This window comes from Stenotrophomonas sp. GD03958, from assembly GCF_029839005.1.
In the GTDB taxonomy this organism is placed as follows: Bacteria; Pseudomonadota; Gammaproteobacteria; order Xanthomonadales; family Xanthomonadaceae; genus Stenotrophomonas; species Stenotrophomonas hibiscicola.
Map to the genome: position 1 here is coordinate 1 of NZ_JAOBZT010000029.1, position 45371 is coordinate 45371.

Here is a 45371-nt window from a genome sequence, read left to right on the forward strand (position 1 = left end):
ACCGGCCCGCCCAACAAGCAGAAGGCCAGAGCCGCTCTGGCTCTGGCCTTTGGTGTTGCTCTGGCTTGAAGCCTCTGCGGGTGCAGGGCGCAGCCCTGCCGACCAACCCTCTAATGCAGCAGGGCCGCCACCGCCGCGCGGAACCCATCCTGGGCCTGCCCGGACTCCGGCGCATGATGCAGCTGGCGCACCGCCCGGGCCAAGCGTGCCGCGCCCACGAACCCACAGCTCGCCTGCAACCGGTGCAACTGGCTGCGCAGCTGACGCTCATCATGCTGGTCCACCGCCTGCTCGACCGCGTCACGCACCCCCGGCAGCTCGGCCAGGAACAGTTCGCGCAGGGCGATCAAGTGGTTGCGCTGGCCATTGAGCGCGGCCAGTGCCGCTGTCTCGTCCCAGTCCTGCACCTGCAGCTCGACCGCTGCCGGGGCCGGGGCAACGGAGATCCCCGCCGGGCTGTTCACCAGTGCGCGGCGCACCGCCTTCAGCAACTGGTCGCGGCCCAGCGGCTTGACCAGGGTGTCGCTGAAGCCAGCTTCGCGCAGGCGGGCATGGATGGACGTGTCACCGTCAGCGGTATGTGCCAACGCCGGGGTGTCGGGATGTGAACGGCGCAGTTCGCGCAGCAGCTGCGCGCCATTGCCGTCCGGCAGGTTGACGTCGATCAGCCACAGGTCGTGCGCGCCGGGTTCGGCGCTGGCCAAAGCGCTGGCCAGCGAATCTGCGGTGTCCACATCCGCCGGTAACGTTTCCAACGCCGCCTTGAAAAAACCGCGGCTGATGATGTCGTCCTCGACAAGCAGGAAGCGGGGCCGGCTGGCCCGCGGGGTCATCTGCATCAGGGCTGCCTCCATGTCAGCTGCTGCAATCATCAAGCACGGCGGCGGCGGGCGCAAGCGGGTCCGGACCCTGCCGGTCAGGATCTGCGACAATACGCCCCCATTTTTGCCCGCAGCCTGTTGCCACGTGGCCCGATCCCGCTCCCGCATCGACCGTACCCCGTTCCAGACCGAAATCCTCGACCTCAGCCATGATGGTCGTGGCGTCGCCCGCCGTGAAGGCGAGGGCGGCAAGGTCACCTTCGTCGGCGGCGCCCTGCCGGGTGAGGTGGTGATGGCCGAACAGACGGCCCGCAGCCGCCATTTCGACGAAGCGCGCACTCTGGAAGTTCTGCAGGCCTCGCCGCAGCGCGTGACCCCGAAGTGCCCGCATTTCGGCACCTGCGCCGGCTGCGTGCTGCAGCACCTGGACGAAGACCAGCAGATCGTCGCCAAGCAGCGCGTGCTGATGGACAACCTGGAGCGGATCGGCCATGTGAAGCCGGGCACCGTGCTTGCGCCGCTGGTCGGCGACAGCTGGGGTTACCGTCGCAAGGGCCGCTTCTCCGTGCGCCGGGTCGAGAAGAAGGACAAGACCCTGGTCGGCTTCCGTGAACAGGATCCGCGTTTCGTCGCCGACCTCAGCCAGTGCCTGACCGTGATCCCGGAGATCGGCACCAAGGTCGAGGCGCTGTCCACCTTCATCGAATCGCTCGATGGCAAGCGCGATATTCCGCAGATTGAGTTCATCGCCGGCGACCAGGCCGTGGTCCTGACCGTGCGCCACCTGCAGCCACTCAGCGATGCGGACCGTGCGGCCTGGGCCGCCTTCGGCCAGCAGCATGGCTTCGTGATCTACCTGCAGTCCGGTGGCGTGGACACCGTGCAGCCGCTGGACGGGCAGGGTGTGCCCCTGTCGTTCCGGCTGGCGCCCTGGGATGTGGAACTGGCATTCCGCCCGCTGGACTTCATCCAGGTCAACGCCAAGCTCAACGAAAAGATGATCGCCCATGCCCTGGATCTGCTGGAGCCGGGTGAGGACGAGCGCGTGCTGGACCTGTTCTGCGGCCTGGGCAATTTCACCCTGCCGCTGGCCCGCCGCGTGCGCGAGGTCGTTGGCGTGGAAGGCGATGCCGGCCTCGTCGCGCGCGCCCGTGAGAATGCTGAGCGCAATGGCCTGGCCAACGCCCAGTTCTTCAGCGCCGACCTGACCCAGGACCAGCGCAGCACGGCGTGGATGCGCCAGGGTTTCGACAAGCTGCTGCTGGATCCGCCGCGCTCGGGCGCGATCGAAGTGCTGCAGCAGCTGCCGCTGAAGCAGTTCAAGCGCATTGTCTACGTGAGCTGCCACCCGGGCTCGCTGGCACGCGATGCCGGCTATCTGGTCAACGAACAGGGCTTCACCCTGGTCAGCGCCGGTGCCATGGACATGTTCCCGCACACCGCGCACGTGGAAAGCATCGCGGTATTCGAGAAGCGCTGAGCAGGTGTCATCACCCGTGGCGCATAATTGCGCCATGGGCATCGAAATCGAACGCAAATTCCTGGTCAGCAGCGATGGCTGGCGCACCGCCGCGCATCGGGTGATCCCGATGGCGCAGGGCTACATCAACGACATGGGCGCGCTCGACCGCAGCACCCAGAACGCCTCGGTGCGCGTGCGCATCGAAGGCGACCACGCCGCGCTGAACCTGAAGTCGCGCACCCTCGGCCATACCCGCCAGGAGTTCGACTACCCGATCCCGGTGGAGGACGCGCGCGCACTGCTGGCGCTGTGCGTCGGCGGCCTGATCGACAAGCGCCGCCATCTGGTCGAACACGCCGGCCTGACCTGGGAAGTGGATGAGTTCCTCGGTGACAACGCCGGCCTGGTGGTGGCTGAAGTCGAGCTGGAAAGCGCCGACCAAGCCATCGACCTGCCGGACTGGGTCGGTGCCGAAGTGACCGATGACGCCCGTTACTACAACGTTGCCTTGGCCAGCCGGCCGTATTCAGAGTGGTGAACCCCAAAAAGGGGGACGGAGGGGATTAAGTCGTCTTTACCCCGCCTGTGCAGAAAGCGACTTGATCCCCTCCGTCCCCTTTTATCGAGGAAGGGGGGCCCCATGTGGTGGGGATGAGAATCGACATCTATTCCGACGTGGTCTGCCCCTGGTGCTGGATCGGCAAGCATCGTTTCCAGCAGGGCGTGCAGTTGCTGGGCGAGCACGTGCCTGACCTCGATATCCACTGGCAGCCGTTCCAGCTGGACCCGGATGCGGACGACACCCCGGTGCCGCTGCGCGAGGCCTATTCGCGGAAGTTTGGGGGCGTCGAGCGCACCGAGCAGATCCTCGGCCAGACCCAGACCACCGCGCGCGCGGAGGGGCTTCCGATGGATTTCAACCAGGGCCAGGTGCGGGTGACCACGCTGCCGGCGCACCGAGTGCTGTGGCTGGCCGGCGAGCACGGCGTGCAGGATGCGGTCAGCGAGGCGCTGTTCCGCGCCCACTTCGAACATGGCCAGAACCTGGCCGACAACGCTGTACTGGTGAAGGCCGGCGTGGCTGGCGGCCTGGACGGTGGCGAAATCGCGCAGATGCTGGCCTCGGACCGTGGCTTGGCCGAGGTCGAGGCCAAGCTCGGCCAGGCCCATGCGCTGGGCATTTCCTCCGTGCCGACCTTTGTCATCGACGGGAAGTGGGCGATCTCCGGGGCGCAGCCGCCAGAAGGCTTTGCCAACGCGCTGCGCCAGATCGCGGCCGAACAGGGGCCCCCGGCCGCCCCGGCTGGCGACGACGAGGCCTGCGGCCCGGACGGCTGCAGGGTCTGAGCAGACCGGGGCAGAGCCCCCGCATTTCCCTTTTCCCCTTGACCACTGCGCCTGTCGGCCGGTTCTGCGACAATGCGGCACTGCGCCATGCGGGCGCGCGTTGTGGAGATCAACCATGCTGCTGATCGGCGTTGCCGGCACCGAACTGACCACCCAGGAACGTGACTGGCTGCAGCACGATGCCGTGGCCGGGGTAGTGCTGTTCAAGCGCAACTTCGCCTCGCGCCAGCAGGTAACCGATCTGAGCGCGGCGATCCGCGCCGCTGCGCCGCGCCCGCAGCTGATCTGCGTGGACCAGGAAGGCGGCCGCGTACAGCGCTTCCGCGAAGGTTACAGTGATCTGCCGCCACTGCAGGACATCGGTGCCCTGTACGCCACCGACCCGCAGCAGGCCCTGTCGCTGGCCGAGCAGCACGCCTGGCTGATGGCCAGTGAAGTCCGCGCCAGCGGGCTGGACCTCAGCTTCGCGCCGGTGGTCGATCTTGGCCGCGGCAACCGCGCCATCGGCAACCGCGCCTTCAGTGAAGACCCGCAGGTGGTTGCGGCGTTCACCGCAGCCTATGTGCGCGGCATGCATGCGGTCGGCATGGCCGCCACGCTCAAGCATTTCCCCGGCCACGGCACCGTGCTGGAAGACACCCACGTGGATACCGCGATCGACCCGCGCGCGCTGGACGAGCTGCGCGCGCAGGACCTGGTGCCATTCCAGGCCGGCATCGCCGCCGGTGCCGACGCGGTGATGATGGCGCACGTGATCTACCCGCAGATTGCGCCTGAACCGGCTGGCTATTCGCTGCGCTGGATCCAGGACATCCTGCGTGGCGAGCTCGGCTTCCGCGGCGTGGTGTTCTCCGATGACATCGGCATGGCCGCCTCGCACAGTGCCGGTGGCGTGCCCGCGCGCGTGCACGCACACCTGGACGCCGGCTGCGACGTGGTGCTGGTCTGCCACCCGGAGCTGGTTGATGAAGCCCTGCACGCGGTGCAGGGGCGCTCCCTCAATACTGCTGCGCTGCTGGGCCTGCTCGGCCGCGGCGCGCTTGGCTGGGATGGCCTGCTGGCCGATGCCCGCCATGGCCACACCCAATCCCGTCTGATTGAAACCCTTGGAAGAACCGTCTGATGCCCAACCTCACCATTTCCCAGGCCCTGGCCCAGGCTGACCTGCTGGTCGACCGCCCCACCATCGACAAGGCCATCGCTGGTATCGCCGACGCCATCGCGCGCGATTACAAGGGCGAGGTGCCGCTGTTCCTGTCAATCATGCACGGCGCGCTGCCGTTCGCCGGCCAGCTGGCGCTGGAGCTGGGCGCGCGCGGCCAGGACGTGCAGTTCGATTACCTGCACGCCACCCGTTACCGCGGCGAAACCACCGGCGGCGACCTGGTCTGGAAGCACAAGCCGGCGACCTCGCTGTTCGGCCGCCGCGTGTTGCTGGTCGACGATATCCTGGACGAGGGCTACACCCTGCAGGGCGTGCGCACCTGGTGCCTGGAACAGGGCGCGACCGACGTGCGCATCGCCGCGATGACGGTGAAGAAGCACGACCGCGCGCTGCCGGACGTGACCGCCGACTACGCCGGCATCGAACTGCCGGACCGCTACGTGTTCGGCTTCGGCATGGACGTCAATGAAACCCTGCGCTGCGTGCCGGCCATCTACGCGATGAAGGAATAACGGCGCAGCCGCCCGCGGCGCGTCTTCTTCTGCCGCCGGCATCCTCGGGTGCCGGCGTTGGTCTTTTCATGGAGTGCTTTGAATGCAACAGATCGCCCTGGCCGTGATCGGCGGTACCGGTGTCTACAACCTGGCCAAGCTTGACGACGTGCAGACCCACGAGGTCGACACCCGCTTCGGCCGCCCGTCCGGCCCGGTACGCGTCGGTACGCTGCTTGGACACCGCGTGGCGTTCCTGGCGCGGCATGGCGAGGGCCATTCGCTGCCGCCGCACAAGATCAACTACCGCGCCAACCTGGCCGCACTGCAGCAACTGGGCGCGCAGCGCGTGCTGGCGTTGAACACGGTGGGAGGCATCACCGAACACTTTGGTCCGCGCGTGCTGGCCTGCCCGGATCAGATCATCGACTACACCTGGGGCCGCATCAGCACGATCTGTGAAGAAGAAGGCACCGACGTGGTCCACGTCGATTTCGGCCACCCCTATACGCCGATGCTGCGCAGCAAGATCCTGGCCGCTGCGAAAGTGACCGGTGTCACGGTCCATGACGGCGGCTGCTACGGCGCAACGCAGGGCCCGCGCCTGGAAACCATCGCCGAGATCGCCCGCATGCGCCGCGACGGCTGCGATCTGGTGGGCATGACCGGGATGCCGGAAGCCGCACTGGCACGGGAGCTGGGGCTGGATTACGCCTGCCTGGCGATCATCGCCAACTGGGCTGCCGGCTGTGGCGATGGTGAAGAGATCACGATGGCTGAAGTACTTGCCAACGTGCAGGCCGCCAGCAACGGACTTCCGGAACTGGTAGGTGAATTGGCACGGGGGTGATTGTCTTCGCCGAGCAAGCTTTGCATACTCAGCTTGTGCGCGGGTTCAGCGTACACCACCCATTCATTGCATAAGGTCTCGCATCACCATGCCGAACGGTACCGTCAAGTGGTTCAACGACGCCAAGGGATTTGGCTTCATCTCGCCGGAGGATGGCAGCGCCGACGTGTTCGCGCACTTCTCCGCCATCAACTCCAAGGGCTTCCGCAGCCTGCAGGAAGGCCAGCGTGTCACCTATGACGTGACCCAGGGCCCGAAGGGTGCCCAGGCTTCGAACATCACGCCGGCCGAGTGATCCACTCGACAGTGCGTTGAAAACCCCGCTCCGGCGGGGTTTTTTTTGCGCGGCATGCTCGCGGCCCGTTCGCGATCCACCCACCTCGGGCACAATGCGCCCATGAAGGAACGACTGCGCATCGCCGTGATCGGCTACGGCACCGCTGGACAGGCAGTGTCCATCCTGCTCACCCGTGACGGCCACGAGGTGGAGATCTTCGAACGCGTGCCCACGCCGGGACCGGTTGGCGCCGGCTTCCTGCTGCAGCCCAGCGGCCTGCAGGTACTGTGGCAGATGGGCCTGCTTGATTCCGTGCGTGCACATGCCGCGCCGGTGCACCGCCTGTATGGCGACACGCCGTGCGAGCGCGCGGTGATGGACATGGCCTATGCCGGGCTGGATGCACGCTTGCATGGGCTGGGCATGCAGCGCGGGGCGCTGTTTTCGCTGCTGGACCAGGCCCGCGATGGCGCCGGCCAGCTGCATGTCGGCACCACCATCGTTTCCGTCGACGCCGCACAGGGGCGTTTGCGCGACAGCGAGGGGCGCCAGCACGGACCGTTCGACCTTGTGGTGGCTGCCGATGGTGCAGCTTCAACGCTGCGCGGCGGCGTCGAGCGGGGCATCGCGCTGGACAGGGTTTACCCGTGGGGCGCGCTGTGGTGCCTGCTGCCGGCCGAGGACTGGCCGCACATGAGCGAGCTGCGCCAGCGCTACGTGGCCGCGCGCAAGATGATCGGGCTGCTGCCGGTCGGTACCCGCCCCGGTGATGACACGCCGCGCCTGAGCTTCTTCTGGAGCCTGCCACGCGCCGATTTCGATCGGTGGCAGGCCGAAGGTATGGCGCCCTGGCTGGATGAACTGCATGCGCTGTGGCCGCAGGCCAGTGCGCGCTTCGCCCATCTGCGCGATGCCGGCCAGATGGCGCGCGCCGTTTACCGTGATGCGGTGATGACACGTTGGCACCAAGGCCGCATGGTGCTGGCCGGTGATGCGGCGCATGCGATGAGCCCCCAGCTGGGGCAGGGTGTGAACATGGCGTTGCTCGATGCGCTGGCACTGCGCGATGCCGTGCGCAGCCATGGCGGCAGTGCGGCCGCATTGCAGGCCTACCAAGCGCAGCGGCGCGCGCATGTGGCCGTGTACCAGCGCTGGAGCCGCTGGCTGACGCCACTGTTCCAGTCCGACCGCGACGCTTGGGCGAAAGCGCGTGATGTGCTGCTTGGCCCGATGGGGCGCCTGCCCGGTGGCCGTGGGCATATGCTGCGCATACTCAGTGGCACGCAGCATGGCTGGCTTGGCTCGCTCCAACTGGACCCGGCATTCGTCAACGAACTGGGCACGTCGATGGCAATGCCTCCCAGCAACGCGATCACGGCCAGTGCGTGAGGCGCGTCGTCACGTGAATTAACGGCTGCGTCACTACAGATATGCGAGAAGTGGGTTGCACGCGATTGCGCGTCGCCCGTTTTCCTTTCCGTGATCGACATCGCGCGTGGCCCGGGCGGCGCTGCCGTTGCGGCCTGTTGCGGCCCGGACGCGCCGCCTGTTGTTGAAGAGGAGGACGCCATGTTGTTCGCGGTCGAGGAGCTGGAATCGGAAATCTGCAAGCTGCGTGGTCTGCTGCAGATGCTGCACGAGGACCAGCCCGACGTACTGGAGGACGTGTTCGAGTTCCATGTCGGCAGCCTGATCAGTCATGCGTCGCCGGAGCACCACACGCGCATCCGCACCTGCGCGCAGGAGATGCTGGCGGCGGTCCAGGCCTTGCCGCGGCGGCGTGAAGGGGATACGCCCGAGTTCCAGTTGATGCCGCAGCTGGAGATCCGCCCCGCCTGATTCACGTCACGGGCAGTTCGACCAGGCTGCCCTCGACGCAGGCGACCCTCTGCTCGCCGGGAGCGGGAACAGGCACGATTCCCGCAGTGAACGCAGAGAAGGCCGGCAGGACCGTCATCCCGTCACGCAGCCAGAATACGGGGAAGCGCCGACGCAACGGCGACAGGGCGACCTGCGGATGCAGATGCCCAGCGATCACATGCCGTCCTGCATCGGCCACTGGCTCATGGCGAAGCATGAACGGATGCAGGTGTGCTTCATCGTGGATCTGTACCAGCAGCTGGGCGTGCGGCAGGTGGCGGTCGTGATTTCCGCGCAGGACATGCACGTCCAGCGCCGCGTTGCGTTCGCGCCATGCCAACCATTGCTGGTACCACGCGGCGCGATGCGCCGGTCCATGCAGGATGTCGCCCAGGATCCACAGCTCGCGGCATGCATACCTGTCCAGCAGCGCCTGCAGGCGATTGAGGTCTTCCCCGGTGCCACCACTGGGGAGCGCGATGCCGGCACGGCGGAATACGTCGGCCTTGCCCAAGTGCAGGTCGGCGATCAACAGCGCCTGCCGTGTGGGCCAGTACAGCGCGCGCTCGCCAAGCAGCACAAGCGATTCGCCCGCGCGCAGCAGCAGCAGTTCATCGGCCATGGTGGCGCTCCAGCTGCTTGGCCGCGCGTTGCACGCGGGTACGCCAGTCCTCGTTGCTGAACTGCCCACGCAGGCGTTCGGCCCATAACGGGAAGCCCAGGGGCGTCAGCGACGCCGGGCATTGCACCGACAGCGCCTGCGTGCCGATCCTTGCCAGTACCTGCCGCAAGCCCGGCAGGTCAAGGCTGTCGTGCAGCACTTCGCGTTCGGCCAACGCCAGCAGCAGATGGCCCGAATCGTGCTCGCGCAGTACATCGAAGAGCAGGCCCGCCGACGCCTGCAACTGCCGCAGCGATCGCGGCATGCCACCGGGCAGGCTGGGCACCAGCAGGCCGGCCACACGTGCGATGCCGCGGAACTGGCGCCGCGCCAGCTCGCCCAGGTTCACTGCGGCACGCAGATCATCCAGCAGCTGATCGGGGGTGAACAATGCTCGCCATTGCGCTGCGTCCAGATCGATCGCCTGGGCCGGTGCCAGCACCAGGCCATGGTCGTTCACCGCGTAGCCGATGCTGTTGCGCTGCAGGCGGGTACAGCGCAAGGCCAGCAGGGCGGCCAGCGCCTCATGCACGTGGCGGCCGGCAAAGGGATAGACGAACAGGAACTGGCCTTCGCGACGCCGCACCTGTTCCACCAGCAGGTGGTCCGCGCCGGGAAGCGCCGACAACTGTTGCTGCAGTGCCAGCAAGGGCGACAGCCAGCGGGATTCGGCACTGTTGTCGGCGCCGGACAGTACCCACTCCAGCTCGCGACCGAGTGGCATCGACAGCGGCAACTGGCCTCCCTGCCAGCGTGGCACGACGCCGTCTCCGCGCCCTCGTGCCAACCGCACGAAGGCGGTCATGTCGCGCAGCTGCACCAGCTCCAGCAGGCGCCCGGCGAACTGGAAACGATCGCCACGTCGCAGCCGGCTGGCGAACTGCTCCTCCACGGCGCCCAGGCTGCCGCCGCGCAGGAACTGCACGCGCACGCTGCCATCGCTGCTGATGGTGCCGATCGAAAGCCGATGACGCAGCGCTTGGCGGCGGTCGTGCATGCGGTACCACCCATCGGCATCACGCACGACCTTGTGGAAATCGGGGTACTGGGCCAAGGCCTGCCCGCCCTGCACGATGAACGTGAGCACGGCCTGCCATTGGTCGTTGCCGAGCGACGCGAAGGCATGGGTACGCCGGACCTGTTCCAGCAGCGCAGTGCTGTCGAAGCCGCCCGCCAGCGCACGGCTGACCGCGTGCTGGGCCAGCACATCCAGCGACAGCGTCGGCGGCCTGCGCGCTTCGACCACGCCTTCAGCCAATGCACGGCGCACCGCAGCGTACTCGGCCAGTTCCAGCGCATGGCTGGGCACGCACAGGATGGCGCCGCTGGCACCCGGGCGGTGGCGTGCGCGTCCGGCGCGCTGGCGCAGGCGCGCCACGCCCTTCGGGCTGCCCAGCTGCAGGACCTGTTCTACTTCGGGGAAGTCCACGCCGAGGTCAAGGCTGGAAGTGGCAACCACGCAGCGCAGCGCGCCCGCACGCAGTCCGTCTTCCACCTGCTGGCGCAGGGCCGGATCCAGCGAGCCGTGGTGCAGCGCAAGCGTGTCCAGTTCCTCCGGCCACACCGCGGCCAGCGCCTGATGCCACAGTTCTGCCTGTGCACGGGTGTTGGTGAACAGCAGGCTGCTGCGTGCCTGCATCAGCGCCTCCAGCACGCGTGGCAGCTGTGCCAGGCCCAGATGCCCCGCCCATGGGAAGCGTTCGCCGGGGTCTGGCAGCAGGCTGCGCACGCTGAGTGTGCGCGGCCGTACGCCCTGCACGATCGGTGCTTCCGGTTGACCGGGCAGCAGCACGTCGCGCGCCTCCTGCAGATTGCCCAGCGTGGCCGACAGACCCCACAGCTGCAATGCCGGCCTGGCATCGCGCAACACCGCCAGGTTCAACTGCAGCAGGACGCCGCGCTTGTTGCCCAGCAGTTCGTGCCATTCATCCACCACCACGCAGCGCAGCTGGCGCATGCGCGGCAGCGTGTCGGGATAGCTCAACAACAGCGCCAGCGATTCGGGCGTGGTCACCAGTACGTCGATGCGGCCCTCGCGCGCCTGTCGTCGTTCGCGGTTGCTGGCGTCGCCACTACGCAGGCCGACACGCCATCCCAGCCCCAGCCCATCGACCACGTCCTGCAGTGCGCGTGCGGTATCACTGGCCAACGCGCGCAAGGGCGTCACCCACAGCACCTGCAGTGGGCGCACCGCGCTGGCCCGACGGGGCAAGGGCGGCGGATCGATCATGGCCTGCAGCAGGGGCCCGCCGAACATCGCCAGTGTCTTGCCGCTGCCCGTGGGCGTATGCAGCAACCCGGATTCGCCCGCCAGGTAGTGGCGCCACATTGCGCGCTGGAACGGCAGTGAGCGCCAGCCTCTGGACGCAAACCAGTCTTCCAGCCGGCGCAGCGCCTGGCTGCGGGTCATCGCGCCAGCGCCTTCAGGCTGGCCAGCTGATCGGCCTCGCTGGCGGGCTTGTCGTGGCGCCAGCGCAGGATGCGCGGGAAGCGCACGGCGATGCCGGACTTGTGCCGGCTGCTGCGGTTGACTGCTTCAAAGCCCAGCTCGAACACCTGTTCGGCGCGTACGCTGCGCACCGGCCCGAAGCGCTCGCGGGTGTTGGCGCGGATCCAGCGGTCGAGCGCGAGGATCTCCTTGTCGTCCAGGCCGGAATACGCCTTGGCCACCGGCACCAGCGTGTCGCCGTCCCACACGCCAAAGGTGTAGTCGGTGTACAGCGTGCTGCGTCGGCCGTGCCCGGCCTGTGCGTACAGCAGCACCGCGTCTATCGTGAGTGGATCGACCTTCCATTTCCACCAGTCGCCGCGTCGTCGCCCCGCCTGGTAGGAGGACGTGCGCCGCTTCAGCATCAACCCCTCCACACCGCGTTCGCGCGCCACATCGCGCATCGCCGCGGCCTGCGGCCAGTCGCCGGCGGCAACGTCGGGCGACAGCTGGATGCGCGCATCGCCCAGTGCACCGACGACCTCGGTGAGCCGCGCGCGCCGTTGCTGCAATGGAAGTTCGCGCAGGTCCGCGCCATCGAGTTCCAGCAGGTCGTAGGCGAGCACGCGCACCGGCGTGTTGCGCAGGGTGGCCGCGCCGGGTTTGCGGCGCTGGATGCGGGTCTGCAGCGCGGTGAAGGCACGTGGCAGGTCTGCGGCTTCGTCCCAGGCCAGCAGCTCGCCATCCAGCACGCAGCCATCGGGAAGCGCCATCCCCGCCTGTTCGATTTCGGGGAAGCGACCATCCAGCCGCTCTTCGCCACGTGACCACAAGGCGACCTCGCCGCGCCGGCGCAGCAGCTGCACGCGGATGCCATCCCACTTCCATTCCAGCAGCCAGTCGTCGATCGCACCGAGTCGTTCGGCAGGGCTGCCCTCCAGTGGCGAGGCGAGGAAAAAGGGGTAGGGCTGCTGCCGGTCCAGCGGCAGCTCATCCGGCGACAGCAGCTGGGCCAGCAGCCCGGGCGAGGGCACCCACTCGCCCAGCATGCGCTGGGCGATGCGGGCAATATCCAGGCCGGACCACTCGGCCAGCGCCTGCTGCACCAGCCGCTGCGAGACGCCAACGCGCAGGGCTCCGGTCAGCAGCTTGTTGAACACCAGGCGTTCGCTGCTGCACAGCTGCCGCCAGCCGGCGACGACCGCCGCACGGCGCACCGCCTCGGGTTGGTTGGCCACCGCCAGCAGGTGCTGTTCGATCCATTCGGCCAGGGGGCGGTCAGGCGAGGGGTTTGGTGGGTCGTCCAGCAGCAGGGTCAGCGTTTCGGCCAGGTCACCGACCTGCGCATAGCTGTCGTCCACCAGCCACGGTGGCAACCCTGATTCCTCGGCGATCCAGGCGCGCAGTTCGCCACTGGCGGCGATTTTCCGGCGTGCGCCGCCCACCTTGCCACCACTGAGGAGGTACAGCGCCCACGCCGCATCGTGCGCGCCTGCCTGGCCGAAGTAATCGACCAGCGCCGCTCGCTTGTCCAGCGTGGCAGTGCTGCGGTCCAGGCGTTGGTAGAGCGCTGCGAAGGCTTTCATTCCTCGCTCCCGAAATCGGTACGGAAGGCTTCGGCAGCCACGCCGCGCTCACGCAGGTAGGGAATCAGCGCGTCGGTATTGCCATGGGTGGCGATCACCCGCTGCGCGCCGGTCTGTTCGATCGTCGTCAGCAGTGCTGGCCAATCGGCGTGATCGGAAATGACGAAGCCACGATCGACGTTGCGTCGGCGCCGGTTGCCGCGCAATTGCATCCAGCCCGAGGCGAAGCCCAGCTGGTGGCGCCCGAAGCGGCGCATCCAGGGCGTGCCCGCAGCCGAGGGCGGGGCGAGGATCAACTGGCCGGCGGCATCGGGTTGACGGCCCTGTTCGGCCACGGTGAGCGTCTCCAGCATCGGTACGCCGGCCTGCCGGTACACCGCTACGCCATTGGCGATGGCGCCATGCAGCCAGGCCGGGCGATCATCCAGCGGCCGCAGCTCGGCCAGCACCCGTTGTGCCTTGCCCAGTGCATAGCACAGCAGGATCGCCGCCTCGCCGCGCTGTTCGCATTCGCGGCGCCACGCCACGATCTCCGCAGCGACTGCCGGCGTGTCCGGCCAGCGGTAGATCGGCAGGGCGAAGGTTGCCTCGGTGATGAACGTATCGCAGGGCACCACCTCGAACGGCGCGCAGGTCGGGTCTGGCTGGCGCTTGTAGTCGCCGGAGGCCACCCAGACCTGCCGCCCGTCGTCGATGCGCACCTGCGAGGACCCCAGCACGTGGCCGGCTGGATGCAGTGATACCTGCACCCGGCCCAGGCGGAACGGGGTGCCCTCGGCATGCGCCTGCACCGGCACGTCGCCCAGGCGCCAACGCAGGATCGGCAGGCTGCCGTCGCTGCAGTGGTATTCGCCCATGCCCGGGCGAGCATGGTCACCGTGGCCATGGGTGATGACCGCGCGCGGCACCGGCCGCCAGGGATCGATGTGGAAGTCGCCCGCAGCGCAGTACAGCCCCTCCGGGCGCAACACCACCAGATCGTCATTGCCTGCCATGCCATCACTGTGGCCTGCGGCTCGTGCACGGGGTGAGAACCGGCCTGAACACGGGCTTGGCAGGTCATGCGGCACAATCGGGCCGCACACTTCTTGCCGCCAGGATGGACCGGATGAGTGGACCGAGCTTCAGCAGCAACGCGCCCTACGAAACCCATGTGGTACTGAACCAGCCGCCGCCGTTCGCGGGGCGGCAGTTGTGGACCGACGACGCGGCGCTGATGGAAGCCGTTCAGCGCGAAGGCGCTGGCAGCTTCGCGCCACGATTGGCGGTGTATGGCGCGCTGGCGGGTGATGAGCTGTACCGGGTCGGCTTCGATGCCAACCGCGATCGGCCACGCCTGCGCACGCATGATGCGCAGGGCCATCGCATCGACACGGTGGAGTTCCATCCGGCCTATCACCAGTTGATGGACACGGCCAAATCGCACGGGGTCGCAGGCTTGTCCTGGCATGAGCCGCAGCCCGGCGCGCACGTGGCACGTGCGGTGTTGAGCTACCTGCATCACCAGGCCGAGGCGGGCACCAGTTGCCCATTGACGATGACCCATGCAGCAGTAGCGGTGCTGCGCACGCAGCCGCACCTGGCCGAGTGGGCACGCAAGGCCGCAGCGCCGGTCTATGACCCGCGCGACGTGCCGGTGGCGGACAAGGCCGGCATCACCCTGGGCATGGGCATGACCGAGAAGCAGGGCGGCTCGGATGTACGTGCCAACAGTACCCGCGCCGAACCGATCGATGGCGAGCGCTATCGCCTGGTCGGCCACAAGTGGTTCTTTTCCGCGCCGATGTGCGACGGCTTCCTGGTGCTGGCGCAGGCGCCGGGAGGACTGACCTGCCTGCTGTTGCCGCGCCGCCTGGCCGACGGTGACCGCAATGCGTTCCGCCTGATGCGGTTGAAGGACAAGCTTGGGGATTGGGCCAATGCCTCCAGCGAGGTCGAGTTCTGCGGCGCGCAGGCGTGGCGGGTGGGTGAAGAGGGCCGCGGCGTGGCCACCATCATCGGCATGGTGATGATGACCCGCCTGGACTGCATGCTGGGCGCCGCAGCGGAGATGCGCATGGCGCTGGCGCAGGCGCTGCATCACGCACGGCATCGCCGCACCTTTGGCAAGCTGCTGGTCGAGCACCCGTTGATGACCAACGTGCTGGCTGATCTGGCGATGGAGTCGGAAGCGGCCACGGTGTTGGCGATCCGCATCGCACGCGCGGTGGATCGTGCCGGTGTGGATGCCAATGAAGCCGCGATGGCACGGTTGGGGACGGCACTGGGCAAGTACTGGCTGTGCAAGCGTGCGCCGGCCTTCGTCAATGAAGCGCAGGAATGCCTGGGCGGCGCGGGCTATGTGGAGGAGTCGATGCTGCCGCGCCTGTACCGGCAGGCACCGTTGAATTCGATCTGGGAAGGCAGCGGCAACATCCAGTGTCTGGATGTGCTGCGTGCATTGGCCCGTGAACCGGATGCGATGGCGGCATTGCGCGGCGAGCTGGCGGCGGTGGCCGACCGTGATGCGCGCTACGCAGCGGAATTGCAGCGCTGGGCAGCGGCACCGGCACCGGAGGAATCACAGGCGCGACTGTTCTGCGAGCGCACTGCGCTGTTGTTGCAGGCAGCGCTGCTGCTGCGTGCGCGCAGCCCGATCGCCGAGGCGTTCGTGCGCAGCCGGCTGGAAGGAGAGCACGGGCTGGCATTCGGGACGCTGCCGGCGGGCCTGGAGCTGACCGCGATGCTGGCGCGCGCGCTGCCGTAGGCAATGGCCAACGGCGGTGCCCCTCGTGGCGGGCGGCGCGGAGCCTGCATCGTGAGCGGGCTGCGCGGGTGGGTTGCGCAGGGGGCGCTGCAAGTCCTCCTCCGGGGCCTGGCCCAGCCGCAGGCGGCTGGGCGTTCGGTCGCTTGCGAAGCAGTGCTTCGCAAGCAAGGCGCCCTTACCCATGTAAGCTTGGTCGCCGCTTTCTCGTGTGCGCAGTCCTGCGCACACGGCAAGACCGGGGTTGGCGTCCTGCCCAACCCGCCCGAGGCAAGCCTCGGGCCCATGCGGCTCACGCCCCTGCGCAACCCACCCGCGCGGCCGCGGACAATTTCCGTGGGCGCACACCACGGAATCAACAGCAAAGGCAGGGAGCGAAAAACAGAAAAGCCGCGGCCATGCCGCGGCTTTTCCTGTAGCGCCGAGCCGGTGCTCGGCTGCCGGCAAGGCTCAGTGCTTGGCTTCTTCCTTGGCGGCGTTGGCCTTGGCGTCATTGGCGACATCGCGCGCCTTGTCGGCGACCTTCTGCGCGGCGTCGGCAGTGGCGTCGCTGGCGTGCGCGGCCGCGTCGGTGGCGGCGACCTTGGCCTGGTCAGCGGCATTGGCGGTGGCGTCGGCGGCCTTGTCCAGCGCCTGCTGGGTATCGGCGGCGGCCTGCTCGGAAGCAGCAGCGGTCTTGTCGGCGGCGTCGCGGGTTGCGGCAGCGGCCCGGTCGACGGCATCGCGGGCAGCGACGCCAGCGCTGTCGGCGGCCTGCTGCGCGTCCTGCTTGGCCTGTTCGGCCTCCGGGCCCTTGCAGGCGGCCAGGGCCAGCAGCAGGGAGCCGGCCAGCAGGGTGGTGGTGATCGGACGAATCTTCATGGCGGTCTCCGGTACTGCAATGGATGGGGACGCCAGCCTATTCATGCCGTTGTGAAGACGGGGTCGCGGAGCGCGCTCAGTCGCGATCCACGGGCGCAAAGAAAAAGCCGCTGGCGAACCAGCGGCTTTTCCGGAACAGCGTGAAGAAAGAAGTGATTACTTCTTGGCTTCTTCAGCAGCGTCCTTGGCCTGCTCAGCGGTAGCTTCGGCAGCCTTGGCGGCGTCCTTGGCTTCGCCAGCAGCGGCGTCGGTGGCAGCAGCGGCGGTGTTGGCAGCAGCGTCGGTCGCAGCGTCGGCAGCGGTGGCGGCGGTGTCAGCGGCCTGCTGGGCAGCGTCGGCGGTCTGGGCGCCAGCAGCGGCGGCCTGGTCGGCAGCAGCCTGGGCTTCGGTGGCGGCTTCGTTGGCCGAAGCAGCGGCGTCCTGGGCAGCTTCCTGCTTCGAGCAGGCGGCCAGGGCCAGAGCCAGGGACATCGCGACCAGCAGCTTGTTGATGCTCATTGTGTAAATCCTCGTCGTTAGAATTAGGCAACGCGCATGCTGCGCGCCGACAACATGATGACAAGCCAAGATTGGGTGTCAAGCGATCCCGCATTCATTTTTGCGAAATCATCGTTAAATCCATTTAAATCAATTCGATGGCGATCGCGGTCGCTTCGCCACCGCCGATGCACAGGGTGGCAATGCCGCGCTTGCCACCGCGCGTGCGCAGGGCATTGACCAGAGTCACCACCAGGCGTGCGCCGGAGGCACCGATCGGATGGCCCAGTGCACAGGCGCCGCCATTCACGTTGAGCTTGTCGTGCGGAATGCCCAGTTCGCGCATCGGCGCCATCGCCACCACAGCGAAGGCTTCATTGATTTCGAACAGATCGACCTGATCCAGCGACCAGCCGGTCTTGTCCAGCAGCTTGCGCAGCGCGCCGATCGGGGCAGTGGTGAACCACTCCGGTTCCTGCGAATGGGTGGCGTGGCCGACGATTCGGGCCAACGGCTTGATGCCGCGCGCAGCCGCATCTTCCTCGGTCAGCAGGACCACTGCGGCAGCGCCGTCGGAAATGCTGGAAGAGCTGGCGGCGGTCACACTGCCGTCCTTCTTGAAGGCCGGGCGCAGGGTCGGGATCTTGGCGATGTCCGAACGGCCGGGCTGCTCGTCGGTGGTGATCTCGACCTCGCCCTTGCGGGTGGCGACCTTCACCGCGACGATTTCATCGGCGAACGCGCCGTTGGCCTGGGCTGCCTGCGCGCGCTTGACCGATTCGATGGCGTAGGCGTCCTGCTCTTCGCGGCTGAACTGGTACTTGTCCACGGCGCATTCGGCGAATTCACCCATCGCCTTGCCGTCATAAGCGTTGACCAGGCCGTCGTGGGCCATGTGATCGACCGCCTGGAAGTTGCCGAAGCGGTTGCCGGTGCGCGAGTTGGGCAGCATGTGCGGTGCGTTGGACATCGATTCCATGCCGCCGGCGACAACGATGCTGGCCGAACCGGCCTTGATCAGGTCATGACCGAGCATGATGGTCTTCATGCCGGAGCCGCAGACCTTGTTCAGCGTGGTGGCACCGGTCGACAGCGGAATGCCGGCAGCGATCGCCGCCTGGCGGGCGGGCGCCTGGCCGAGGTTGGCCGGCAGCACGCAGCCCATGAGGACTTCGGAAACGTCGCTGGCCGGGATGCCCGACTGCTCCAGTGCGGCGGCGATGGCGGCCGCGCCCAGGGTCGGGGTCGGCACGCCGTTGAACTGGCCGAGGAAGGAGCCGATGGCGGTGCGCTTGGCGGCGGCGATGACGATGTTGGACATGGCAATCTCGTTGATGCGTAAGCAATGTTCGGAAAGGAGACCGTGGGCCGTTGGAAGCGCCCCGGTTTCCCGGCAGACTGCGTGGGGGTCGGCCCAAGTATAGAGGGTCGGGGAGGGCCGCCGCTGGACGGCGCCGCATGCCTGCCGGGACAACGGCGGGCCAATGTTCATGGGAAGGAATCGATGGAACGCACGACGACAGTGAAATCTGCCCTGGCAACCGCGCTGGCACTGGCGCTGGCAGCCTGTGGCGGAGGTGGCGGGGGCGGCAACGTGCGCATTGACACACCGCCACCACCGCCGCCACCCACGACCCCGCCACCGCCGCCGCCGCCGCCGGCAAAACCGCAGGAGCCGGCCTTCGACGCGCATCTGTCGGTCACCAATGCGCGTGCCGCACAAGCCGCCGGCCTGAGCGGCCAGAACGTGCGCATCGGTATCGTCGATTCGGGCGTGCAGCGCGACGCGGTGGCACTGAACGGGCGGGTGGTGGCCAACCTCAACTACATCGATCCGTCGCGCAACAACCTGCAGGTGGACGACGTAGTGGGCCACGGCACGGCGGTAGCCAGCCTGGCTGCCGGCGCGCCGGTTGGGTCCTGGCCAGGCGGCATCGCCCCTGGTGCGCAGATCGTTTCGGCGCGGATCATCGCCGACAAGCCGCCCGCCGACGATGGCAGCGGCAAGGGCAATTCCTTCAGCGGACCGCTGGGCGTGGCCCAGGTGCACCAGGACCTGATCAGCTACAACGTAAAGGTGATGAACAACTCGTGGGGCGGCCTGTACTGGACCGACCTGCCGACCACCGCGCAGGTGGCCGCCGAGTATCGCCCCTTCGTGGTCAACCACGGCGGGCTGGTGGTGTTCGCAGCGGGCAATGACGGCCGCAATGAACCGAGCAGCCTGGCCGCGCTGCCCAGCCAGCTGGGCGTTGCCGGCTCGCTGCCGGCGGCAGATCTGGAGCGCGGCTGGCTGGTGGCGACCGCGGTGGATCCCTATGCACCGGGCACGTTGGCCAGCTACGCCAATGGCTGCGGCCAGGCCGCGCGCTACTGCCTGGCAGCGCCGGGCAGCGCGGTCTATCCCGATGCAAACGGGGGGAGCTACTACTGGAACTACGGCACGTCATTCGCGGCGCCGCTGGTGTCCGGCGCCGCTGCGCTGGTCTGGCAGCGCTATCCGTATTTCAGCAACGACCTGGTGCGGCAGACCCTGCTGGGCACTGCCAAGGACATCGGCGCCCCGGGCGTGGATCCGGTGTTCGGCTACGGCCTGCTCGACATCGGTCGTGCGATCAACGGTCCGGGTCGCTTCGACTGGGGGGATGTGGTTGCCAACGTGGATGTGGCCTCCAGCGGTTCGGCGTGGCGCAACAACATCGTCGGCAGCGGCGGCCTGGTCAAGCAGGGCGGGGGCACTCTGGTGCTGGCCGGCAACAACAGCTATACCGGTTCCACCCGCATCGAACGCGGCATCCTGGCACTGCAGGACGGTGGCGTGATCCGTTCCAACGTGACCATCCTCGGCCAGTCCGATCCGGATTCGACCGGCCTGCAGTTCAATGGCGGCGCGCCGCGCGTGATCGGCAACGTGGTCAACGGCAGCAGCGTGTTCCTCACCACCGGCAACACCACCGGCACCATCGAGGGCGACTACGCCCAGCAGGCGGGCGCACAGTTGATGATCGCACTCGGCGCCAATGCGCTGCAGGTCACCGGCAAGGCCACCCTCGACGGTGGCGTGCGCGTGCATGGCTTCGTCTCCGGCTACGTGCCACAGAGCGGCACCCGGCAGGACCTGATCCATGCGGACGGCGGACTCAGTGGTGCCTTCAGTACGCCGGCCACCTCCAGCGGCCTGCAGGGACTGTCGCTGTTGCAGAGCAGCTATGGCTACGACAGCAACAACGCCTGGTTGAACCTGACCCAGGTCAGTGTCACCGGGGCAGCCAGCGGCCTGGGGGCTTCCGCCCAGGCGGCAGCACAGCGGCTGGAGGGTGCATTTGCCGCGCTCGACAAGAATGCAGGACTGCAGGGATCGGCCTTCGGTACGGCCGCCGGGGCGCTGCAGTGGACCGGCGGTGGCAGCAACGGCCTCGAGGCTAGTCTGCAGAGCCTGTCCGGGCAGGCGCACGCGCGGGCCGAAGCGGTCACCTTCGACAGCATCGACATGTCACGCCGTGCCATCGCAGAGCGCTTTGATCGCGTGCAGGCGGCGCCGCGCCTGCGCGGGGCCTGGCAGAGTGCGCTCGGCCAGGCCGGGCAGGGCAGCTTTGCCGGCAACGCCGCCGACAGCCGCGGTTGGATGGCCGGCCAGGACCTGCCGCTGGGCAGCACCGGGCTGATGGGTGTGGCCTTCGGCGAGACCCGCAGCAACGGTGGCAGCAGCTTCGGCGGCGATCGCGGGCGTGATCGCCAGGCGCAGGCACAGCTTTACGCGGGCTGGAATCTGGGCCGGGGCTATGCGCTGGCCCAGATCGGCAGCGGGCAGTTCACCCGGGCGCTGGATCGCCAACTGCTGCTGGGCGCGGGTAGTTACGGTGTTTCGGCCCGCTATGGCGGGCGCTTCAGCAGTGCCAGTGTCGAAGGCGGCTATCGCTTCGGCCGCGCGGGTGCCTCGTTGACACCGTATCTGGGCGCCAGCACCACGCGCGTGGATACCGATGCGTTCAACGAACTGGGCGGGTTCGGCTTCGGCCTGCGTGGCGATGCCAACCGCGTGCAGCGCAGCCAGATGCTGGCCGGCATCCGCGGCGAGCGTGGCTGGGGGCGCTGGACCCTGCGCGGGCATGCCGAGTGGCAGCAGCGGCTCGAGGGTGCCGATGCGGCGTGGCAGGCCAGTTTCGTCGGCATCGATGCTTGGGCACCACTGGCGGGCTGGAATGCGCCGCGCGGCAGTGCGCTGATCGGCATGGCGCTGGAATCATGGTGGGGTCGCAGTGGCCGCCTGAGCCTGGGCTTCGACCAGCGCGTCGGGGGCGAGGGCGCGCGCCAGGCGGCGTTGCGCTACAGCACCGGGTTCTGAGTGACAGTCGCGCCGGGACGCCAGCCCCGGCGCGACATCGACGCGCTCAGCCGCCGCGCAGGTTGCCCAGGCGCGGGGTGCTGCGGCCCAGCGGCATCTTCAATTTGCCGATCGACAGGATGCGGCTTTCGGCGATGCGGTCGGCCGCTCGCTGCGGCGCGATGTTCTCGCGCTGCGACAGTTCGAAGATGCGGGTGAGGTTGTGATAGATGCTGCGGATCAGACGCATCGCGCGTTCGCGGTTGTAGCCGTCGATCTCCAGCGACACGTTCATCACGCCACCAGCATTGACCGCATAGTCCGGCGCATACAGGATGCCGCGCGCATGCAGTTCGTCGCCGATTTCCAGGCTCGACAACTGGTTATTGGCGGTGCCGCAGACGATCTTTGCCTTGATCCGCGGCAGGGTGTCGGCGTTGATCGCGCCTTCCAGCGCGCACGGTGCGAACACATCGGCATTCACTTCATGGATCTCGTCCGGCTTGACCGCTTCAGCGCCGAAGTCGCTGACCGCGCGGTCAACCAGCGCGCTGTCCAGGTCGGTGACATACAGCTTGGCACCGCGGTCACGCAGCAGCTTCACCAGTTCCATGCCGATGTGGCCCAGGCCCTGCACCGCGATGCTGGTCTTGCCCACTTCCTCATGGCCGAACTTGAAGCGCATCGACGCCATCAACGCCTGAAGCGCGCCGTAGGCGGTGAACGGGGCCGGATCGCCGGAGCCGCCATGGACCTGGTGCACGCCGGTCACGAACTGGCTCTCCAGGTAGATGTTCTCCATGTCGTTGACATCGGTGCCGACGTCCTCGGCGGTGATGTAGCGTCCGCCCAGCGAATCGACATAGCGGCCGAAGGCACGGAACAGCACTTCGGTCTTGTCCGCTTTGGGGTCGCCGATGATCACCGCCTTGCCGCCACCGACGTTGAGGCCGGCCAGTGCATTCTTGTAGGTCATCGTCCGGCTCAGGCGCAGCGCATCGGCCAGCGCCTCGTCGGTGCTGGCGTAAGGACGCATGCGCACGCCGCCCAGGGCCGGGCCAAGGGTGGTGTTGTGGATGGCGATGATCGCCTTCAGGCCGGCGTCGTGGTTGTGGCAGAACACCACCTGTTCGTGGCCGGTGGTGGCGAGGGTTTCGAATAGCATGGCGTCTCCGATGGCGCGATCAGCGGCGAACTGCAGCGAACGGCCAGTGAACGGTAGGGTCCCAAAACAAAAAAAGCGACGTCGTCGGTGCAGGGGGACGGGTCGCGCGGCGCCATTCTAGTCCATTCCCCCGGCCGGTGCCGTCGACATCGCATGCCTTCCGGTTAAAGAAGATGAAAGTGCGGCCGATGCTGCGACGACGGCGGGTGGCCGGATTCGCGTGAAGAGGCAGGCGGTCAGTGACGGCAAGGGCACCACAACGACAGGGCAGGCGGCGATGACAGCGGCCTGGTGGCGATCACTGCGCGGCTGGCTGGCGCGCTCGACCGGGGCTGCGCCGTCCCGCTTGGCGGCGGTATCGCGACAGGCAGTGGCGGCAGCGGCTGCGAGCCTGCAGGGTGAGGCCCTGCCGTCTGCGGAGATCGCCGCACATCTGCAGCGCGGCCTGCACGCGTTGGCGTTGTACCCACGACTGGCCGGTGAGCCGGCGCCTGTCCAGGATCCGGCGTTGGGGGAAGCGGTGGCACGCGCGCTGCAGGACCGCGACTGGGCTACCCGTCAGTTGCCGCGCCGTCCGCAGCTGCTGCCGCAGCTGATCCAGACCGTCAACGACGATGCCGCCTCCGCGCGGGTGATGGCCGCGATCATCGGCCAGGACCCGGTGCTGACCGGCAACCTGCTGCGCATCGCCAACAGCCCCGCCTACAAGGTGCACGAGCGGCCCGTGGAAAGCCTGCAGCGGGCGGTGACCCTGGTCGGTACCGAAGGCGTTCGGCAGATCATCAGCGCGGTACTGGTACAGCCGGTGATGCAGATGCAGTGCGATGCGTTCCCGCAGTTCAGCACGATCATCTGGGAGCACGCACTGCTGGCCTCGCGCGCGGCTGCAGACCACGCACGCACGGTTACCTTCGGTGATGCTTTCGCCGCGCAGTGGCTGGGCCTGGTGCAGGGCCTGGGCGCGGCGCTGGTGATGCGCCAGCTGCTGCAGGAAGCCCAGGCACGTGGTGAAACCGTGGAGCCGGCGCTGGCACTGCAGCTGCTTCAGCAGTGGTCGTTACCGCTGGCACAACGGGTGGCGGCTGCCTGGGAGCTGCCCGAGCCGGTGCATCAGGCGCTGTTGCCGGAGGCCGAGGGCCCGCTGGCCGACAGCCTGCGCCTGGCCAGCGCCGCTGCGGCGGCCAGCCTGCTGTGCCGCCATGGGCATGCCAGCCAGAGCCGCATGCTGGCCCTGCTGGAACAGCTGCCTTCGGCACCGCCGCATGCATTGCGCTGGATCTGGCGGCGACTGCATGGGCGCAGCGTGGAAACGCTGGATGATGCCGGGCAGGAAGCCACCGATCCGGGGCGCTGAGCGTTACAGCTGCGATTCCAGCGGTAGCCAGCTGATCACCCGCGACAACCAGCGTTTGCGCGCCGTTGCCCCTGGCTCTTCCTCCGCCCAGTGCGGTGGTGGTTCGCGCTCCAGCCAGCGCAACCGGCGACGGTCGTCCAACGCCAGCCACCAGCTGTGCCTGGGATCCGCCAGGCGCAGGTACTCGCCGCGCAGCTGTGCACCCAGCAATGGATCGTCGAACAGCACACCCATTTCAGTGTTCAGGTAGGCCGAGCGCGGATCGAGGTTGAATGAGCCGACGAAGCCGCGGCGGTCATCGACCAGGAATGCCTTGGTGTGCAGGCTGGCGCCGCTGCTGCCGAACACGCCCGCATCGCCGGACTGCCCTTGTGCCTTCAGCTCATACAGGTGGACGCCGGCTTCGAGCAACGGCACGCGGTAGCCCATGTAGCCGCCGTGCACCGCGGCGACGTCATTGGCAGCCAGTGAGTTGGTGACCACGCCGACCTGCACGCCCCGCCGGGCCATGGCCGAAAAGCCATCCAGGCCCTCGTTGCCGGGCACGAAGTAGGGCGAGATCAACAGGGCCTTGTGCCGGGCGGCCTGCAGCTCGCTGGTCAGCGTCGAAACCAGCCACGCGCCGCGATCATCGTCGCGGTGCTTCATCGGCGGGTCCGAGACGATGCGCACTGCACGGCTCCAGCGCAATGGCTCGGGACTCGGGCGCTGCCGCCTGCGCGATTCGGCCACGCGCGCAAGGTAGGGCTGGGCCACGTCACGCTGGGCCTCATGGTCCGATTCGCGTACCAGCAGGCGCAGCTGGGCATCGGTATGGAAGGCAAGCGCCGATACCGGAATGGCGGCCTCGCTGTTCCAGTAGTCGTCGAAGATCCGGCTGGCCTGCTCCACGGCAGGGCCGGCGACCAGCAGGTCCAGGTCCTGGAAGTTCACATCGGTGCGCGCGCTGAAGTATTCCTCGCCGATGTTGCGGCCGCCGACGATCGCGACGCGGCCGTCGGCAATCCAGCTCTTGTTGTGCATGCGGTGGTTCACGCTGAAGAACCGTTGCACCATCTCCACCATGCGCAGCAGGCCGGTCCGGTTGCGGAACGGGTTGTAGAGGCGGATTTCAATGTTGGGGTGCCGGTCCAGCGCCATCATCAGGGCGTCCTTGTCCTTGGCGTTCATGTCGTCGAGCAGGATGCGCACGCGCACGCCGCGTTCGGCGGCGTCGTACAACGCCTTGGCCATCAGGTGGCCGATCAGGTCGTCGTGCCAGATGTAGTACTGCAGGTCCAGGCTGCGCCCGGCGTGGGTGGTGATCATCGCGCGCGCGGCGAAGGCATCCATGCCATCGCTGAGGAAGGCCACGCCGGACTGGCCGGGATGGGCCTCCTGCAACGGAACGATCTGCCGGTCGATCCGCGTCTGTGCCGGCTGCAGCGGCAGCACGTGCGAGGGCGTGCCCCGTGCCTGCGGGGTGAGATGGTCGGCCAGCAGCAGCCCGGACAGGACCAGCAGCACCAGTGTGGCGAGGATGATTGCAGCAACGCGAAGCAGGCGTCGCCACAGGGGCTTGGGCAGGCTCATGCGCCGATGGTAGATCCACGCCACGCGTGGATCAAAGGCAGACGGTGCATCGCAGAAGATCCACGCCATGCGTGGATGACAGGGACTTCCCTGTCAGAACCGCTCGTCGCTGCCCAGGTAACGCCACTGCCCCGCAGGCAGCGGTCCCAGTGCCACGCGGCCAATACGCAGCCGACGCACGGCCGTCACCTGCAGGCCGGCCGCGGTGACCGCCACGCGCAGGCCCTTGGCGGTCAGGCCCTTGCCCGCGAAGCGCAGGCGCTGCTCGCTCTGCCAGCTGACCTTGGCACCGCCGGATTCCTGCTGCAGGCGTGCCAGCAGCCATGGGCCACGCTCGGGGCCGCCTTCGGCGACCTCGATCAGGTATTCCTGCTCGGTGCGTCCCAGGTTGCGCTGAAGATGGGCCAGCGTGGCCGGGTCCTGGCTGACCACCACCAGGCCGCTGTCGCTGGCCGGAAGGGCGGCCGCCAGCTGCAGTCCGTGGAAGTGGCGCTGCAGCGGGCGGATGTCGCTGGCGTCCAGCTCGCTGCGGCTGTCACTGCTGACCAGCGCGCACAGGGTTTCGGCGGCAACGCCAGCCGGTTTGTGCAGCAGCATGCTGACCCGCTCGGCCTTTTCATCGCTGGCCTGCTCGGCCACCACGATCACCGCGCTGTCATCGACCGGACGCTGCGGCTGTTCCACCACCTCGCCATTGACCGTGACCCAGCCGCCTTCGATGTAGCGCCGCGCTTCGCCGCGCGGAATGCCGAGCAGGGCGGACAGGCGTTTGTCGAGACGGATCGGTTCCATGGCAGGCAGGTCGGGCAGTGGGCGCGCAGTGTAGCTGCTGCGGCCGGTCAGCGCTGGCCGCGGTTGGCCAGCTCGGTCAGGTACAGGCGGGTATCGAATTCCAGCTGCAGGTAATCCGGCTCCATGTGCTGGCACAGCTGATAGAAGGCCTTGTTGTGGTCGGCTTCCTTCAGGTGGGCCAGCTCATGCACCACGATCATGCGCAGGAACGCTGCCGGTGCCTGGCGGAACACGGTGGCGATGCGGATCTCGCGGCTGGCCTTGAGGCGGCCGCCGTGAACGCGCGAGATGGCGGTATGGGTACCCAGCGCGTGCTTGATCACTTCCAGCGTGTTGTCGTAGCAGACCTTGTTGAGCGGCACCGACTTGCGCAGGTAGCGGTCCTTCAGCTCCTGCGTGTAGTCGTACAGCTGGCGGTCGCTGCGCACTTCGTGCGGGTCGGGGTAGCGCTGCTGCAGCCATGGGCCGAGCTTGCCCTGTGCCAGCAGGTCGCTGACCTGGGCGACCAGGGGTTCGGGATAGCCGGTGAGGTACTTCAGGACTGCCATGCAGGGGTGGCGGGGCGTCGGTAGAATGGGGACATCCAAGATTACACGCGGTACGCACCGACCATGGCAAAGCCCAACGCGCTGCAGGAACAATTGCTCAAGGCCGGCCTGGCCAAGAAGTCGCAGGCCAGCGCCGCCGCGCGCGAGCAGGCCAAGGCGCGGCAAGGCAAGGCCGAATCGACGTCGGCCGAGGTCCAGCGCGAGGCTGAGCGTGCCCGCGCCGAGAAGGTCGAGCGCGACCGCGCGCTGGCCGCCGAGCGCAATGCCCAGGCCAGGCAAGCTGAACAGAAGGCGCAGGCGAAGCAGATCATCGCGGCCCATGCCGTGCCCCACAAGGGCGATGACGAGTACCGCTTCAGCGATGGCACGGCGATCCGCACTCTGCTGATCGACCCCAAGCTGCGCAAGGCGCTGTCGGTCGGCGTGCTGGTCATTGTCGCCAATGGCGAGGGCTACGCCCTGCTGCCACGTGCTGCTGCCGAGAAGGTGCGTGAGCGCGCCCCGGAGGCGATCATTGTCGACCATGGCCAGCCGGGCTCGACCGCCGAGATCTCCACCGGCAACGCCGAGGACGACGCCTACTATGCGCAGTTCCAGGTACCGGACGACCTGATCTGGTAATCAAAAAGGGGACGGAGGGGATTAAGTCGCAATCGGATTGATCGAACCCGTGCGCGTTCCACTCAGCTTGCTGAAGCCCCGCCGAGCATGGCTCGGCGCTACAGGAAGGCATTCCTTTTACCGGGGTGTATCGTCCCTATATCAGGCGACACACCTGCGGAGGACGGCCATGGCTACCGGTTGGGCGGGAGACGGCGCGGTCCAGGACCAGATCGACGCCACCGTTGATGATGCGATCGCCCGCGCGCGGCGCCAGCTGCGCGAGGGACCCGGTCTGGAACACTGTGAGGAATGCGACGCGCCGATTCCGTTGGCGCGGCGCCAGGCCGTGCCTGGTGTGCGGCTGTGCGTTGCGTGCCAGCAGGCGCGGGATGACGAAGAGCAGGCGCATGCCGGGTACAACCGGCGTGGCAGCAAGGACAGCCAGTTGAGGTAAAGGTTGTTGGGCAGGGCTGCCCCCTGCACCCGCCGAAGCCTTCAAGCCAAGGCAGCAGCAACAGCAAAAGCTGGCATTCCGTGGGGTGGCGGGGCGGTGTCGGAGTGCGGGGACGCCGCAAGTACGTCCTTGTAGGCTTGGCAGCCGCATCCATGCGGCTGACACCCCGCACTCCGACACCGCCCCACCTCCGACAGATTTCCGCGATCGGGTACATCCCGCCGTGCGTGGATAAATTTCCATCGAAATCGAAAATCTCGATATCGGAATGATTTGAGCCGAGCATGGCTCGGCTCTACAGAAGAACGGACAGCTCGCGGAAATCTGTCGAAGGCGGGGTGGGTCCGGTTGAGGGGGCGTGAGCCGCATGGATGCGGCGACCGAGCTTACATGGACGTACTTGCAGCGTCCCCCTCAACCGGACCCGCCCCGCCTACCCACGGATAGCCAGCTTCTGCCGTTGACGTTGACGTTGATTCGGCAGGTGCAGGGCTGCAAGCCCTGCCGAACACCGCGCCTCAGCCGTCGCCCTGGATGCCGCCAGGCGCCTGTGCCGGGTCGCGCCAGCGGCGCACGGTGCGCTGGAAGAACAGGTTGTTCGGCAACTGCAGCACCGTGCCCTCGTGGCCGTCGCCGGTTTCCTGCAGTGTGGTGTAGATCAGGTTCACATCGATCACCCGGCCCTTCAGACCCGGCTTCTCGCCGTTCTCCAGCACCTCGATGTAGTCATGCAGGCGGAACGGGCGCGTGGTGAAGATCAGCAGCGTGCAGAAGATGTTGGAGAGCACGCTCCACGCCGCGAAAAAGGCCACCGCACCCACGGCGGCAAAGCCGGTGAACGCCGTCCACAGTACCGAAGGCGACGCGCCCAGCAGGCTGAGGATGTACAGCAGGGCGCTGAAATAGACCACGAAACTGGTGATACGCCGGGCGCCCATCGCCATCTCCGGTGGCAGTGTGTAGTGCTCGGCGAAACGCCGGATGAGGCGCCGTGCCAGCACCCGCAGCAGCCACGCGGCCAGCAGGGTCAGCAGGATCTTCACGGCGATACCCACGTCATGCAGCCAGGGGCGGGTCCAGGCGGGGAGATGATCCTTCAGCGACAACATCATGGCGCGACAACAGGTGGCAATAACGGCCCTTGATGTTACCCGGCGCCTGCCGTGGATTCGACTGCCGGGGTCCAGGCCAGGCACACCAGTTCCTGGCGATGCTGCTGCAGGCAGGCGCTGCCACTGTCCGTGCGCAGCTGCAGGGACAGGCCCAATGCCTGCAGCACGACGCAGGCGGCGATCACCAGCACGGCGGCGCAGGCGGGGCTGGACATGACTGGACTCCCGGAGGTGTTTTCTCGAAGACCTTTCATGGATGCAGCCATCGTCGAAAAGGTTGCATGTCCCTGATCGCCGATCACCTCTAAACCTTTTTCCGGGCCGCCGCATCCAAGCGATATGCTCGACACCACCATGCCAGCGCTGCCTGCCGCCAACGACCCCGTCGACGAACCCGCCCTGGTGCGGGCGGCCGCTGCGGGAGACACTGCTGCCTACGAACTGCTGTACCGGCGTCACGCGCCGCGTGTATTCGCTGTGCTGTGGCGGTTGTGTGGCGGCCAGCAGGCACGTGCCGAGGATGCGCTGCAGGAGGCCTTCCTGCAGGCCTGGAAAGCGCTGCCGGGGTTCCGCTTCGAGAGCAGCCTGTCGACCTGGCTGCATCGGCTGGGCGTCAACGCCGCGCTCATGGAGCTGCGTGGCCGGGCGGGCGGGCAGGATCACGACAGTCTGGACGACGTCGACGGGGGCCTGCAGGAACTGGCGGTGCGTGACCGCTGCGCCGGCACCGAGCGCGACCTGGAGCGCGCGTTGTCGACACTGCCACCACGGGCGCGTGCGGTACTGGTGCTGCACGACATCGAAGGCTGGAAACACCAGGAAATCGCCGAGCAGCTGCAGATGGCCGTCGGCAGTTCCAAGGCACAGCTGCATCGTGCGCGCGGCCTGTTGCGCGCACGGCTGGGAGACATGACATGAGTACGCACGAACACGATTCCGATCACGACCTGCTGGCCCTGCTGCGTGCGCTGCCGAATGAGCGCGAAGTGCCCACTGATGGTTGGGCACGCCTGTCTGCCCGGCTGCCGCCGCGTGAACCGCAGGCAGCACCTGCGCCAACGGACAACGTGGTGGCCCTGCCAACGCGCTCGCGGCGCCGCTGGTGGCTGCCGGTCGGCGCTGCCCTGGCGGCCAGCCTGGCGGTCTACGCCGTGGCGCCGTGGCGTCATGCGCAGCCAGAGGTACCGGTACCTTCAGCGCTGCAGCTGCAGGCGGCGGCGATGACCGAGCAGTACCAGCAGGCCGTGGCCTCGCTGCCCGATGGGCGCGCGCCGGAATGGCAGCCGGCCCTGCACGAACTGGATGATAGCGCGGCGCAGATCCGTGCCGCACTGGCGCAGGACCCGCGCGCGCCGCACCTGCTTGGCCAGCTCAAGCGCACCTATGCACTGCGGCTGGAACTGACCCGGCAGGCGGCCTATGCCGCCGAGTCCGGCCTGACGACCTGAGGAGACCCCCATGACCCGAACCCTGATTTCCTGCTGTGTTGCACTGCTGCTGGCCCCTGCCGTGGCGCTGGCCGACACCCGCATCGACGAGCGCCACACCTTGGCTGCGGGCGGTCGCATCGAACTGAGCAACGTGGCCGGCAAGGTGACCGTGCGTGGCTGGGACCGCAATGATGTGCAACTCACCGGCACGCTCAGCGATGGCCTGCAGCTGCGCCAGGAAAAGAGCGCCAACCGGGTGCGCTGGGAGATTGAATACCCGCGCCGCAGCAACAATGGTGGCGCGACGCTGGTGCTGAACGTGCCGCGCTCGGTGGAACTGCTGTTGAGCACGGTCAGCGCCAGCCAGGACATCAGTGGCATCGATGTGCGACGGCTGCAGGCCGACACGGTCAGCGGCAGCCTGAGCGCGGCTGGCCGCAGTGGCGACAGCAAGCTCAACACGGTCAGTGGCAGCGTCAGCGCACGCCTGCAGACGCCGAAGCTGGATGTGAACACGGTCAGTGGCCGGATCCAGGCCGGCGGCGGCGTGTCCGGTGATATCGGTGCGCAGACGGTGTCCGGCCGGGTCGAGGTCGACGCCGGGCGCGTGCAGCGGCTGGCGGTGGAGACCGTCTCAGGCAGCATCGACCTGGCAGCAGCCGGGTTGGCGCCCGGTGGCCGCATCAATGTTGAATCGGTCAGTGCCCCGGTCACGCTGAGCCTGCCGCGCGCAGTGTCGGCACAGCTGTCGGTGAACAGCTTCAGCGGCTCGATCAACAGCGATGCCGGCCAGGTGGAGCGGCCACGCTACGGGCCGGGCAGCCACCTCGACACGCGGCTGGGCGGCGGCGACGGTGACATCCGCATCCAGTCGCATTCGGGCAGTGTGCGGGTACGCCTGGACCGCTGAGCACGGTCCGGCAGGCCGCGGCGGCAGCGCCGCCGCGGTCGGTGCTGGGTCAGCTGGCTTTCTTCAGCGCCCAGGTGGTGCCGAGGACTTCGATCTTGCCACCGGCCTTGCGGAACGCTGCCAGGTCCGAAGCGATCGAATCGCTGCTGACCACGGTGCTGGCGGCCGCGCCCTTGCGTTCGCTGCGGATGCTGTTGCTGGCCTTCGCGGGGGTCTTTGCCTTGCGGGGCATGGTTGCTCCTGTCAGGTGGAAGGGGAGGAAAGCGACCAGGCATCAGCCTGGCGCAGGTAGTCCTGCCGCTCGCGGCGGCAGTCATCGCCGCCCATCGAAAACTGGCGGCAGATCGCCGGGCGCTGCGAATAGATCGTGCAGCGCAGGTGATAGGGATCGATCGCCGCGCACCAGCCTTCCTCGTTGCGCGCCATCACGGCACGGCCGTGGGAGTCGCGTGACAGGAACTGGCCAGGCACGTGGTCGCCGGGCTGCAGCAGCACGGGCAGCCGACAACAGACCGCGTCACAACGGCGGCAGTCGATGGGTGCAGGTGCTGCGTCAGGTTGTAAGGCCACAGGGGCCTGGCGGGTGCCCAAAGCGGGTCTCGATGGCGGCTCAGGTGCTGCGCGGACCATGAACGAGCCAGGAAGGCATGGCCGCTAGGCCCGCAGGCGGGCCAGGCTGCACCGTGGACACACACCGGCGTGGCCAGTGGAAGGTGCAGCGGGGTTCTAGCCGACCAAGAGTAACTTAGACCGCGTAACGTTTTGTTAATCCGGGCTGGCTGCCGCCAGTGCCAGGCCCTGGACCACGCCCAGCGAGGGCTCGCCGTGGACCATGCGGGCGCCCGGGAAGGCCTCGGCCACGGCCTGGCGCAGGTAGCCGGCGCGGGACATGCCGCCGGTCAGGAACACCGCATCCGGGTCGCCGCCAATGTCGCTGCGGACCTGGGCCAGCAGTTCCCGGATCTGTTCCAGGTAGCCGTGAGCGGCAGCGGCCAGGCCGGCGGCGCTGCTGTCGGCATGCAGGTCGCGGGCAATGTAGTCCAGCGTGCTGCGGTGCTCGCTGGCGGCACTGAGGGCGATCTTCGCGCGTTCCACATCGCGGTACAGGCGGGCGGTATTGCCGGTGTCCTGCAGGGCCTGCAGGCGCGCGCGCCACGGATCTTCGACGTGATCGTATTTGTGCTGGCGGAAGTCACGCTGGCGGGTCATGTCCTGCACCGTGGCCGCTTCCACGTAGTGGTGGGCGGGCACGCGGGTGATGCCGCGGCCGAACAGCGGCATGTAGCTGGACAGGCTCAGCGCCAGGTCGATGTCGGTACCGCCGCGGGCAATACCCCACGCGCGGTGGATGCGTGGCGCAGCATCGCCGCCGACTTCGGCATGCGCGATGTCAGTGGTACCGCCACCGATGTCGACGATCACCGCCTGGTGCCGCTCGCGGCTTTCGGCGTGGTAATGCATGGCCGCCGCGGCCGGTTCCTCGAGGAAATCGATCTGGTCGAAGCCGGCCTGGGTGGCGGCCTCGCGCAGGATGTCCAGCGCCTGGTCGTTGCCGGCCGCGCCGATCGAGCTGCGGAACTGCACCGGGCGGCCGAGCAGGGCGGCACGCAGCGGCTGGCCGAGCTGGGCGCTGGCAGTCAGGCGGATGTGCTCGAGGATGTGCGCGGCGATGCCGGTGATGGTCTGCTTGGCGCGCGGGTGCAGGTTGTAGCCGAGCATCGACTTCGGGCTCTGCACCAGGTTGCCTTCGTGTTCCTCGAAATAGGCTTCCAGCGCGTCATCGCCATAGACCGCGTTCTGCAGCAGGTCGCTGGCGCTGCGTTCCTTGCCGGCGCGCGCTTCCATCCACTCCCGTCGCAGTGCGCGCAGGGCTTCGCGGCGCAGTGCCTGTGGCGTGCGTTCCTGGCCGGCGGCGCGGGCCGCGCGCGCAGCGCTGTCGATCATCTGCTGCAGCTGGTGTTCCTGCCCATCATCGAGCTGGAAGTCATCCGGGTCGGGCACCACGCCGGGGAAGTACACGCTGGTGCGGAACTGTTCGGCGTCGCCGAAGCGGATCGGCAGCAGCTTTCCCTCATGCACGATGGCGGCGGCGGAGTTGCTGGTACCGAAGTCGATGCCGAGGCGCATGGGAAGTTCCGGGGTCGATCAGGGGCCGCGCACTCTGCTGCAGTTCGCCGCCGACTGCAAGTTCCGGGGGCGTGCCGTTGTGTGTCGGGCCAGGTGCGCAGCCCGGGGCCTGCCTGGAAAAGGGGCAGGGAAGCCAGGCGGTTACAATGGCGGCTGTTGATTCACTTTGAGGTACTTGCTGATGTCTTCTGCCCCCGCCTGCCCGCAGTGCACCCTGGAAAACACCTACGCCGATGGTGCGCTCTGGATCTGCGCCGACTGCGGCTTCGAATGGACCCCCGAAGAAAGCGCGGGCTCCACCCTGGTCGTTCGTGACAGCAACGGCAATACCCTGCAGGCCGGCGACACGGTCACCGTAATCAAGGACCTGAAAGTGAAAGGCTCCTCGATCCCGCTCAAGCAGGGCACCGTGATCCGCAACATCCGCCTGGTCGAAGATGATGCCGAGCACATCGAAGGCAACTCGGACAAGATCAAGGGCCTGGTCCTGAAGACCTGCTTCCTCAAGAAGGCCTGATCGCCTTCAGCGCCTGGCCTGCTGCTGCGCGCGCCAGCGGGCCAGGCTGTCCAGCTTGGCCTGGTAGCGCGCCTGCTCCGGCGCGCCCCCCAGTTCCCGTGCACGCAGCAGTTCACGATCGGCGCGCTTGAGCTGGCCAGCCAGGAAATAGGCGCGTGCCAGCCCGAAGTGGAACTGATGCGCGGTGTCGTACAGGCGCACGGCCTGCCGGTAATGGCGGATCGCCTCGTCCAGTTGGCCAGCGCGTTCGGCCTTGGCGCCGAACATGTACTGCGCGAACGGGTCTTCGCGCTGCACCGACTTCAGCCGGCGCTCAAGTGACTGCGCCTGTGCGGTCAAGCTCAGGCTGCGGAACAGCGCGGAGGCATTGGTTAGTGCGGCATCCTGGCGGCCGTCCAGCTGCAGCGATCGGTCCAGCGCCTGCCGCGCCGCCTCGGTGTTGCCTTCGCGGTGGGCGAGTACGCCGAGGTTGTTCCACACCGGAGCGAACCCGCTGTCCTGGGCCAGGGACGCGTCGAAGAACGCACGCGCGCCGCCGAAGTCACCGTCGGCGAGGCGCTCCGCACCCCGGTTGTTGTAGAAATGCGCCAATGCCCGCGCACGGCTGACCGGAACCGGCCCACGGCGGTCATAGAGCACGTTGCGATCCAGATCGACGGTACCGAAACGCCCGCCGACGTCGACACCGGCGTTGACGTGGCCGACGCTGTAGACCACGCCCGCGTCCTGGTCCTGGTACCAGGACACTACCTGCCCCACTTCCTGCACGCGCGCCTGGATGCCCGCCTCCCGCGCAAGCGTCACGAACAGCAGGGTGAAGGCCAGGCAGTTGGCGCGGCGGTGCTGCCAGATATCGCTGACGGTGTAGGTCGCATTGGCGTCGTACTGCAGGTCCAGCCCGTGCTGGCCGAAGATCATCTCCACGAGCGCCTGCAACCGCTGGTCGCGGGAGTAGCTGCGCTGGATCACCTGCTTCTGGAGCATCGCACGCAGGTCTGCGGGAATGGCGAACACTTCTTCCGGGGTCGGCACGCGTACGGCTGACACGGTGATGGTCGGGGTCGTCACCACATCGGCGGGCGGTGCCTGGCCTGCGCCGAAGGCAGGAGCACAGAAGGCCAGCAGCGAAAGGGTGAGGCAATGGGCGGCAGAACGGTACATGACGGTTCCCGGCAGCGGCGGGCGCTCCCGCCTGTGGCGAGTGTATTCCCATGGATGTCAGGCTGCAGCGACCGTTGGTCGGCGCCGCGGTCATCCACAACCGATGTGGACCAGCGCTCGACAAAGCTGTGGACAACTGGCTCCGGGCCCCGCCCGGCAAGCGTTGTGAGTGCGTGGTGAAAAAACCGCCAGCTTGCCCGGCGCCGGCACAGGCGGGATGATCCGGGCATGGACTTCTCACCGCTGACGCTTGCCCCGGCGCAGTGGCAGGCGCTGCAGGACAGCTATGCAACGCCGCCACGGGCCTACCACCACTTCGGCCATGTACGCGCCGTGCTGCAGCACTGCCAGGAGGTGGCCGACGGCCCTGGCTGGACGCAGCCGGCCGAGATCTATCTGGCCGTGCTCTACCACGATGCGATCTACCACGCGGGGCGCAAGGACAACGAGGCCCGTTCGGCGCAGCTGGCCCTGCAGGCGATCGCACAGGCACCGGAGCTGGCCGCAGTGGATGCCGCACGCGTCGAGCAGTTGATCCTGCTGACCGCCCGCCATGGTGAGCTGGGTCCGCAGGATGTGGATGCCGAGGCGGCGCTGTTCCTGGACTGCGACATGGCGATCCTGGCCGCGCCGGAGCCGGTGTTTGCCGCCTATGACCGTGGCGTGGCCGACGAATACAAGGGCGTGGTGCCGGGCTTCCTGTACCGCGCCGGCCGCCGTCGGTTCCTGCAGGGCCTGCTGCGGGCGCCGCGGATTTTCCTCAGTGACTTCTTCCACCAACGGCTGGATGCGGCCGCTCGGGAGAACCTGCGCCGACAGCTGGCCCGCTGAGCCAGCCCGGTACACTGGGGCCTGCTTCCACTGATCGTCGCTTCCGACCGTGTCCGTCCCTGATCCCGATCCACGCCCGCTACCACCGGAAGAACCCGGTCCCAACGAATGCTGCGGCAGCGGCTGCCCGCTGTGCGTGCTGGACCTGTACTCCGAGGAGCTGCAGCGTTACCGCAAGGCGTTGGCCGAATGGAAGATGCGGCATCCTGAGGACGCAGCATGAGCCGTGCGCGTCCGGTGGCGGTGCTGGCACTGGTGGCGCTGCTGCTGTTCGTGGCAACCGCGCTGTGGACCCAGGTTGCGCGCAGTGATCTGGACTGGGTGCGGGCGACGTTGAGCCTGTATCTGCACGGGCCGTGGGGGCTGGCGTTGCGCGCTGCCTACTGCGTGCTGGCGCTGGCCATTGCGGCGCTCGGCGTTGCGCTGTATCGCGGCAGCATCGGCCCACGGCGCAGTGCGGCCGCACCGCTGTTGTTCACGGTTTCCGCCCTGGGCCTGGCGACGGTGGCGATCGGCGACAGTTGGCTGCCTGAAGCGACCCCGTTGCTGGCGCCGTTCATCCACGGGCTTGCAGCCAACACGGCGTTCCTGTGTGCCTGCGTCGGCATGCTGCTGCAGGCGTGGTACCTGCGCCGGGAACCGGGTTGGCAGCCCGCCGCTGAACTGCTCTGGGGCTGGGCATGGCTGGCCTTCGTGCTGCTGTGGCTGCACGTGCTGTGGCGCGCTGGGCCACCGCGCGGGCTCGGACAGAAAGTGGTGATCGCAGTGATCGTCGGCTGGCTTCTGTACCTGGCGACGGCCCTGTACCGTCGCAGCCGCCAGGCCGCGGCCGACTGAATCCCTAACGGCCTGCGCCGGTACGTGCCGTGCACGCGGCGGCGGCGTATCGTGTGCGCATTCGATCGGGGATGCGACATGAAGCGTGCAGGGCTGGGCAGGGCAATGGGTGTGGTATTGGCGCTGGCCACGCTGCCGGCAACGGCGGCGGTGACCCCGCAGCAGTTCAGCCATGGGCGGTTCGAGCAGATTCCGGTGCACATGCCGGCCGGCACGCCGCAACGGGTGGTGATCTGGTTCCACGAACCCACTGCCGGCGGTGACACCAGCCGCCTGCCGATCGAGGCCCTGCGTGCCGACGGCGCGCTGGTGGCGGCAGTGGACATTGCGCATCTGCGCGGTGTGCTCAAGCGCGAGGGTGACCCGACCTGTTCGTTCGGTTCCGGTGACGTCGAGAATTTCTCGCGCTGGCTGCAGGCTTCGCTGCATCTGCCCGGCTACCACCTGCCGCTGGTCGGCGGTGATGGCGAAGGTGCCGAAATGGCCTACGCGCTGGCAGCGCAGGCCGACACCCAGGTTTTCGCCGGTGTGCTGACCACCGGCTTCTGCCCGGACCACAGCCACCAGCGCATGGTCTGCGGCGATGGCGTGAAGCGCGACAGGCTGCAGCCGGCCGAACTGAATTTTCCGTGGTTGAGTGCGGGAGGTGACAACGGCTGCAGGGCGGGCCAGGCCAGCCGGTTCGTACAGCAGGTGGCCATGGCGCGTGAGTTCAAGCGCACTGCGCGCGGTGATGCATCACCGGGCCTGGTGGCGGCGGCGCGGGTGATTGGCGCGCAGGCTGGCGTCAGCCTGGCACCGCCGCCTGCTGCACTGAAGGACCTGCCGGTGGTGGAAATGCCGGCGGCCACCAGCGGCGATACGCTGGCGGTGTTCGTCTCCGGTGACGGTGGCTGGGCGGGCCTGGACAAGAACGTGGCGTCGTCACTCAACGCGCATGGCGTGGCGGTGGTGGGCATCGACTCGCTGCGCTACTTCTGGAGCCAGCGCACACCGAAGGGCTTTGCCGGCGACCTGCAGAAGATCATCGACCACTACCGCCAGCAGTGGCACCGAGACAAGGTGATGCTGATTGGTTTCTCGCAGGGTGCCGATGTGTTGCCTGCCACCATCAACCAGCTCGATGCCGGTACCCGTGAGGGGCTGGAGCGCATCGTGCTGCTATCGGTGGGCAGGAAGGCCGACTTCGAATTCCATGTCAGCAACTGGCTGGGCGGTGGCGGCGATGGCTTGCCGATCGCCCCGGAAGTGGCCAGGCTGCCGGCAGAAAAAACGCTGTGCGTGTTCGGCGACAAGGATGAGGACGCATTGTGCCCGGACCTGCCGGCCAATGACGGGGTGAGGAAGGTGAAGCTGCCGGGTGATCACCATTTCGGGGGGGACTACGATCGCTTGGCCGAAGTGATCCTCAAGGGCGGTATGTAGCGCTTGGCAGGCGCCGACCTTGGTCGGCGCTGGGGTTGCATGTCGACCAAGGTCGACACCTACCGAGCAGCGGGTAGCGTCGAGCCATGCCCGACGCATCGCGGCTTCAGTTCCGCCGCGGATCCAGCGAGATCAGGCGCGTGGCATCCAGCAGCGCGGCCGGCAGATGCATGCCGCCGGGCGCCGCGAGATAGCGTGGCCGCCACTGCGGATCGAACTTCGACTTGAAGCGGCGCAGGCCACTGAAGCCATAGAAGCGTTCGCCATGCCTCGCCAGCAGGCCGGCCAGGCGGTTCCAGCGACCGGCCAGCCGATGCTGGGCCAGCCCGGACAACGGCGCCATGCCCAGCGAGAACCGCGCATAGCCCTGCGCGCGGCCCCACAGGAACAATTCGATGAAGAGAAAGTCCATCGTCCCCTTCGGCGCTTCGTTGACGTGGCGCATGAGGTCCACCGACAGCTCGGCACCGGCCGGTGCCTGCCACAGGTTGGCGAATGCCACGATCTGGCCCTCGGCTTCGACCAGTGCCACCGGGAAGCGCACCAGGTAATCCGGGTCGTAGCTGCCCAGCGAAAAGCCCTTCTCATCGCCGGCCTTGTCCTCCAGCCATGCGTTGGAGATCGCATGCAGACGTGGCAGCAGGCCGGGAACCTCCTCCTCCGGTGCCACGCGGAACGACAGGCCGCCGCGCCTGCCGCGGTTCCAGGCCTGGCGCAGATCGGCGCGTTCGCGGCCTTCCAGCCCGAAATCGTGCAGCGGCACGATCGCTTCCTCGCCCAGCTTGACCAGGCCCAGGCCGAGGTCGAGATAGGTCTGCCAGTAGGTCTCGCCCACCTGGTAGAACACCGGGCGCAGGCCGAGCCGGTCGGCTTCTTCGCGGAAGCGCCAGATGAGTGCACGGGCCACGTCCGGCGGGCCGACCGGATCACCCATCGCGATCAGCGAACCGCCATAGCGCTGCATCATCACGAAGCCCTGTTTCGCATCATCGCGCAGCACCGCCTTGTCGGCGGTCAGTACCAGGCACGCCTGGGTATCGGTGGCCCCGGCCAGCACCGGTGCCAGCGACTGCAACGTGGCCTCGTCAGCGGCCGGCAGCGGGCTGCGCGTACTGTGCAGCAGGCGGGCCAGGCCGAACATCACCAGCGCGATCGCCACCACCAGCAACGCACGCAGCGCGCGCGGTGCGTTGCCGGACAACGCGAACTGCCACCACAGCTCGTTCTGGTATTCGACATGGCTGTAGGTGAAGAACAGCAGCCAGGTGACCGCGACCAGCACCAGACCCAGATTGCGCAGCCACGGCCACGACCAGGCTTCATCCAGCAGCGCGCCCTGGCGGTAGAACTCGCGGCGTGCAGCCCACAAGGCCATCGCCACCAGCACCGCCGAGACGGCGATCAATGGTTGCCCGCCGCGCAGCCACAGCGGCAACGGGGTGACAACGCACACCGCCATCGCCAGCATCCACGCGGCGTGGCTGCGCCGGGCCAGGCCCTGGCCGATCAGCAGCAGCGCGACGCCACTGAGGCTGCCGATCAGGTGTGAGGTTTCCAGGATCGGCAGCGAGGCGTTCACCAGGTGACGGCGTGGCGTCGGCAGCGTGCCGTCGATGACCAGCGCGGCGCCGATGCTGAACACCGCCAGCGCGATGATCTGCGGCAGCCACGGGCGCAGCGCGTTCCAGCCGGCACGGGTTGCCCCTGCGCTGGCCTGCAGCGGCTGACGCAGGGCCGGCGCAAGGGCGAGCAGGGTGGCCAGCACCAGCGGCAGCACGTAGTAGGTGACGCGGTAGATCAGCGCTGCCGCCAGCACCGCTGCCGGTGCCACCTGCGGCAACAGCTTCAGCAGGCTCCACTCGAACACACCCAGGCCTGCGGGCACGGTGGAGACCAGGCCGGCCAGCACTGCCACCAGGTAGAGGCCGACGAAGCCCGGCAGGCCGGTTGGCGTGGAGTCCGGCAGCAGCACGTAGAACGCGGCACTGGCCAGCACCAACTCGGTGACGCTGAGTACGGTGACACCGATCATGGTGCGGCGGTCGGGCAGCCACAAGGCATGGCCGAACACGCTGAACTGCCGTCCATCGCGGCCGACCAGCAGCACGGTGCCGAGATAGGCGAGCAGGGCAACGATGCCGACGATGCGCACGGCATCGGGATTCAATGGCAATGCCAACGCTGCCGCGGCGGGTTCCATGCATAGGGCCACGCTGATCAACAGCCATGCACCGAATACGAAACCGAGCGTGCTCATCAGCACCACCTGGCCAATCTGCGCCAGGTCCAGGCCGGCGCTGCGGTAGCCGCGCAGGCGTACCGCGCCACCGGTCAACGCGGCAAAGCCCACGGTCTGGCCCAACGTGTGCGCAAGGAACGCGGTGATGCCGACGCGCGCGGGGTGCACGCGGATGCCGCTGCGACGCAGGCCGATGGCATCGAAGCCGATCAGGCAGGCGTAACTGGCCAGGCCGAGTACCACGGTGAGCGCGATCTGCGTGCCGCTGAGCTGCCGGAACGCCTGGCGGATCGCACGATAGCCGTGCTCGTCGAACTCATTCGCCAGGCCGTGCAGGGCCAGGGCGAGGATCAGCAGCGGGATGACGATGGTGGCAACCCGCTTCCAGGTTGGCGTGGAAGGGGCAGTGGTGGAATCGACGGGGGCGGTCATCGGCGCAAGGGTGCGGCAGGAGGGGCGAGGGCGGTGTCAACGCGGGCGTGGCGCATCGTGCGCCTGTCATCGTCATTTGACCAGTGGGACCGTCGGAGCCCGGTAATGACGTATCGCGGAGGGCACCCGTGCACCCACCGTCGACCGGTTTGGAGGACAATGCAGGCCTGATCAACCGCAGGAGCCACGCCCATGATGGAGCGTTACGACGTCGGACCGCGCATGTCCGAAATGACCGTATACAACAAGGTCGCCTACCTCTCCGGCCAGATTCCGGAGGACACCAGCCAGGACATCACCGGCCAGACCCGGCAGGTGCTGGCGGAGATCGACAAGCTGCTGGCGCTGGTCGCCAGTGACCGCCAGCACGTGCTGCGTGCGGAGATCTTCCTGGCCGACATGGCCGACTTCGACGGCATGAACAAGGCATGGGACGAATGGGTGGTTGAAGGCGCGACCCCGGCACGTGCCACGGTCGAGGCCAAGCTGGCCCACGCCGACTGGAAGGTCGAGATCGTGGTGACGGCGGCAGTACCGTAACGGCAGGCAAGGTCACCTCCCACCAGGGAGGGGGTAGAGTCGACTGTTGGCCGACTATCGCGCGCAGCGCGCGGTTTTGCGCCGCCGGAACGAAGAGCAGTCGACTCTACCCCGCCGCTCCACTGCCGGTTGGTCCGGTGGCTACGCTGGCACCAGCTCGATGCAGTCCACCGGGCATGGCGGGATGCACAGCTCGCAGCCGGTGCACAGGTCGGCGATGACCGTGTGCATGTACTTGGCGCCACCGACGATGGCATCCACCGGGCAGGCCTGGATGCATTTGGTACAGCCGATGCAGTCGGCTTCCACGATCACCGCTACCTGCGGTGCCTTGTGCTGGCCGCGCGAACGATCAAATGGAATCGCCGGCACGCCCAGTACCTGCGCCAGCGCACGCGCACCGGCATCTCCGCCCGGCGGGCAGCGGTCCACGCCCGCGTCGCCGCGCGCCATGGCCTGAGCATACGGGCGGCAGCCGTCGTAGCCGCATTGCCCGCATTGGGTCTGCGGCAGCAGGCGGTCGAGGCGTTCGGTCAGGGGCGGAATCAGGCTCATGCGTGGCGAAGGCTGCGCGTTGGGGTCATTTCAGGGGTTTGCCACGGAACCAGCGCTCGTGGGCCAGGGCCAGCATCGGCTTGTCTTCGGAACTGTCACCGTAGGCATGGATGCGCACGTAGCGCGACAGATCGAACCGGCGTCGAATGTGCTCGGCCTTGCGCGGGCCGCAGTCGCCGCCGACGTAACGGCCGGTCAGACGTCCGTCCCGGCTCTCCAGCCGGTTGCAGATCAGCTGCAGGCCCAGCTGCTCGCACCATGGCCGCAGGTACAGGTCCAGCGAACCGGACACGATCACCACGGTGTGCTGCTGTTCCTTGTGCCAGCGGATCTGCTCCAGCATTTCCGGGCGTACCACGTCGGGCAGGAACTCACGCGAGAAGCCGGCCGCCAGCGTGGCGATGTCATCGCTGTGGCGGTCACTGAAGGTCAAACGGGTGACGCGTGCGCGGATGCGTTCGGCCGAGATCAGTTTCAGCCTGTACGCGGCCAGCCACGGGCCGACCTTCCACCACGCCTGCGCCAGCTGTTCGGCGGTGGCCACGCGGCGCAGGAAGCGGCCATAGGTATCGCAGGTGGTCACCGTGTGGTCGAAGTCGAACAGCGCCAGTTCCATTCCGTTGCCTCCCATCGCGTGCCCCGTGGCCGGTGCTGCCGGCGGGCGTGGCCACAACCACGCCCGCTGCAGGCATCAGCGCACCGGCATGCCCGGCTGCGCGCCGCTGTCGGCGTCCAGCAGCGCCAGCGCGCCACCGTCGAAACCGGCCGACAGGATCATGCCTTCGCTCAGGCCGAAGCGCATCTTGCGCGGGGCCAGGTTGGCGATGAACACCACGTTGCGGCCCACCAGCTGCTCCGGCTCGCCGTAGCTGCCACGAATGCCGGAGAAGATCTGGCGCTTGCCCAGTTCACCTGCGTCCAGTTCGAAGCGCAGCAGCTTGTCCGAGCCTTCCACGAACTCGCACACCAGCACCTTGCCGATGCGCAGGTCGAGCTTGGCGAAATCGTCGATGCCAATGTAGGCCGGAGCATCGGCGCTTTTTGCTTCGTCCTTGGCCGGGGCGGCCGACTTGACCGCTTCGGTCTTGGCGGCGGCAGCGGCCGGCTGCAGGGTGTCCTTGGAGGCGTCGATCATGGCGTCAATCTTCTTCGGGTCGATACGGGTGAACAGCGGGGTGTAGTCGGCGATGCGGTGATCCAGCAGCGGCTGCGCCAGCTCGGTCCAGTCGTTCACCGGCGCGGTCAGGAAGGCCTCGGCCTGCGCGGCGGTGGCCGGCAGCACCGGCTTCAGTGCGGTGACGAGCACGCGGAACAGGTTCAGGCCCTGGCTGCACACGGCCTGCAGCTGCGCGTCGGCGCCTTCCTGCTTGGCGATGACCCATGGCTTGACGTCGTCGATGTAGCGGTTGGCTTCGTCGGCCAGGGCCATGGTCAGGCGGATCGCCGCAGCCGGGTCGTTGCGCTCGTAGGCTTCACGGATCGGTGCCAGGCCGTCGACGAAGCGCTGGTACTGCGCGGCATCAGGCAGCTGCGCGGCCAGCTGGCCGTCGAAGCGCTTGCTGATGAAGCCGGCGCAGCGGCTGGCCAGGTTGACGAACTTGCCCACCAGGTCGGCGTTGACGCGGGCGATGAAGTCACCCAGGTTCAGGTCGAGATCGTCGACGCCACCGCTGGACTTGGCGGCGTAGTAGTAGCGCAGTGCCTCCGGTTCCAGGCCCGCGTCGAGGAAGGTACGGGCCATCACGAAGGTGCCGCGCGACTTGCTCATCTTGGCGCCGTCCACGGTCAGGTAGCCGTTCACGTGCAGGCGCGTCGGCGCACGATGGCCGGTGCCATGCAGCACGGCCGGCCAGAACAGGCCGTGGAAATTGACGATGTCCTTACCGATGAAGTGGTGCAGCTCGGTGGCGGTACCGGCGCGCAGATGCGCGTCGAAGTCCTCGCCGATCCTGCCGCACAGGGTCTGGAAGCTGGACAGGTAGCCGATCGGCGCGTCCAGCCAGACGTAGAAGTACTTGCCCGGCTGGCCGGGAATCTGGAATCCGAAATACGGTGCATCGCGCGAGATGTCCCACGCGCGCAGGCCACCTTCGGCATTGAGCCACTCACCGAGCTTGGCCTTCACCCCCGGCAGGGCGACGTCGCCGGCCAGCCATTCGCGCAGGAACGCGTCGAAGTGGCCCACCTCGAAGAAGAAGTGCTCCGAATCGCGCATTTCCGGCGTGGCACCGGAGATGACCGAACGCGGTTCCTTCAGGTCGGTCGGCGCATAGGTAGCGCCGCACACTTCGCAGTTGTCGCCGTACTGGTCGGGGCTGCCGCAGTTCGGGCAGATGCCCTTGACGTAGCGGTCGGGCAGGAACATGCCCTTGGCCGGGTCGTAGAACTGCGCCACCGAACGGCGGCTGATGTGGCCGGCCGCTTCCAGCTTCAGGTAGAACTGCTCGGTCAGCGCCTTGTTGGCCGCCGAATTGGTCGAGTCGTAGTGGTCGAAGGCCACGCCGAAGGCGGCGAAGTCACGTTCGTGGCTGGCCTGGATGTTGGCGATGAAGGTTTCCGGGGTGACCCCGGCCTTTTCCGCGGCCAGCATGATCGGCGTGCCATGGGTATCGTCGGCGCAGACGAACCAGGCCTTGCCGCCACTCATTCGCCGCGCACGCACCCAGATGTCGGCCTGGATGTAGCCGACCAGGTGGCCCAGGTGCAGCGGGCCGTTGGCGTAGGGCAGGGCGGTGGTGACGAGCGCGGTACGGGTCATGGTCGCGGGGTGAAGCCGAGGGGAACCGCAGAGTATCGCATGCCCGCAACGAGGTGACCCGGCCGGGGCCGGGTCACCGGGATGAAGTGAGGCCAGGGGCGCTTATTCGCGCTGCCAGGTCTGCGCGCGGCAGATGAAGGCGATGCAGCCGGACACGTCCAGCCGGGTGCCGCCGGGCTGCAGTTCCATCTTCGACTTGTAGGTCTTGCCGTTGGCCGGGTCGAGGATGGTGCCGCCGGACCACTTGTTGGCGCCGTCGGCCTTCAGGTTCCAGAGGATGGTCATGCCCTTGACCGGCTTGTTCCTGTTGGCGCCTTCACAGCCGTCACAGACCGGGTTCGGGCCCTTGTCCGAGTGCAGGATGTCGACCACCTTGCCGGTCAGGGTGCCGTTGGCGGCCTGGGTGATCTCGACGATCGACTTCACCTTGCCGGTCTTGTCGTCGATGGTCTTCCAGCGGCCGGCGGCGCCATCGGCGGCCTGCGCCGAGAGCGCGGCCAGGCACAGCGGCAATGCCAGCAGCAGGGTCTTGAAGGTGTTGCGCATGGTCCCCTCCCAGGGTTCATTCCGGCACGGTGCCGGCATGGGTCGACTGTATACCCATTCGGCGGGGTATGGGGAAGAGGGGCTTTGCAGGGCTGCGCCCTGCACCTGCG

The 45371-nt window shown here is 67.8% G+C and carries 46 protein-coding genes; 23 read left to right on the forward strand and 23 right to left on the reverse strand.

Annotated elements, in window-relative coordinates; translation table 11 throughout:
• Positions 1–110: 110 nt before the first annotated feature.
• Positions 111–839, reverse strand: coding sequence for a response regulator (locus N5C25_RS10510; protein WP_031270573.1), 729 nt, complete (start codon positions 837–839; stop codon positions 111–113).
• Between the two features lie 127 nt (positions 840–966).
• On the opposite strand from N5C25_RS10510, the gene rlmD reads away from it, so the two are divergent.
• From rlmD to N5C25_RS10555, 9 genes are all read left to right on the forward strand, one after another.
• On the forward strand, positions 967–2301 hold the full coding sequence (gene rlmD / locus N5C25_RS10515) for a 23S rRNA (uracil(1939)-C(5))-methyltransferase RlmD (protein WP_058982090.1): 1335 nt from the start codon (positions 967–969) through the stop codon (positions 2299–2301).
• A gap of 34 nt (positions 2302–2335) precedes the next feature.
• The gene (locus N5C25_RS10520) at positions 2336–2821 is read left to right on the forward strand and encodes a CYTH domain-containing protein (protein ID WP_279936910.1); all 486 of its coding nucleotides are present in this window, start codon (positions 2336–2338) and stop codon (positions 2819–2821) included.
• Positions 2822–2934: 113 nt separating this feature from the next.
• Positions 2935–3630 (forward strand): DsbA family oxidoreductase, encoded by a 696-nt coding sequence (locus tag N5C25_RS10525; protein ID WP_251103340.1) that lies wholly within the window; start codon positions 2935–2937, stop codon positions 3628–3630.
• Between the two features lie 115 nt (positions 3631–3745).
• On the forward strand, positions 3746–4753 hold the full coding sequence (gene nagZ, locus N5C25_RS10530; protein ID WP_058982091.1) for a beta-N-acetylhexosaminidase: 1008 nt from the start codon (positions 3746–3748) through the stop codon (positions 4751–4753).
• Complete coding sequence (locus N5C25_RS10535; RefSeq protein ID WP_005410592.1) at positions 4753–5307, forward strand: hypoxanthine-guanine phosphoribosyltransferase; 555 nt, start codon at positions 4753–4755, stop codon at positions 5305–5307. Before nagZ ends, N5C25_RS10535 begins: the two co-directional genes overlap by 1 nt.
• An 82-nt stretch (positions 5308–5389) precedes the next feature.
• Entirely contained in the window at positions 5390–6136 is a 747-nt protein-coding gene (locus N5C25_RS10540) for an S-methyl-5'-thioinosine phosphorylase (RefSeq protein ID WP_049430529.1), read from the forward strand.
• An 88-nt stretch (positions 6137–6224) separates the two neighbouring features.
• On the forward strand, positions 6225–6431 hold the full coding sequence (locus tag N5C25_RS10545; protein WP_005410590.1) for a cold-shock protein: 207 nt from the start codon (positions 6225–6227) through the stop codon (positions 6429–6431).
• 102 nt (positions 6432–6533) lie between these two features.
• On the forward strand, positions 6534–7802 hold the full coding sequence (locus tag N5C25_RS10550; protein ID WP_111103083.1) for an NAD(P)/FAD-dependent oxidoreductase: 1269 nt from the start codon (positions 6534–6536) through the stop codon (positions 7800–7802).
• A gap of 180 nt (positions 7803–7982) precedes the next feature.
• Positions 7983–8252, forward strand: coding sequence for a hypothetical protein (locus N5C25_RS10555; RefSeq protein WP_134732234.1), 270 nt, complete (start codon positions 7983–7985; stop codon positions 8250–8252).
• 1 nt (position 8253) lies between these two features.
• Here the strand turns inward: N5C25_RS10555 and pdeM are convergent, their stop codons facing one another.
• Genes pdeM through N5C25_RS10575 form a run of 4 tightly spaced genes read right to left on the reverse strand, consistent with a single transcriptional unit; the run spans position 8254 to position 13943 of the window.
• The gene (gene pdeM, locus N5C25_RS10560; protein ID WP_019662156.1) at positions 8254–8895 is read right to left on the reverse strand and encodes a ligase-associated DNA damage response endonuclease PdeM; all 642 of its coding nucleotides are present in this window, start codon (positions 8893–8895) and stop codon (positions 8254–8256) included.
• A complete protein-coding gene (locus N5C25_RS10565; RefSeq protein WP_279936911.1) occupies positions 8885–11344 on the reverse strand; it encodes a ligase-associated DNA damage response DEXH box helicase in 2460 nt (819 codons plus the stop codon). Before N5C25_RS10565 ends, pdeM begins: the two co-directional genes overlap by 11 nt.
• Positions 11341–12948 (reverse strand): ATP-dependent DNA ligase, encoded by a 1608-nt coding sequence (locus N5C25_RS10570; RefSeq protein WP_279936912.1) that lies wholly within the window; start codon positions 12946–12948, stop codon positions 11341–11343. Before N5C25_RS10570 ends, N5C25_RS10565 begins: the two co-directional genes overlap by 4 nt.
• Positions 12945–13943, reverse strand: a complete 999-nt coding sequence (locus N5C25_RS10575; RefSeq protein ID WP_019662153.1) for a ligase-associated DNA damage response exonuclease — start codon at positions 13941–13943, stop codon at positions 12945–12947. The genes N5C25_RS10570 and N5C25_RS10575 overlap by 4 nt, the downstream gene beginning before the upstream one ends.
• Before the next feature lie 113 nt (positions 13944–14056).
• Here N5C25_RS10575 and N5C25_RS10580 point away from each other — a divergent pair, with 113 nt between their 5' ends.
• Positions 14057–15694: an acyl-CoA dehydrogenase family protein gene (locus tag N5C25_RS10580; protein WP_279936913.1), complete on the forward strand. Its 1638-nt coding sequence runs from the start codon at positions 14057–14059 to the stop codon at positions 15692–15694.
• A gap of 447 nt (positions 15695–16141) precedes the next feature.
• Here N5C25_RS10580 and N5C25_RS10585 read toward each other — a convergent pair whose 3' ends face one another.
• From N5C25_RS10585 to N5C25_RS10595, 3 genes are all read right to left on the reverse strand, one after another.
• Positions 16142–16552 (reverse strand): hypothetical protein, encoded by a 411-nt coding sequence (locus tag N5C25_RS10585; RefSeq protein WP_019662151.1) that lies wholly within the window; start codon positions 16550–16552, stop codon positions 16142–16144.
• 156 nt (positions 16553–16708) lie between these two features.
• On the reverse strand, positions 16709–17050 hold the full coding sequence (locus tag N5C25_RS10590; protein ID WP_019662150.1) for a hypothetical protein: 342 nt from the start codon (positions 17048–17050) through the stop codon (positions 16709–16711).
• A gap of 124 nt (positions 17051–17174) precedes the next feature.
• Entirely contained in the window at positions 17175–18350 is a 1176-nt protein-coding gene (locus tag N5C25_RS10595) for a thiolase family protein (protein WP_019662149.1), read from the reverse strand.
• 183 nt (positions 18351–18533) lie between these two features.
• Here N5C25_RS10595 and N5C25_RS10600 point away from each other — a divergent pair, with 183 nt between their 5' ends.
• On the forward strand, positions 18534–21374 hold the full coding sequence (locus tag N5C25_RS10600; protein WP_279936914.1) for an autotransporter serine protease: 2841 nt from the start codon (positions 18534–18536) through the stop codon (positions 21372–21374).
• Positions 21375–21420: 46 nt separating this feature from the next.
• On the opposite strand, the gene N5C25_RS10605 is transcribed toward N5C25_RS10600, so the two are convergent.
• Positions 21421–22518, reverse strand: coding sequence for a Glu/Leu/Phe/Val dehydrogenase dimerization domain-containing protein (locus tag N5C25_RS10605; RefSeq protein ID WP_058982109.1), 1098 nt, complete (start codon positions 22516–22518; stop codon positions 21421–21423).
• Positions 22519–22795: 277 nt separating this feature from the next.
• Between N5C25_RS10605 and N5C25_RS10610 the strand changes: the two genes are divergently transcribed.
• Positions 22796–23872 (forward strand): HDOD domain-containing protein, encoded by a 1077-nt coding sequence (locus tag N5C25_RS10610; protein ID WP_019662146.1) that lies wholly within the window; start codon positions 22796–22798, stop codon positions 23870–23872.
• Between the two features lie 3 nt (positions 23873–23875).
• Here the strand turns inward: N5C25_RS10610 and N5C25_RS10615 are convergent, their stop codons facing one another.
• The 3 genes from N5C25_RS10615 to N5C25_RS10625 form a co-directional block, all read right to left on the reverse strand.
• Complete coding sequence (locus N5C25_RS10615) at positions 23876–25468, reverse strand: phospholipase D family protein (protein WP_251103415.1); 1593 nt, start codon at positions 25466–25468, stop codon at positions 23876–23878.
• Positions 25469–25537: 69 nt separating this feature from the next.
• Positions 25538–26236 carry an RNA pseudouridine synthase gene (locus N5C25_RS10620; RefSeq protein WP_019662144.1) on the reverse strand — a complete coding sequence of 233 codons (699 nt, stop codon included), beginning with the start codon at positions 26234–26236 and terminating at the stop codon, positions 25538–25540.
• 47 nt (positions 26237–26283) lie between these two features.
• Positions 26284–26784, reverse strand: a complete 501-nt coding sequence (locus N5C25_RS10625) for a M48 family metallopeptidase (RefSeq protein ID WP_049430504.1) — start codon at positions 26782–26784, stop codon at positions 26284–26286.
• A 63-nt stretch (positions 26785–26847) separates the two neighbouring features.
• Between N5C25_RS10625 and N5C25_RS10630 the strand changes: the two genes are divergently transcribed.
• Both N5C25_RS10630 and N5C25_RS10635 read left to right on the forward strand, forming a co-directional pair.
• Positions 26848–27405 carry a DUF2058 domain-containing protein gene (locus N5C25_RS10630; RefSeq protein WP_251103417.1) on the forward strand — a complete coding sequence of 186 codons (558 nt, stop codon included), beginning with the start codon at positions 26848–26850 and terminating at the stop codon, positions 27403–27405.
• A 169-nt stretch (positions 27406–27574) separates the two neighbouring features.
• Complete coding sequence (locus N5C25_RS10635; RefSeq protein ID WP_019662141.1) at positions 27575–27841, forward strand: DksA/TraR family C4-type zinc finger protein; 267 nt, start codon at positions 27575–27577, stop codon at positions 27839–27841.
• Positions 27842–28359: 518 nt separating this feature from the next.
• Here N5C25_RS10635 and N5C25_RS10640 read toward each other — a convergent pair.
• Together N5C25_RS10640 and N5C25_RS10645 are read right to left on the reverse strand one after the other, a co-directional pair.
• Positions 28360–28953, reverse strand: a complete 594-nt coding sequence (locus N5C25_RS10640) for a mechanosensitive ion channel family protein (protein ID WP_279936915.1) — start codon at positions 28951–28953, stop codon at positions 28360–28362.
• A 35-nt stretch (positions 28954–28988) separates the two neighbouring features.
• Positions 28989–29168: a hypothetical protein gene (locus N5C25_RS10645; RefSeq protein ID WP_279936916.1), complete on the reverse strand. Its 180-nt coding sequence runs from the start codon at positions 29166–29168 to the stop codon at positions 28989–28991.
• 124 nt (positions 29169–29292) lie between these two features.
• Here N5C25_RS10645 and N5C25_RS10650 point away from each other — a divergent pair, with 124 nt between their 5' ends.
• From N5C25_RS10650 to N5C25_RS10660, 3 genes are read left to right on the forward strand one after another with little or no spacing between them, the layout of a single operon-like run.
• On the forward strand, positions 29293–29871 hold the full coding sequence (locus tag N5C25_RS10650; RefSeq protein WP_019662138.1) for a sigma-70 family RNA polymerase sigma factor: 579 nt from the start codon (positions 29293–29295) through the stop codon (positions 29869–29871).
• Positions 29868–30401, forward strand: a complete 534-nt coding sequence (locus N5C25_RS10655; protein WP_058982122.1) for a hypothetical protein — start codon at positions 29868–29870, stop codon at positions 30399–30401. Before N5C25_RS10650 ends, N5C25_RS10655 begins: the two co-directional genes overlap by 4 nt.
• A 10-nt stretch (positions 30402–30411) precedes the next feature.
• Positions 30412–31293, forward strand: a complete 882-nt coding sequence (locus N5C25_RS10660; RefSeq protein WP_279936917.1) for a DUF4097 family beta strand repeat-containing protein — start codon at positions 30412–30414, stop codon at positions 31291–31293.
• A gap of 49 nt (positions 31294–31342) precedes the next feature.
• Here the strand turns inward: N5C25_RS10660 and N5C25_RS10665 are convergent, their stop codons facing one another.
• The 3 genes from N5C25_RS10665 to N5C25_RS10675 form a co-directional block, all read right to left on the reverse strand.
• A complete protein-coding gene (locus tag N5C25_RS10665) occupies positions 31343–31525 on the reverse strand; it encodes a hypothetical protein (RefSeq protein ID WP_005410566.1) in 183 nt (60 codons plus the stop codon).
• Positions 31526–31536: 11 nt separating this feature from the next.
• Complete coding sequence (locus N5C25_RS10670; RefSeq protein WP_080112561.1) at positions 31537–31830, reverse strand: YkgJ family cysteine cluster protein; 294 nt, start codon at positions 31828–31830, stop codon at positions 31537–31539.
• 228 nt (positions 31831–32058) lie between these two features.
• The gene (locus tag N5C25_RS10675) at positions 32059–33420 is read right to left on the reverse strand and encodes an Hsp70 family protein (RefSeq protein WP_279936918.1); all 1362 of its coding nucleotides are present in this window, start codon (positions 33418–33420) and stop codon (positions 32059–32061) included.
• 181 nt (positions 33421–33601) lie between these two features.
• Between N5C25_RS10675 and N5C25_RS10680 the strand changes: the two genes are divergently transcribed.
• Positions 33602–33937, forward strand: a complete 336-nt coding sequence (locus N5C25_RS10680) for a zinc ribbon domain-containing protein YjdM (RefSeq protein WP_021204683.1) — start codon at positions 33602–33604, stop codon at positions 33935–33937.
• A 6-nt stretch (positions 33938–33943) separates the two neighbouring features.
• Here N5C25_RS10680 and N5C25_RS10685 read toward each other — a convergent pair whose 3' ends face one another.
• Positions 33944–35098 (reverse strand): transglutaminase-like domain-containing protein, encoded by a 1155-nt coding sequence (locus N5C25_RS10685; RefSeq protein WP_279936919.1) that lies wholly within the window; start codon positions 35096–35098, stop codon positions 33944–33946.
• Positions 35099–35326: 228 nt separating this feature from the next.
• On the opposite strand from N5C25_RS10685, the gene N5C25_RS10690 reads away from it, so the two are divergent.
• From N5C25_RS10690 to N5C25_RS10705, 4 genes are all read left to right on the forward strand, one after another.
• Positions 35327–35929, forward strand: coding sequence for a hypothetical protein (locus tag N5C25_RS10690; protein WP_251103332.1), 603 nt, complete (start codon positions 35327–35329; stop codon positions 35927–35929).
• A 49-nt stretch (positions 35930–35978) separates the two neighbouring features.
• Positions 35979–36152, forward strand: a complete 174-nt coding sequence (locus N5C25_RS10695; RefSeq protein WP_279936920.1) for an oxidoreductase-like domain-containing protein — start codon at positions 35979–35981, stop codon at positions 36150–36152.
• On the forward strand, positions 36149–36766 hold the full coding sequence (locus N5C25_RS10700) for a DUF998 domain-containing protein (RefSeq protein ID WP_058982134.1): 618 nt from the start codon (positions 36149–36151) through the stop codon (positions 36764–36766). The genes N5C25_RS10695 and N5C25_RS10700 overlap by 4 nt, the downstream gene beginning before the upstream one ends.
• Before the next feature lie 78 nt (positions 36767–36844).
• Complete coding sequence (locus N5C25_RS10705) at positions 36845–38191, forward strand: AcvB/VirJ family lysyl-phosphatidylglycerol hydrolase (protein WP_279936921.1); 1347 nt, start codon at positions 36845–36847, stop codon at positions 38189–38191.
• A 106-nt stretch (positions 38192–38297) separates the two neighbouring features.
• Here N5C25_RS10705 and mprF read toward each other — a convergent pair whose 3' ends face one another.
• Positions 38298–40862, reverse strand: a complete 2565-nt coding sequence (mprF, locus tag N5C25_RS10710) for a bifunctional lysylphosphatidylglycerol flippase/synthetase MprF (protein WP_279936922.1) — start codon at positions 40860–40862, stop codon at positions 38298–38300.
• A 192-nt stretch (positions 40863–41054) separates the two neighbouring features.
• Here mprF and N5C25_RS10715 point away from each other — a divergent pair, with 192 nt between their 5' ends.
• Positions 41055–41402 carry a RidA family protein gene (locus tag N5C25_RS10715; protein ID WP_019662128.1) on the forward strand — a complete coding sequence of 116 codons (348 nt, stop codon included), beginning with the start codon at positions 41055–41057 and terminating at the stop codon, positions 41400–41402.
• A 141-nt stretch (positions 41403–41543) separates the two neighbouring features.
• On the opposite strand, the gene rnfB is transcribed toward N5C25_RS10715, so the two are convergent.
• The 4 genes from rnfB to N5C25_RS10735 all read right to left on the reverse strand — a co-directional run bounded on the left by rnfB (position 41544) and on the right by N5C25_RS10735 (position 45261).
• Entirely contained in the window at positions 41544–41957 is a 414-nt protein-coding gene (gene rnfB, locus N5C25_RS10720; protein ID WP_019662127.1) for an Rnf electron transport complex subunit RnfB, read from the reverse strand.
• Positions 41958–41982: 25 nt separating this feature from the next.
• A complete protein-coding gene (locus N5C25_RS10725) occupies positions 41983–42573 on the reverse strand; it encodes an HAD-IB family hydrolase (protein ID WP_279936923.1) in 591 nt (196 codons plus the stop codon).
• 75 nt (positions 42574–42648) lie between these two features.
• Positions 42649–44715: a methionine--tRNA ligase gene (gene metG, locus N5C25_RS10730; protein ID WP_279936924.1), complete on the reverse strand. Its 2067-nt coding sequence runs from the start codon at positions 44713–44715 to the stop codon at positions 42649–42651.
• A gap of 102 nt (positions 44716–44817) precedes the next feature.
• A complete protein-coding gene (locus N5C25_RS10735; RefSeq protein ID WP_012480941.1) occupies positions 44818–45261 on the reverse strand; it encodes a DUF2147 domain-containing protein in 444 nt (147 codons plus the stop codon).
• Positions 45262–45371: the final 110 nt, after the last annotated feature.

Bases quoted from the DNA above. Each gene is read 5' to 3' on its own strand.
- N5C25_RS10510 (WP_031270573.1), bottom strand. From the start codon at position 839: ATGCAGATGACCCCGCGGGCCAGCCGGCCCCGCTTCCTGCTTGTCGAG.
- N5C25_RS10575 (WP_019662153.1), bottom strand. From the start codon at position 13,943: ATGGCAGGCAATGACGATCTGGTGGTGTTGCGCCCGGAGGGGCTGTAC.
- N5C25_RS10635 (WP_019662141.1), top strand. From the start codon at position 27,575: ATGGCTACCGGTTGGGCGGGAGACGGCGCGGTCCAGGACCAGATCGAC.
- N5C25_RS10725 (WP_279936923.1), bottom strand. From the start codon at position 42,573: ATGGAACTGGCGCTGTTCGACTTCGACCACACGGTGACCACCTGCGAT.
- N5C25_RS10680 (WP_021204683.1), top strand. From the start codon at position 33,602: ATGTCTTCTGCCCCCGCCTGCCCGCAGTGCACCCTGGAAAACACCTAC.
- N5C25_RS10520 (WP_279936910.1), top strand. From the start codon at position 2,336: ATGGGCATCGAAATCGAACGCAAATTCCTGGTCAGCAGCGATGGCTGG.
- N5C25_RS10735 (WP_012480941.1), bottom strand. From the start codon at position 45,261: ATGCGCAACACCTTCAAGACCCTGCTGCTGGCATTGCCGCTGTGCCTG.
- mprF (WP_279936922.1), bottom strand. From the start codon at position 40,862: ATGACCGCCCCCGTCGATTCCACCACTGCCCCTTCCACGCCAACCTGG.
- N5C25_RS10640 (WP_279936915.1), bottom strand. From the start codon at position 28,953: ATGATGTTGTCGCTGAAGGATCATCTCCCCGCCTGGACCCGCCCCTGG.
- N5C25_RS10620 (WP_019662144.1), bottom strand. From the start codon at position 26,236: ATGGAACCGATCCGTCTCGACAAACGCCTGTCCGCCCTGCTCGGCATT.
- N5C25_RS10535 (WP_005410592.1), top strand. From the start codon at position 4,753: ATGCCCAACCTCACCATTTCCCAGGCCCTGGCCCAGGCTGACCTGCTG.
- N5C25_RS10630 (WP_251103417.1), top strand. From the start codon at position 26,848: ATGGCAAAGCCCAACGCGCTGCAGGAACAATTGCTCAAGGCCGGCCTG.
- N5C25_RS10660 (WP_279936917.1), top strand. From the start codon at position 30,412: ATGACCCGAACCCTGATTTCCTGCTGTGTTGCACTGCTGCTGGCCCCT.
- metG (WP_279936924.1), bottom strand. From the start codon at position 44,715: ATGACCCGTACCGCGCTCGTCACCACCGCCCTGCCCTACGCCAACGGC.
- N5C25_RS10590 (WP_019662150.1), bottom strand. From the start codon at position 17,050: ATGAGCATCAACAAGCTGCTGGTCGCGATGTCCCTGGCTCTGGCCCTG.
- N5C25_RS10610 (WP_019662146.1), top strand. From the start codon at position 22,796: ATGACAGCGGCCTGGTGGCGATCACTGCGCGGCTGGCTGGCGCGCTCG.
- N5C25_RS10540 (WP_049430529.1), top strand. From the start codon at position 5,390: ATGCAACAGATCGCCCTGGCCGTGATCGGCGGTACCGGTGTCTACAAC.
- rnfB (WP_019662127.1), bottom strand. From the start codon at position 41,957: ATGAGCCTGATTCCGCCCCTGACCGAACGCCTCGACCGCCTGCTGCCG.
- N5C25_RS10715 (WP_019662128.1), top strand. From the start codon at position 41,055: ATGATGGAGCGTTACGACGTCGGACCGCGCATGTCCGAAATGACCGTA.
- N5C25_RS10605 (WP_058982109.1), bottom strand. From the start codon at position 22,518: ATGCTATTCGAAACCCTCGCCACCACCGGCCACGAACAGGTGGTGTTC.
- N5C25_RS10550 (WP_111103083.1), top strand. From the start codon at position 6,534: ATGAAGGAACGACTGCGCATCGCCGTGATCGGCTACGGCACCGCTGGA.
- N5C25_RS10650 (WP_019662138.1), top strand. From the start codon at position 29,293: ATGCTCGACACCACCATGCCAGCGCTGCCTGCCGCCAACGACCCCGTC.
- nagZ (WP_058982091.1), top strand. From the start codon at position 3,746: ATGCTGCTGATCGGCGTTGCCGGCACCGAACTGACCACCCAGGAACGT.
- N5C25_RS10580 (WP_279936913.1), top strand. From the start codon at position 14,057: ATGAGTGGACCGAGCTTCAGCAGCAACGCGCCCTACGAAACCCATGTG.
- N5C25_RS10600 (WP_279936914.1), top strand. From the start codon at position 18,534: ATGGAACGCACGACGACAGTGAAATCTGCCCTGGCAACCGCGCTGGCA.
- N5C25_RS10705 (WP_279936921.1), top strand. From the start codon at position 36,845: ATGAAGCGTGCAGGGCTGGGCAGGGCAATGGGTGTGGTATTGGCGCTG.
- N5C25_RS10565 (WP_279936911.1), bottom strand. From the start codon at position 11,344: ATGACCCGCAGCCAGGCGCTGCGCCGGCTGGAAGACTGGTTTGCGTCC.
- N5C25_RS10545 (WP_005410590.1), top strand. From the start codon at position 6,225: ATGCCGAACGGTACCGTCAAGTGGTTCAACGACGCCAAGGGATTTGGC.
- N5C25_RS10665 (WP_005410566.1), bottom strand. From the start codon at position 31,525: ATGCCCCGCAAGGCAAAGACCCCCGCGAAGGCCAGCAACAGCATCCGC.
- N5C25_RS10555 (WP_134732234.1), top strand. From the start codon at position 7,983: ATGTTGTTCGCGGTCGAGGAGCTGGAATCGGAAATCTGCAAGCTGCGT.
- N5C25_RS10525 (WP_251103340.1), top strand. From the start codon at position 2,935: ATGAGAATCGACATCTATTCCGACGTGGTCTGCCCCTGGTGCTGGATC.
- N5C25_RS10570 (WP_279936912.1), bottom strand. From the start codon at position 12,948: ATGAAAGCCTTCGCAGCGCTCTACCAACGCCTGGACCGCAGCACTGCC.
- N5C25_RS10655 (WP_058982122.1), top strand. From the start codon at position 29,868: ATGAGTACGCACGAACACGATTCCGATCACGACCTGCTGGCCCTGCTG.
- N5C25_RS10645 (WP_279936916.1), bottom strand. From the start codon at position 29,168: ATGTCCAGCCCCGCCTGCGCCGCCGTGCTGGTGATCGCCGCCTGCGTC.
- N5C25_RS10585 (WP_019662151.1), bottom strand. From the start codon at position 16,552: ATGAAGATTCGTCCGATCACCACCACCCTGCTGGCCGGCTCCCTGCTG.
- pdeM (WP_019662156.1), bottom strand. From the start codon at position 8,895: ATGGCCGATGAACTGCTGCTGCTGCGCGCGGGCGAATCGCTTGTGCTG.
- N5C25_RS10685 (WP_279936919.1), bottom strand. From the start codon at position 35,098: ATGTACCGTTCTGCCGCCCATTGCCTCACCCTTTCGCTGCTGGCCTTC.
- N5C25_RS10625 (WP_049430504.1), bottom strand. From the start codon at position 26,784: ATGGCAGTCCTGAAGTACCTCACCGGCTATCCCGAACCCCTGGTCGCC.
- N5C25_RS10675 (WP_279936918.1), bottom strand. From the start codon at position 33,420: ATGCGCCTCGGCATCGACTTCGGTACCAGCAACTCCGCCGCCGCCATC.
- N5C25_RS10700 (WP_058982134.1), top strand. From the start codon at position 36,149: ATGAGCCGTGCGCGTCCGGTGGCGGTGCTGGCACTGGTGGCGCTGCTG.
- N5C25_RS10595 (WP_019662149.1), bottom strand. From the start codon at position 18,350: ATGTCCAACATCGTCATCGCCGCCGCCAAGCGCACCGCCATCGGCTCC.
- N5C25_RS10690 (WP_251103332.1), top strand. From the start codon at position 35,327: ATGGACTTCTCACCGCTGACGCTTGCCCCGGCGCAGTGGCAGGCGCTG.